General features: G+C 73.2%; 46 protein-coding genes and 1 tRNA gene (1 of these 47 cut by a window edge). 27 read left to right on the top strand and 20 right to left on the bottom strand.

Translation table 11 applies throughout. The features are described from left to right. Positions 1–47: 47 nt before the first annotated feature. Positions 48–1628, bottom strand: coding sequence for a histidine ammonia-lyase (gene hutH / locus EKO23_RS13030; RefSeq protein ID WP_134717940.1), 1581 nt, complete (start codon positions 1626–1628; stop codon positions 48–50). Between the two features lie 198 nt (positions 1629–1826). Between hutH and EKO23_RS13025 the strand changes: the two genes are divergently transcribed. The 5 genes from EKO23_RS13025 (at position 1827) to EKO23_RS13005 (ending at position 9714) form a co-directional block, all read left to right on the top strand. Then, entirely contained in the window at positions 1827–5399 is a 3573-nt protein-coding gene (locus tag EKO23_RS13025) for a bifunctional glycosyltransferase/CDP-glycerol:glycerophosphate glycerophosphotransferase (RefSeq protein WP_134717938.1), read from the top strand. Positions 5400–5442: 43 nt separating this feature from the next. Continuing rightward, positions 5443–6510 carry a sulfotransferase family protein gene (locus EKO23_RS13020; RefSeq protein ID WP_134717936.1) on the top strand — a complete coding sequence of 356 codons (1068 nt, stop codon included), beginning with the start codon at positions 5443–5445 and terminating at the stop codon, positions 6508–6510. Between the two features lie 106 nt (positions 6511–6616). Then, on the top strand, positions 6617–7663 hold the full coding sequence (locus EKO23_RS13015) for a sulfotransferase family protein (protein ID WP_134717934.1): 1047 nt from the start codon (positions 6617–6619) through the stop codon (positions 7661–7663). A 121-nt stretch (positions 7664–7784) separates the two neighbouring features. Further along, positions 7785–8387 carry a helix-turn-helix transcriptional regulator gene (locus EKO23_RS13010; protein ID WP_134717932.1) on the top strand — a complete coding sequence of 201 codons (603 nt, stop codon included), beginning with the start codon at positions 7785–7787 and terminating at the stop codon, positions 8385–8387. 76 nt (positions 8388–8463) lie between these two features. Continuing rightward, a complete protein-coding gene (locus EKO23_RS13005; protein ID WP_134717930.1) occupies positions 8464–9714 on the top strand; it encodes a vanadium-dependent haloperoxidase in 1251 nt (416 codons plus the stop codon). Positions 9715–9729: 15 nt separating this feature from the next. Here the strand turns inward: EKO23_RS13005 and EKO23_RS13000 are convergent, their stop codons facing one another. Genes EKO23_RS13000 through EKO23_RS12990 form a run of 3 tightly spaced genes read right to left on the bottom strand, consistent with a single transcriptional unit; the run spans position 9730 to position 11427 of the window. Next, entirely contained in the window at positions 9730–10689 is a 960-nt protein-coding gene (locus EKO23_RS13000; RefSeq protein ID WP_134717928.1) for a S1C family serine protease, read from the bottom strand. A 55-nt stretch (positions 10690–10744) separates the two neighbouring features. Next, positions 10745–11047: a hypothetical protein gene (locus EKO23_RS12995; protein ID WP_134717926.1), complete on the bottom strand. Its 303-nt coding sequence runs from the start codon at positions 11045–11047 to the stop codon at positions 10745–10747. Then, positions 11044–11427 carry a hypothetical protein gene (locus EKO23_RS12990; RefSeq protein ID WP_134717924.1) on the bottom strand — a complete coding sequence of 128 codons (384 nt, stop codon included), beginning with the start codon at positions 11425–11427 and terminating at the stop codon, positions 11044–11046. Before EKO23_RS12990 ends, EKO23_RS12995 begins: the two co-directional genes overlap by 4 nt. A gap of 159 nt (positions 11428–11586) precedes the next feature. Between EKO23_RS12990 and EKO23_RS12985 the strand changes: the two genes are divergently transcribed. From EKO23_RS12985 to EKO23_RS12955, 8 genes are all read left to right on the top strand, one after another. Beyond that, on the top strand, positions 11587–12234 hold the full coding sequence (locus EKO23_RS12985; RefSeq protein WP_175582693.1) for a response regulator: 648 nt from the start codon (positions 11587–11589) through the stop codon (positions 12232–12234). After that, a complete protein-coding gene (locus tag EKO23_RS12980) occupies positions 12231–14009 on the top strand; it encodes a sensor histidine kinase (RefSeq protein ID WP_134717922.1) in 1779 nt (592 codons plus the stop codon). Before EKO23_RS12985 ends, EKO23_RS12980 begins: the two co-directional genes overlap by 4 nt. Positions 14010–14093: 84 nt before the next feature. Continuing rightward, positions 14094–14774 (top strand): hypothetical protein, encoded by a 681-nt coding sequence (locus tag EKO23_RS12975; protein ID WP_134717920.1) that lies wholly within the window; start codon positions 14094–14096, stop codon positions 14772–14774. 239 nt (positions 14775–15013) lie between these two features. Then, the gene (locus tag EKO23_RS12970) at positions 15014–15760 is read left to right on the top strand and encodes an IclR family transcriptional regulator (protein ID WP_134717918.1); all 747 of its coding nucleotides are present in this window, start codon (positions 15014–15016) and stop codon (positions 15758–15760) included. Between the two features lie 192 nt (positions 15761–15952). Continuing rightward, positions 15953–18451: an amidohydrolase family protein gene (locus EKO23_RS12965; protein WP_134717916.1), complete on the top strand. Its 2499-nt coding sequence runs from the start codon at positions 15953–15955 to the stop codon at positions 18449–18451. A 151-nt stretch (positions 18452–18602) separates the two neighbouring features. Continuing rightward, positions 18603–18734, top strand: a complete 132-nt coding sequence (locus EKO23_RS26480; protein ID WP_281280921.1) for a hypothetical protein — start codon at positions 18603–18605, stop codon at positions 18732–18734. 95 nt (positions 18735–18829) lie between these two features. Continuing rightward, positions 18830–21121 carry a sensor histidine kinase gene (locus EKO23_RS12960; RefSeq protein ID WP_134717914.1) on the top strand — a complete coding sequence of 764 codons (2292 nt, stop codon included), beginning with the start codon at positions 18830–18832 and terminating at the stop codon, positions 21119–21121. Between the two features lie 4 nt (positions 21122–21125). Then, on the top strand, positions 21126–21770 hold the full coding sequence (locus EKO23_RS12955) for a response regulator (RefSeq protein ID WP_134717912.1): 645 nt from the start codon (positions 21126–21128) through the stop codon (positions 21768–21770). Between the two features lie 14 nt (positions 21771–21784). Here the strand turns inward: EKO23_RS12955 and EKO23_RS12950 are convergent, their stop codons facing one another. Genes EKO23_RS12950 through EKO23_RS12940 form a run of 3 tightly spaced genes read right to left on the bottom strand, consistent with a single transcriptional unit; the run spans position 21785 to position 24810 of the window. Further along, a complete protein-coding gene (locus EKO23_RS12950) occupies positions 21785–22690 on the bottom strand; it encodes an LCP family protein (protein WP_134717910.1) in 906 nt (301 codons plus the stop codon). Between the two features lie 8 nt (positions 22691–22698). Next, positions 22699–23319 (bottom strand): hypothetical protein, encoded by a 621-nt coding sequence (locus tag EKO23_RS12945; RefSeq protein ID WP_134717908.1) that lies wholly within the window; start codon positions 23317–23319, stop codon positions 22699–22701. Positions 23320–23358: 39 nt separating this feature from the next. Continuing rightward, positions 23359–24810, bottom strand: a complete 1452-nt coding sequence (locus tag EKO23_RS12940) for a N,N-dimethylformamidase beta subunit family domain-containing protein (RefSeq protein WP_134717906.1) — start codon at positions 24808–24810, stop codon at positions 23359–23361. 463 nt (positions 24811–25273) lie between these two features. Here EKO23_RS12940 and EKO23_RS12935 point away from each other — a divergent pair, with 463 nt between their 5' ends. The 4 genes from EKO23_RS12935 (at position 25274) to EKO23_RS25275 (ending at position 30602) form a co-directional block, all read left to right on the top strand. Next, entirely contained in the window at positions 25274–28723 is a 3450-nt protein-coding gene (locus EKO23_RS12935) for a heterodisulfide reductase-related iron-sulfur binding cluster (protein ID WP_134717904.1), read from the top strand. A gap of 223 nt (positions 28724–28946) precedes the next feature. After that, positions 28947–29486 (top strand): pilus assembly protein HicB, encoded by a 540-nt coding sequence (locus EKO23_RS12930; protein WP_134717902.1) that lies wholly within the window; start codon positions 28947–28949, stop codon positions 29484–29486. A 105-nt stretch (positions 29487–29591) separates the two neighbouring features. Further along, a complete protein-coding gene (locus EKO23_RS12925) occupies positions 29592–30413 on the top strand; it encodes a DUF4097 family beta strand repeat-containing protein (RefSeq protein ID WP_134717900.1) in 822 nt (273 codons plus the stop codon). A gap of 36 nt (positions 30414–30449) precedes the next feature. After that, the gene (locus tag EKO23_RS25275; RefSeq protein ID WP_167880458.1) at positions 30450–30602 is read left to right on the top strand and encodes a hypothetical protein; all 153 of its coding nucleotides are present in this window, start codon (positions 30450–30452) and stop codon (positions 30600–30602) included. Positions 30603–30632: 30 nt separating this feature from the next. Here the strand turns inward: EKO23_RS25275 and EKO23_RS12920 are convergent, their stop codons facing one another. The 9 genes from EKO23_RS12920 to EKO23_RS12880 form a co-directional block, all read right to left on the bottom strand. After that, positions 30633–31583 carry a siderophore-interacting protein gene (locus EKO23_RS12920; RefSeq protein WP_246051064.1) on the bottom strand — a complete coding sequence of 317 codons (951 nt, stop codon included), beginning with the start codon at positions 31581–31583 and terminating at the stop codon, positions 30633–30635. A gap of 1 nt (position 31584) precedes the next feature. Further along, positions 31585–32430, bottom strand: coding sequence for an ABC transporter ATP-binding protein (locus EKO23_RS12915; protein WP_134717898.1), 846 nt, complete (start codon positions 32428–32430; stop codon positions 31585–31587). Further along, positions 32427–33479, bottom strand: a complete 1053-nt coding sequence (locus EKO23_RS12910) for a FecCD family ABC transporter permease (RefSeq protein WP_134717896.1) — start codon at positions 33477–33479, stop codon at positions 32427–32429. Before EKO23_RS12910 ends, EKO23_RS12915 begins: the two co-directional genes overlap by 4 nt. Next, entirely contained in the window at positions 33479–34507 is a 1029-nt protein-coding gene (locus EKO23_RS12905; protein ID WP_246051063.1) for a FecCD family ABC transporter permease, read from the bottom strand. The genes EKO23_RS12910 and EKO23_RS12905 overlap by 1 nt, the downstream gene beginning before the upstream one ends. Beyond that, positions 34504–35550 (bottom strand): iron-siderophore ABC transporter substrate-binding protein, encoded by a 1047-nt coding sequence (locus EKO23_RS12900; protein WP_134717894.1) that lies wholly within the window; start codon positions 35548–35550, stop codon positions 34504–34506. The genes EKO23_RS12905 and EKO23_RS12900 overlap by 4 nt, the downstream gene beginning before the upstream one ends. Before the next feature lie 188 nt (positions 35551–35738). Then, complete coding sequence (locus tag EKO23_RS12895; protein WP_167880457.1) at positions 35739–36029, bottom strand: hypothetical protein; 291 nt, start codon at positions 36027–36029, stop codon at positions 35739–35741. Positions 36030–36039: 10 nt separating this feature from the next. Beyond that, complete coding sequence (locus tag EKO23_RS12890; protein ID WP_217702610.1) at positions 36040–37764, bottom strand: sodium:solute symporter family protein; 1725 nt, start codon at positions 37762–37764, stop codon at positions 36040–36042. 111 nt (positions 37765–37875) lie between these two features. Continuing rightward, positions 37876–38451, bottom strand: a complete 576-nt coding sequence (dcd, locus tag EKO23_RS12885; protein WP_134717890.1) for a dCTP deaminase — start codon at positions 38449–38451, stop codon at positions 37876–37878. Positions 38452–38578: 127 nt separating this feature from the next. Continuing rightward, the gene (locus tag EKO23_RS12880; protein WP_167880456.1) at positions 38579–39586 is read right to left on the bottom strand and encodes a ScyD/ScyE family protein; all 1008 of its coding nucleotides are present in this window, start codon (positions 39584–39586) and stop codon (positions 38579–38581) included. A gap of 264 nt (positions 39587–39850) precedes the next feature. Here EKO23_RS12880 and EKO23_RS12875 point away from each other — a divergent pair, with 264 nt between their 5' ends. From EKO23_RS12875 to EKO23_RS12850, 5 genes are all read left to right on the top strand, one after another. Continuing rightward, positions 39851–40612, top strand: coding sequence for an SGNH/GDSL hydrolase family protein (locus tag EKO23_RS12875; protein ID WP_134717885.1), 762 nt, complete (start codon positions 39851–39853; stop codon positions 40610–40612). Between the two features lie 30 nt (positions 40613–40642). Continuing rightward, positions 40643–40718: transfer RNA gene (locus tag EKO23_RS12870), tRNA-Gly, on the top strand. A 633-nt stretch (positions 40719–41351) separates the two neighbouring features. After that, the gene (locus tag EKO23_RS12860; RefSeq protein WP_134717883.1) at positions 41352–41696 is read left to right on the top strand and encodes an iron chaperone; all 345 of its coding nucleotides are present in this window, start codon (positions 41352–41354) and stop codon (positions 41694–41696) included. 105 nt (positions 41697–41801) lie between these two features. Next, positions 41802–43040, top strand: coding sequence for a C39 family peptidase (locus EKO23_RS12855; protein WP_134717881.1), 1239 nt, complete (start codon positions 41802–41804; stop codon positions 43038–43040). Beyond that, positions 43040–44161 carry a hypothetical protein gene (locus EKO23_RS12850; RefSeq protein ID WP_134717879.1) on the top strand — a complete coding sequence of 374 codons (1122 nt, stop codon included), beginning with the start codon at positions 43040–43042 and terminating at the stop codon, positions 44159–44161. The genes EKO23_RS12855 and EKO23_RS12850 overlap by 1 nt, the downstream gene beginning before the upstream one ends. Before the next feature lie 3 nt (positions 44162–44164). Here EKO23_RS12850 and EKO23_RS12845 read toward each other — a convergent pair whose 3' ends face one another. After that, complete coding sequence (locus tag EKO23_RS12845) at positions 44165–44494, bottom strand: AzlD domain-containing protein (RefSeq protein WP_134717877.1); 330 nt, start codon at positions 44492–44494, stop codon at positions 44165–44167. Beyond that, positions 44491–45234 (bottom strand): AzlC family ABC transporter permease, encoded by a 744-nt coding sequence (locus tag EKO23_RS12840; protein ID WP_134717874.1) that lies wholly within the window; start codon positions 45232–45234, stop codon positions 44491–44493. Before EKO23_RS12840 ends, EKO23_RS12845 begins: the two co-directional genes overlap by 4 nt. A gap of 141 nt (positions 45235–45375) precedes the next feature. Between EKO23_RS12840 and EKO23_RS12835 the strand changes: the two genes are divergently transcribed. The 4 genes from EKO23_RS12835 to EKO23_RS12820 all read left to right on the top strand — a co-directional run bounded on the left by EKO23_RS12835 (position 45376) and on the right by EKO23_RS12820 (position 49538). Continuing rightward, positions 45376–46569: an NAD(P)/FAD-dependent oxidoreductase gene (locus tag EKO23_RS12835; RefSeq protein ID WP_134717873.1), complete on the top strand. Its 1194-nt coding sequence runs from the start codon at positions 45376–45378 to the stop codon at positions 46567–46569. Positions 46570–46606: 37 nt separating this feature from the next. Then, positions 46607–47173: an OsmC family protein gene (locus tag EKO23_RS12830; protein ID WP_134717871.1), complete on the top strand. Its 567-nt coding sequence runs from the start codon at positions 46607–46609 to the stop codon at positions 47171–47173. Positions 47174–47289: 116 nt separating this feature from the next. Further along, on the top strand, positions 47290–48894 hold the full coding sequence (locus EKO23_RS12825; protein ID WP_134717869.1) for an alpha/beta hydrolase: 1605 nt from the start codon (positions 47290–47292) through the stop codon (positions 48892–48894). Continuing rightward, on the top strand, positions 48891–49538 hold the full coding sequence (locus EKO23_RS12820) for a DUF2461 domain-containing protein (RefSeq protein WP_134717867.1): 648 nt from the start codon (positions 48891–48893) through the stop codon (positions 49536–49538). Before EKO23_RS12825 ends, EKO23_RS12820 begins: the two co-directional genes overlap by 4 nt. A 13-nt stretch (positions 49539–49551) precedes the next feature. On the opposite strand, the gene EKO23_RS12815 is transcribed toward EKO23_RS12820, so the two are convergent. Both EKO23_RS12815 and EKO23_RS12810 read right to left on the bottom strand, forming a co-directional pair. Beyond that, positions 49552–50010 carry an RrF2 family transcriptional regulator gene (locus EKO23_RS12815; protein ID WP_134717865.1) on the bottom strand — a complete coding sequence of 153 codons (459 nt, stop codon included), beginning with the start codon at positions 50008–50010 and terminating at the stop codon, positions 49552–49554. 121 nt (positions 50011–50131) lie between these two features. Further along, positions 50132–51028: a sulfite exporter TauE/SafE family protein gene (locus tag EKO23_RS12810; protein WP_134717863.1), complete on the bottom strand. Its 897-nt coding sequence runs from the start codon at positions 51026–51028 to the stop codon at positions 50132–50134. Positions 51029–51384: 356 nt separating this feature from the next. Here EKO23_RS12810 and EKO23_RS12805 point away from each other — a divergent pair, with 356 nt between their 5' ends. Further along, a protein-coding gene (locus EKO23_RS12805; protein WP_134717861.1) for an acyl-CoA dehydrogenase crosses the window boundary here: on the top strand, positions 51385–51786 show its 5' end (the start). 1473 nt of this gene lie beyond the right edge of the window; 402 of the gene's 1875 nt are visible here — the first part of the coding sequence; the start codon lies at positions 51385–51387; its stop codon lies beyond the right edge, outside the window.

Here is a 51786-nt window from a genome sequence, read left to right as displayed (position 1 = left end):
GGAGCGAGCGCCAGCGAGCGTCTCGAAACCCTTCTCGGTCTGGTTGGTCATGCGAGATCTCCGATCACGGACTGGACGGCGTGGAGGACGGCACCGGAGCGGACCAGCTCGACGGCGGTCTCGATCTCCGGGGACAGGTGACGGTCGGGGCCGGGGCCCTGGATTCCCGCGTCGCGGAGCAGCCGGACGACGGCACCGGTGGCCGGCGACGGCTCCAGCGGTGCGCGCAGGTCGAGCGCGCGGGCAGCGGTCAGCACCTCGATCGCGACGACGCGGGTCAGCCCGTCGACCGAGCGGCGCAACTTGCGGGCCGCGGACCAGCCCATCGACACGTGGTCCTCCTGCATGGCGCTGGAGGGGATCGAGTCGACCGAGGCCGGGTTCGCGAGCCGCTTGAGCTCGGAGACGATCGCGGCCTGGGTGTACTGCGCGATCATGTGTCCGCTGTCGACGCCCGGGTCGTCCGCGAGGAACGGCGGCAGCCCGTGGTTGCGGGCCTTGTCGAGGAACCGGTCCGTGCGGCGCTCGCTGATCGAGGCCACGTCGGCGGCCACGATCGCGAGGAAGTCGAGCACGTAGGCGACCGGGGCGCCGTGGAAGTTGCCGTTCGACTCCACGCGGTGCTCATCGGCGAGGACCACAGGGTTGTCGACGGCGCTGTCCAGCTCGCGACCGGCCACCAGCGCGGCGTGCTCGACGGTGTCGCGAGCGGCACCGTGCACCTGCGGGGAGCAGCGCAGCGAGTAGGCGTCCTGGACCCGGTTGCAGTCCGGGCCGCGGTGCGAGGCGACGACGCCGGAGTCCTTCATCATCGCGGTGAGGTTGGCGGCGGAGAGTGCCTGGCCGGGATGCGGGCGGATCGCCTGCAGCTCGGGGGCGAAGACCCGGTCGGTGCCGAGCTGCGCCTCGACGGACATGGCCGCGGCGACGTCGGCGGTGCGCAGCAGCGACCGCAGGTCCTCGATGGCCAGCACCAGCATGCCGAGCATCCCGTCGGTGCCGTTGATCAGCGCCAGGCCCTCCTTGGCGACCAGCTCGACGGGAATGAGGCCGGCGTTCGCCAGCGCCTCGGCGGCAGGCATCAGCGTGCCGTCGGCGTCGCGGACCTCGCCCTCCCCCATCAGCGCCAGCGCGCAGTGCGACAGCGGCGCCAGGTCGCCGGAGCAGCCGAGCGAGCCGTACTCCCGCACGACCGGCGTGATGCCGTGGGTGAGCAGGTCGGCCAGGAGCTGGGCGGTCCCGGGGCGGACGCCGGTGTGGCCGGTCGCCAGGGTCGAGAGCCGCAGCAGCATCAGGCCGCGGACCACCTCGCGCTCGACCTCCGGGCCGGAGCCGGCGGCGTGCGACCGGACCAGGGAGCGTTGGAGCTGGGCGCGCATCTCGGTCGGGATGTGCCGGGTGGCGAGGGCGCCGAAGCCGGTGGAGATGCCGTACGCCGGGGTGGGTGCGGCGGCGAGCTCGTCGACGACGGTGCGGGCCCGCTCGATGGCGGCGCGGGCACCCTCGTCGAGGGCCACCCCGGCACCGTCGCGGGCGACGGCGACGAGGTCGGTGAAGGTGACGGGTCCGGTGCCGACGGACACGGTGGCCGTGGTTCCGGCGGTGCTGGTGGGGAGGGTCGTGCTCATGCCCCCATCAAACGCGCCGGCGCCCGGGCGCGACCAGCCCCGGCGGCGTACTCACGTCTCGGATCCGAGACTCCTGGGACGGGAACCGCGCCGCGGGCAGGACCGGGCCCGACCGCGTCGTCGGACCCGTGGAAATGGCGGGCGCGTGATCCGGACGGGGTCGTCGGCCACCCCCGCCCGAATGGCATCATCGTGGCCATGCCGAAGCTAACCGAGTTCCGTCGACGAACCGTGGTCCTCGGACGGCGAGGCGCCCGGAGGGTGGCACGCAGCCGGGCCGGTCAGCGCCTGCTCCGGCGGCTGCGTCGCCCCGCCGTCAGCATCATCGTGCCGTTCTACAACGTGGAGCAGTACCTCGCCGCCTGCCTCGACAGCGTCCTCGGCCAGAGCCTCGGCGACTTCGAGGTGCTGCTCGTCGACGACAGCTCGCCGGACGGGTCCCGCGCCATCGCCGAGCGGTACGCCGCGGGCGACGGCCGCATCCGCATCATCACCCGCGAGAACGGCGGGCTCGGAGCGGCACGCAACACCGGGGTTGCCCATGCCCGGGGGCGCTACCTCACGTTCCTGGACTCCGACGACCTGCTCCCCGCGGACGCCCTGCAGGTCCTGGTGGCCAGCGCCGACTCCACCGGGTCCGACATCGTCGCGGGGTCCATGGAGCGCTTCAGCAGCGAGCGCACCTGGATGCCCGAATGGGTCGACGACGTGCACAGCGTGGCGCGTCCCGGCATCAGGATCGACGACTTCCTCCCGCTGCTGCGCAACCTCTACACGTGCAACAAGCTCTTCCGTCACGACTTCTGGACCAGCCAGGCCCTGTCCTTCCGCGAGGGCGTCGCCTACGAGGACCAGCCGCTCGTCACCCAGCTCTTCGCGCGGGCCCGGTCGATCGACGTCCTGACCGACATCGTGTACAGCTACCGCGCGCGCGACGACAAGAGCTCGATCAGCCAGCAGACCGCTTCCCTGAAGGACCTGCGCGACCGCATCGCGGCCTGGCACCTGAGTCGTGACGCGTTCCGCCGCGAGCTGTCGCCGGCCGCCTACCAGGGGTGGCTGGCGACGCTGTTCGAGGCCCACTTCCAGTGGTACCTCGTGAGCCCGGGCACCGTCGACGACACCTACTGGAACGAGCTCGTGGCCGCGGTGCAGGAGCTGACCGCCGACGCCGACGAGCGGGCCTGGCAGTGGGCGACGCCCCCGAACCGGGTGCTCGTGCGCCTGGCGCAGCAGGACCGGCGCGCCGAGGCCCAGGAGTTCGTACGCCGACGCGGACGGGCCGTCGAGGACTGGCCGGCGACGGTCCGGGACGACGGCATCGCGCTGGAGCTGCCGTTCTCCGACGACCCCGACCTGGACCCGGAGCTGTTCGTGGTCCGCCCGGAGCAGGTGCGGATCTCGCACGCCGTGGAGAACGTCCACTGGATCTCCCGACCCGGCGGCGTCCCCTCCCTGTGGATGTCGGGGTGGGCCTACCTCCGCAAGGTCGACCTCAGCACCCACGACGCGACCGTGACCGTGATCCTCCGCGACGAGGCGACCGGCCGGGACCACGAGTTCACCGCGACCGGGCGTCCCGACGCGTCCTTCCCGCCGCCGCGTGACGACAAGTGGTGCGACTACCGGCCCGGCGTCTTCGGGGTCGAGCTCCCGCTGTCCGACCTGCTGTCGGACGCGAAGGACGGGAGCCGCTGGTCGGTGTGGCTGCGGGTCGAGGCGGCCGGCCTCCGTGCGACCCGTCCGGTCAGCCACCTCGTGCGCAGCGGCTCCGCGGGCGTCATCCCCGCAAGCCCGCTGCCGGGCGGCGGGCGACTCATCGCCGGCTGGAAGTTCCGTCAGCCCCTCCACCTCGTCGTCGACCGGTCCGGCGTCCCGGTCCACGACGTCACGCTCGAGGGACGCACGCTCACCGCCCGCCTGGGCAGCGGGGGGCACGGGGTCGCCGGCATCGTGGTGTCCACGCGAGGTCAGGTGCTCGAGGTCGCCACCCACGGCAGCAGCGGCCGCACCACGTTCCGCGCCGACCTCCCGGTGGTCGAGACGCCCGAGCCCGGGCAGCCGGTCGAGTGGGCCTTCGTGGCCCGGCTGGAGGACGGCCGCACCGCCTCCCTGGTCGTGGAGACCGGGTCGGACAACCTGGCCGAGGCCACCTCTGCCACCACGCTGGTCGCCCACACCGGCCGCAACAGCGACCTCCAGGTGACCGAGTGGTCGCTGGGCGCCGTCGCCGACCACGTCGAGCTGGCGACCTCGGGCGAGCTCACCGTCTCGGGTCGGGTCTTCGGCCCGGGCGTCCAGACCGTCGGCATCGCGACCCTGAACAAACGGGCCCGCGCCGCCGGCGACCCGGTGGCCCTGACCGACCAGCACTTCACCGCCTCGGTCGGGCTGCGCCAGGAGGTCTACCGCTTCGGCCAGCGCCCCCTGCCCACCGGCGACCACGACCTCCGCCTCCGGGTCGACCGCGGCGGGTCGGTCGTCGAGATCCCCGTGCTGGTGTCCCACCGGCTGAGCGACGACCTGCCGGTCCGGGTGAGCACCGAGGACCACGACGGCCGCGTGGTGCGCGGCCCGGAGCGGGTGGTGCGGGTGCATCTCGACCGCCCCATCGGCGATGCCCGGGGCCGCTACCAGCAGAACCGCCTGCGGATGGGCGAGGGGGCGCGAACGTCCCTGACCCGAGGCGTGCTCATGCGTTCGTACTTCGGGGAGCAGGCCACCGACAACGGCGTCTCCATCCAGAAGGAGCTGCGGCGCCGCGGCAGCGACCTCCCCGTCTACTGGGCGGTCCAGGACCGATCGGTGCCGGTGCCCGACGGCGGCATCCCCGTCGTGGTCAACACCACCGAGTGGTACCAGCTGCTGGGCTCCGTGCAGTACTACGTCGACAACATGTACCAGCCGGAGTACCACCGGAAGCCCGAGGGGCAGGTCATCGCCCAGACCTTCCACGGCTACCCGTTCAAGCGGATGGGCCACCCGCACTGGCAGAACCTCCAGGTGTCCCGGAGCCGCATCGCCGAGTACGACGCCCGCGCCGCGGAGTGGGACTACCTCGTGTCGCCGGCCCGCTACGCGACCCCGCTCCTGGTCCGCGACTTCGCCTACCGCGGCGAGGTGCTCGAGATCGGCTACCCGCGCAACGACGTGCTGCAGTCGCCGGAGGCCGACGACCTGCGTGCCCGGACCCGCGCCTCGCTGGGCGTCGCCGAGGGCCAGACGGCAGTGCTCTACGCACCCACCTTCCGCGACTACCTGGCCGAGGGGGACAGCAAGGCCGTGCTGGCCGACTTCTTCGACTTCGCGGAGGCCACCCGCGCACTGGGCGACGACTACGTCATCCTGGTTCGCGGGCACGCCTACCACGCGCGCTCCAGCCGTCGGGTGGGCAGCCTGCCCGGGTGCGTCGACGTGACCGACTACCCCGAGGTGTCCGACCTCTACCTGGCCGCCGACGCCGGGATCGTCGACTACTCCTCGCTCCGGTTCGACTTCGGGGTCACCGGCAAGCCGATGGTCTTCCACGTGCCGGACCTCCAGCGCTACAACGACACCCGAGGGTGGTTGTTCGACTTCGAGCCGACCGCTCCCGGCCCGCTGGTGGACTCGACCGCCGAGGTCGTCGACCACCTCCGCGACCTCGACGGACTGCGCACCGAGTACGCCGCGGCGTACGACACGTTCCGCAAGGACTACCTCGACCTCGAGGACGGGCACGCGGGTGAGCGCTTCGTGGATGCGGTGTTCGTCCCGCGAGGTGACGCGTGACACGATGCTCGCGAGCGGGCCGGGAAGCGACAGGAGACCGATGGTGAACGTGCTCGTCCTGATCACGGGGGTTGGGCGCAGCGGCACGAGCACGATGTCGGGCACGCTCCACCACCTCGGCCTGTTCGTGCCAGGGCCCTACCTCGGCGCCAACGAGTCGAACCCCAAGGGCTTCTTCGAGTCGAAGTGGTCGCTCGAGTTCCACAAGCGGATCGCGGGCGCCGCGGGGATCGCCGACTTCGACGGGCGTCCCGAGGCGCTGGAGCTGTTCCGTGAGGCGATCACCCCTGCCGACCGCGGCACGCTCACCGCGTTCCTGGCTGAGCAGGCCGCCATCGACTCCCAGGTGGTCGTCAAGGACCCCCGATCGGTGTGGGCCCAGAAGCTGTGGCGGGACGCGGCGGCGGACGCCGGCATGGAGATCCGCTACGTCTCGATGCTGCGCCACCCGGCCGAGGTGGTCGGCAGCCGGACCACCTACTACGCGAGCAAGGCGGACGAGGACAAGCGTCAGGCTTACGCCACCACGACCATCGCTCGCTGGGTGAACAACTCCCTGGTGAGCGAGCGCGAGACCCGGGCTGAGCGGCGGTCGTTCGTCGGCTACGCCGAGCTCCTCGAGGACTGGCGGCCGGTGGTGACCCGCCTCGCCGACGAGCTCGGGTTGGTCTACGGCTCCGAGGTGCGCGCCGGCGTGCCCTCGCCCGTCGACGACTTCATCGACCCCGGCCTGCGGCGCCACCAGGTGACGTGGGACGACCTGGAGACTCCCCGCGACCTGCAGGACGCTGCGCAGGAGGTGTGGGACCACCTCGCGGTGATCGCCGCCTCGGGCGGGTCGGACCCGGACTCCTCTGCCGCGCTCGACCGCCTCGCGGAGCGGTACGACCGGATCCTCCGTGACGCGCAGGCCATCGCCCACGACTCCATCGAGGGGATCCGTGTGGCCGCTCGCAGGGCCGGGGCGCGCGAGGAGCGTGAGCGCGCCCGCAGGCGCCCCGCTGCCCCGAAGACCCCCAGCGGCGACGACCGGCGGATCCGCGACGTGGGCGGACGGGAGCTGCTCCGGATCGCCGGCCGGAGGTTCACGCACCGCTTCGGGAACCGCTGAACCCCCGCCCCCGGGGGCCGGAGCCCGGTCCGGTACCCGCTGATAGCCTCCGATGTGGCCGCGAGCCCCCACCGGCCCTTGGAGAACCGACCCGGAGGACGCATCGATGGTGACAGAGCCTGAGCCGGAGCAGACCGCTGACCCCGGTGACCGCTCCCTCGTCCTCGTCCTCGGTCCCGGCCGCAGCGGGACCAGCACGATGGCCGGTGCCCTCGCGCACAGCGGCTACACGGTCCCCCAGGCGATCAAGGGCAACGAGACCAACCCCCTCGGCTTCTTCGAGCCGCGGTGGCTGGTGAACTTCCAGAGCCGCCAGCTCAAGAAGGCCCGCGTCGGCAACCTCGACGCCGACCCCGAGGCCGTCGCGGCGCTGGAGAGCGCCATCGACGACGACGCCTTCCGCCGCCAGCTCGCCCGGTGGTTGATGCCCGAGCTCGAGGCGCACGGCCGGCTGGTGCTCAAGGACCCCCGCACCATCTGGTTCAAGGGGCTGTGGGACGACGTCGCGCAGGCCCAGGGACTGGACCCGCGCTTCGTGATCATGCTGCGTCACCCCGCCGAGGTGTCCTCCAGCCGCAGCACCTACTACTCCGCGCGCGAGGCCGCCGGCGTTGCCGGCTGGATCAACGTCGCCCTCATGACCGAGCGCCTCACCCGCGGCTCGCGGCGCGCCTTCGTGCACTACCCGAATCTCACCACCGACTGGCGCTCCGAGCTGGTCAGGCTGCGCAGCGCGCTCGGCATCACCCTCGACCCGGCGCCCGAGGAGAAGCCTCACCCCGTCGACGACTTCATCGACCCCAACCTGCGCCGGATGCGCCCCGAGTGGGACAAGATCTCCGCGCCGCAGCACCTGCGCGACCTGGCCGACCGCACCCATGCTGCGCTGAGCGTCCTCGCCGACGAGGAGTCCCCGGACGCGTCCGCGTTCTCCTCGCTCGACGACCTCCGTGCCGAGTACACCCTCCTGCACGCGGACGCGATGGACATGGTGGGCTCGAGCGTGCGCCGCCTGACCGCGGAGGCCCGGCGCACCGCGCGCCGCAAGGCACGGGCGGAGTTCATCGCCCAGCAGGAGCAGGCCGCGGCGGCGCGGACGCCCGGCCCCCGTGACCGCGCGGCCGCCCTGCTCGGCCGGCTGCGGCGTCGCTGACGCGGGTCCTTCTCTCGGAGACCCGTGCGCGCTGACCCCGGCCGGGAAACTGCGCGATCGTGCCATACCGGTCTGGTCAACGGCGTCGCTAGCGTGGAAGACAGGTCTGAAGGAGCCCGCCATGCCAGACGTCCTGCTCTCGGACACCGATCAGGCGGCACTGCGGGCGCTCGTCGCCGCGGAGCCCGTGCCGGGGACCCCCCTGCCGGCCAGCTCGATGCTCGACCAGCTGGCCCGGCTGATCCCCTGCGACGCGATCGGGATGGTCGTCCGTGACGCCTCCGGGTCGGTCGTCGACACCGTGGTCAGCCCGCGCGGGTACGACGACCGGACGGCGCCGCAGCCCGACGCCCTGTGCCTCGTCTTCCGCACCGGTCCAGGGCGCGAGGTGCAGCTGTGGCTGGACCGGCGCTCCGGCCGGTTCTGCCCGCGGGACGCAGCGATGCTGCGGATCCTCGCACCGGCGCTCGAGCGACTGCTGCGGGACCGGCCGGACCCGCGACTGCCGGACTGCCTGACCCTGCAGGAGCGCCGGGTCCTCGACCTGGTCGCCGCCGGCTGGTCGAACCCGGAGATCGCGGAACGGATGTGCGTGGCGACCTCCACGGTCCGCAAGCACCTCGAGCACGCCTACCGCAAGCTCGGCGTCGGCAACCGGCACGCCGCGATCGCCCTGATGCATGCGGCCGTCGCGCACCCGCCGAAAGATTCGCCGGTCCGCTGATGGCCCAGCGGCATCGCCGGACGCTAGCAAGGAAGGAACAGAGCTAGCCCGAGCCGCTCCCTGGAGGTGACCGCGCATGTCGCTCGCCCGTCGTACAGGTTGTGTCCTGTCCGCACTTCTCGTCGTACTCTCGCCGCTCGCCCTCACCGGGCCCGCCGGGACCGCTCATGCCACCGGCTCGCGACACGGGGGCGACGGGTCCGCCCAGCAGGTCGCGATCGACTGGCAGCGCATCGCCATGCGGACGGTCTACACCGAGACCACGCCGACGCCGCCGCCACCGGTCGGCGTCGTGTACATCTCGTTCACGTCGATGGCCGTGCACGACGCGGTCAAGGCCGTCCTGAAGCGGCGGAGCGCGTCCGCGAGTGCTGCGATCGCCCAGGCCGGCCACGACGTCCTCGTCGAGTACTTCCCGACGTCGAAGACCAACCTCGACCGCGACCTCGCTGCCACCCTCGCAGGCGTCCACAACGGACGGGCCGAGGAGAAGGGTGTCCGCATCGGCAAGGCGGCGGCCGCGGCGATGATCGCCTCCCGGGCCGACGACGGGCGGAACGACGCGAGCGTGGTCTACGACAAGCCGCAGAAGCCGGGCTTCTGGCAGCCGGCGCCGGGCGGCGTGATGGCCTTCGCCTGGCTGGCGGAGATGGACCAGGTCGTCCCGACCCGACCCGTCCGTGTGCGCGGCCCGGACCGGCTGACCAGCGCGGACTACGCGGCCGACTACAACGAGGTGCGCCGACTCGGCTCCACGACGTCGACCGAGCGCACGGCAGACCAGACCGCCATCGCCCAGTTCATGGCGGCCAACCAGATCCCGGTGTACCGCGACGCCCTGTGCCGGGTGCTCGAGAAGGATCCGATCGGCCTCTACCGCACCACGCTGCTGTTCGCACGGATCGACGCGTCGGTCGTCAACGCGTTCATCCAGACCTGGAACCTGAAGCTGAACGTCGGGTTCTGGCGACCCTTCCAGGCGATCGCGGGCGCCGACACCGACCACAACCGGGCGACCAAGCCCGGGGCGAACTGGACACCGCTGGTCCCGAACCCGTCGTACAGCGACTACACGAGCGGTCACGCCGCCGCGACGTCGCCGATGGCCGAGGTCATCCGGCGGACGCTCGGTGAGGACACGGCTCTGGAGCTGCGCCTGGCAACGCCGACCGGCGTCGTCGTGCGGAGCTACGACACCCTGTCCGCCCTCGAGCACGACGCCTTCATGGCCCGGATCTGGGGCGGGCTCCACTTCCGCAAGGCGATGGAGGACGGCTACTACCTCGGGCACCAGACCGCGCGGCGGGTGATGCGGGTCCTCTACTGAGGTGACGGCGACCGGTCAGTCGGACAGCTCGGTGGGCTCGGCCACCGCATCGACCAGGGCTCCGTTGCGCAGGACCGTGATCTCGACCCGCTGACCGATCGCCTCGCCGAACAGGCGCCGCTGGAGCGATTGCGCATCGCCCAGCGGCGCCCCGTCGACGGCGAGGATGAGGTCGCCCCGGCGCAGCCCGCTGACCTCGGCCGGGCTGTTCTCGACGACCTCGACCACCCGGAGCGCGGTGCGCTGGCCGGTCCGCTCGGCGACCGGCGGCGGCAGCGGCGCCGGGCTGCTGACCAGCCCGAGGTAGGCGCGCCGGACCCGGCCGTCGCGGAGCAGCGCGCCGATGATCCGGTGGGTGGTGGCGTTGATCGGCACCGCCAGCCCGAGCCCTACGCCGGCGACGGCGGTGTTGATGCCGACCACCCGGCCGCGGGCGTCGGCGAGGGCGCCGCCGGAGTTGCCGGGGTTGAGCGCGGCGTCGGTCTGGATGACGTCCTCGATGAGCCGCGTGGCGGTGCGGCTCCGGGCCGGCATCGACCGGCCCAGCGCGCTGACCACGCCGGCGGTGACGCTGCCTGCCAGCCCGAGCGGGTTGCCGACCGCGACCACCAGGGAGCCGACCAGCAGCCGGTCGGCGTCGCCGTACTCCGGCGGTCCGGGGACCGGGCGGTCGGCGCGAACCACCGCCAGGTCCGAGAGCGGGTCGCGACCGACCACCGTGAACGAGGCGACCGTGCCGTCGGCGAACTCGGCCTCCCCGCCGGCGGCGTCGCCGACCACGTGGGCGTTGGTGACCAGGTGTCCCTCGTCGGTGAGGGAGACCGCGGAGCCGGCGGACTCGCCGCGGCGGCCGCGCATGCGCAGCGACGCCACCCGCGGCGTCAGCGCCGCGGCGACGCCGGTGACCACGGTCGAGTAGGCGTCCATCGCGCCCCGTTCGGCGCCGGGTCCGCCACCGGGCTCGAGGGGTTCCATGGTGACTGAACCCCTCGAGCAGGGCCGCGATTCCCGGCGGGCGGCAGGCGCGGGCTCACCCGGCGGTCGCGTGGACGGTGCGGGGGCCGCGCCGGGCGGCGACCCGGCGCCCGGCCTCGACCAGTGCGAAGCCGACGCCGAAGATCGACAGCGTCACCACGCCGTACGCCCACGGAAAGTCACTCGAGTCGAAGGCCGCCCCGCCGCCGGTGGGCTGCATCGAGTCCAGCAGCAGGTACAGCGTCTGGAAGGTGAACGCCCACAGGTAGGCGACGGCGTACGTCGTGTTCGCGGCCAGGCGGGACCGCATCCGGTAGCCCAGCGGGAAGGCGAGCAGGACGGTGACGACCGCGATCACGACGGGACCTCGTCGAGAGTGGCGGCGGTCTGGCGGGACGGCGAGAACATCAGCACCACCGAGGCGATGCTGACCAGCGTCACCACGCCGACGAGGAGCTTCAGCCAGGCCGGCACGTCGACGAAGAACGCCGGCAGCGCGGTGAGGGTGCTGATGATGATGGCGCCGGCGGCGACCCGGAGCGCGGCACGGTTGCCGCGCCAGGCGAGGACCACCGCGACCACGCCGACGACACCGAGGACGGTGCCGAGCACCAGGACGCCGTACGGCGGCCCGGTCTCGCCGTCGGGAGTCGGGGTGGCGGCGCTGGGGATGTTGGCCAGGCTGAGCAGCCCGGCGATGGCCAGTCCGACGCGCTGGCGGGTGGAGGTGCGTTCCATGACGACTCCTCGGTCTCGGGAAGGTGGACGCCTCCACCGTGCGGCGACGACCGTTCCCGTCGGCACCAGCATCCTCCCCGCTCGGTTTCCTGTCCGGTCCCGAGTGAGCGGGAGGAACTTCCCGGGCCCCACGGGTGCGGGTGCCGCCATCATGAGGGCATGACCCTGCGCGTGGTCCTCGCCGACGACCATCCGGTGGTCCGACGCGGGCTGCGGGCGCTGCTGTCGACGATCGAGGGCATCGAGGTGGTCGGCGAGGCGGCCGACGGCGAGGCCGCGGTCAAGGAGGCCCAGCTGCTGGTGCCGGACATCGTGCTGATGGACGTGCGGATGCCCGGGCTGGACGGCGTGGAGGCGACCCGGCGGATCCGCGCCGCGGTCCCCGGGGTCGCGGTGCTGGTGCTCACGATGTTCGACGACGACGCGACCGTGTTCACGGCGATGCAGGCCGGGGCCCGTGGCTACCTGCTCAAGGGCGCCGAGCAGGACGAGATCGTCGGCGCACTGCGGGCGGTCGCCGCCGGCCAGGTGATCTTCGGGCCGGGCATCGCGTCGCGGGTGCTCGACCACTTCGCCGCACCACCGACGCCGGCCGCCGAGCCGTTCCCGGAGCTCACCGCCCGCGAGCGCGAGATCCTCGCCCTGCTGGCCGAGGGGCGGCGTACCTCCGCGATCGCCGACCGGCTGGCGCTCTCGCCCAAGACCGTCAGCAACAACCTGACCAGCATCTTCGCCAAGCTCGAGGTCGCCGACCGCGCCGGCGCGATCATCCGGGCCCGCGAGGGCGGGCTGGGCGGTCCGCGGTGACCGCCGGGGACGTCCCGACCTTCTCGTCGACGACCCTGGTCGTGCTCACCCTGGTCGCGGTGACCACGCTGGTCAGCGCGGGGGCGATGCTGGTGGCGCGCCGGGCCGTCGTCGCCGCCGTCCTGCTGGTCGCCGCGTCCCTGTGCCTGGTCGCCGGGTGCCTGCTCGCGGGCACCGGGCGGGATCGGCCGGGGTGGTACCTCCTGGAAGCGGCCAGCTCCCTGCTGGTGCCGCTTGCCCTGACGGCGTACCCCCGGCTCCGGGTGCGGCATCCCATCGACGTGGCCGCGCTGGCGGTGCTCGCGGCCAGCGGCCTCGTGTGCACGGCCTTCGCGGACCGGGACGCGCTCGTCGGGTCGCTCGGGATCGTCATCGGGGTGGTGCTGTTCGGGCACACGTGGTTCCGGATCGAGACCAGCCGCGACCCGGAACGCCGCGCCCTGGCGTGGATGGCGCTGTCGGTCGGGTCGGTGGCGCTGGTCGCCGCCCTGCTCGGCTTCGCCAGCGAGGGCTCGGTCGTCAGCGCCGTCGCCCTCGGCCTGTTCGGTCTCGTCGGACCGGTGCTGTACGTCGGGGTGGCGCTGCCCGACATCGTCGACGTGCGCGGGCTGGTGGTCGCCGCGGTCGTGCTCACGGGCGTCGGCGTGACCTACCTGGCGCTGTTCGTGACCGTCGCCTCGCTGGTCGAGGTGGTGGGCGGGACCGCCCCGACGGTCGGAGCGCTCGGGCTCGTGGCGGCGGTGCTGGCCGCGACGTTCCACCCGCTGCAGGTGCTGCTGCGCGGGGTCGTGGACGAGCTGCTCTTCGGACGACGGCCCGACCCGCTCGACGCGGCCAGTCGGGTCGCCACCCGGATCGGCGAGGACCCGGAGGACGCGCTGCGGGCGATCCGGGAGGCACTGGTGCTGCCGTACGCCGCGATCCGCGCAGACGGCGTCGACGTACGGTCGTCCGGCACGGTCACGCCGCACACCCGGTCAGTCCCGCTGGAGGGCCCTCCCGACCGCCCGGCCACCGAGCTCGTGGTGGGGCTGCGGGCAGGCGACCTCGGGCTGTCGCGCGACGACGAGCACGCGCTGGCGCTGGTGGCGCCGCTGCTGGCCCAGACCCTGCGCGCCCAGGCGCTGGCCGCGCAGGTGCGGGAGTCGCGTGGGGCGACGGTGGCCGCCCTCGAGGAGGAGCGGCGCCGGCTGCGCCGGGACCTGCACGACGGGCTCGGACCCCGGCTGTCCGGGATCGCCTTCACCTCCGACGCGGCCCGCAACCTGGTGCGCGCCGACCCGGCGGCGGCCGAGGAGCTGCTCGCCGAGCTGCGCGCGGACACGGTCGCAGCGATCGAGGAGATCCGGCAGCTGGTCTACGCGATGCGCCCGCCGGCCCTCGACGAGCTGGGGTTGGTGCCAGCCCTGCGGCAGCAGGCGTCCGGGCTGCGCTCCCGCGACGGGAGCCCGCTCACGGTCACGCTCTCCGCCCCCGAGCCGCTCCCGGAGCTGTCCGCGGCGGTCGAGGTGGCGGCGTACCGCATCGTCATCGAGGCGCTCACCAACGTCGCCCGGCACTCACCGAGCCGCTCGGCCGCGGTCCGGCTCGACGCCCCCTCCGGGGGGCTGTCGGTGGTGGTCACCGATGCCGGTACGCCGGGTGGTGCCGGCCCATGGACCGCCGGCGTCGGGCTCAGCTCGATGCGCGAGCGGGCCGCGCAGGTCGGCGGCTCGCTCACCGCCGGGCCCACGACCGAGGGGGGGCGGGTCGAGGCGCTGCTGCCGCTCGGATGAGTGCTCGACGCATGAGACCCGGGCGATTCGGACACATCTGGACCAGGGTGCCCGGACGGACCGGGCCCGGAGGAGGGGAGTCCTGTGGACGCCTGGGTCTGGATCGTCATCGTCGTGGTCGTGGTCGTGGTCGTCGCCGCGCTGCTGCTGGCCGGCGCGCGCAAGCGGAAGCTCGAGCACAACCGCACCGCCGCCCACGAGATCCGGCAGGACGCGCAGGCGCACAGCGCCTCCCTGCAGGACGCCGACCGGGAGGCGCAGGTCGCCCAGCAGCGCGCCGCGCAGGCGCAGGCCGAGGCCGAGCGCGCACAGCGGGAGGCAGCCGAAGCCGCCCGCGCCCGCGACATGGAGCAGGCCGCTCACGAGGACCGGGTCCGCGAGGCCGACCGCCTCGACCCCGACGTCGACCACCGCGACCCGGCGTACGTCCCGGTGACCGACCCGCAGGCCGATCCCCAGACCGGCTCGCCTGCCGCTGCCCAGGGACACCCGGACGCGGCGCAGTCGGCCGCCCCGCAGGAACTCCCGGACGCGGCGTCGCACGGCACCACGCAGGAGCGGCCGGGCGGCGCGCACGCCGCGACCCTGACCGGCGACGAGAGCTCCACGACGCCCGTCACCGGAGCCGGTCAGCCGCGGACCGCCGAGCAGCCGCGGTTCGACACGCAGACGGGTGAGCCGCTGCGGCCGGAGGCCGGGCAGGGCACCTCGCACCCGGCCCCCAACACCGAGCCGCACCAGTCGCCCCCGCCGCCCCAGCGCTGACCTCTCCGGCCGAGCGGCCAGGTCTTGCGGGCCCTGGTTTCGAGACGCTCGCTGGCGCTCGCTCCTCAACCAGCGGGGCTGGCGCTCGCTCGTCGACCAGCGGGGCTGGCGCTCGCTCGTCGACCACCGGGGGTTGAGGAGGCCGAGGAACGAGGGCCGTCCAGAACCACCGCGAAACCGTGCGCACCGGCGGGCCGAAGCGTGCGCCGTGGCACGCGGGAAGGCGGCAGACTGGGGCCGTGAGCCAGGTCCCTGCCGCCACCCGCGCGCTGCGGGTCCTGCGCTACCTCGCGAGCCAGCCCGACCCGGTGCCGCTGGACGCGATCGTGCGGGCCTGCGACCTGCCGCGGAGCACGGCGTACCACCTGGTCAACGCGATGATCGGCGAGGGCTTCGTGGTGCATCTCGCGGAGGAGCGGCGCTACGGGCTGGGGGTGGCGGCGTTCGAGGTCGGCAGCGGGTACGCCCGGCAGGAGCCGCTGCAGCGGATCGCACGCCGACCACTGGCCGCGCTGGTCGACGCCACCGGTCACAGCGCCCACCTCGCGGTGCTGCACGGGCGGGACGTGCTCTACGTGCTCGAGGAGCGCGCACCGGGCCGGCCGCCGCTGGTGACCGACGTCGGCGTACGCCTGCCCGCCCACCTGACGGCGAGCGGCCGCGCGGTGCTGGCGTCGCTCCCGCCGGCGCAGGTGCGCGCCCTCTACCCCGACCGTACGGCGTTCGTGGACCGCACCGGCCGAGGCCCGGCCAGCCTCTCCGCGCTCCGGATCCTGCTCACCGAGACCCGGCAGCGCGGCTACGCGACCGAGGACGGGGAGGTCACGCCGGGCTTCGCCAGCGTCGCCGCGCCGGTGCTCGACCACAACGGCTACCCGGTCGCCGGGATCGCGATCACCCACCCCTCCGAGCTCGACCTCCCCGACCTGCCGACCGCCGTGCTGGCCACCGCCGCCCGGTTGACCGGCCGCCTGCACGGCCGCTGACCCGGCACATCTTGTGCCGATTCGCCACCCCCAACCCACGCCGACCCGGCACATCTTGTGCCGACTCGCCACCCCCAACCCACGCCGACCCGGCACATCTTGTGCCGACTCACCACCCCCAACCCACGGTGACCCGGCACAGGATGTGCCGGGTCGGCATCACCTGGGGTGGGGGTGCGTCGTTGGGCGTGCATGGGTAACCCGGCGCGCACCCGCCTCGTCCTCGCCGGCACCCTCGCGGCCGGCCTCGTCGCCGGCGCGGTCGCGGTGCCGTCCGTCGCCCACGAACGTGAGGGCGCCCACGAACGCTCGGGCGCGGCCCGCGCCGCCTTCGACCGGCGAAACACCGCCGCCGCGCACGTCGCCCGCGGCCTCGCGCCCGACGGGCACGACCACCGGCACGACGACCCACGCACCAAGAACGCGATCAGCCGGGCCGCGCTGACGACGGGCACCGCCGACCCGACCACCCGGGAGCAGGCCGAGGCCAACCGGACGTACGTCGAGCGGCAGCGCGCGATGGCCGACCCGACGCTCACCACGGTCCCCGTCCGCGAGCCGCGCACCACGGTCCCGCAGACCCGCTACGCCATGGCCGGCGGCTGCTACCGCCTGCGCGGCGAGCCGATCCGCTTTCAGGCGACCCGGCTCGGCCACTACCTCCTCTACACGAAGACCCGCGCGTTCCTGGCCGGCGAGGACAACATGCTCACCCGCGCCGCGAAGCCGTCCGCAGACGCCGAGTGGACGGTCCGCCGGGTCGACGGCCGGTTCACGTTCACGCTCGCCGACGGGCGCGCCCTCACCAGCGGCGAGACGCTGGGAACCCGCCCCACGCCGCACCCGCTCCGCCGCACCACCGGCTGCCCGGCGTACCCCGAGGTGCAGGTGAACGTCTCCGGCAGGCCGCACGCCGGCAGCACCGACATCCAGGAGGTCCGCGGGTACGTCGACGCGCACACGCACGGCATGGCCTACGAGTTCCTCGGCGGCGACGTGCACTGCGGCAGGCCCTGGGACCCGTACGGCCCGCCGTACGCGCTGGTCGACTGCGACGACCACACGGCCACCGGCGGCAACGGCGCGGCCCTCGAGGCGATCCTGTCGGGCCGCCCGACCCACGACCCGGTCGGCTGGCCGACGTTCCAGGACTGGCCGGCGCCGGAGTCGCTGACCCACGAGGGCACCTACTGGAAGTGGATGGAGCGGTCCTGGCGCGGCGGCCAGCGGGTGTTCGTGAACCTGCTGGTCGAGAACGGCCAGCTCTGCAAGGTCTACCCGCTGAAGCGCAACTCCTGCGACGAGATGGACTCGATCCGCCTGCAGGCCAGGCGGATGCGGCAGCTCGAGAACTACATCGACGCGCAGTACGGCGGTCCCGGCCAGGGGTGGTACCGCATCGTCACCAGCCCATGGCAGGCCAGGAGGGTCATCAACGAGGGCAAGCTCGCGGTGGTGATGGGCACCGAGACCAGCGTCCCCTTCGGCTGCACCTTCAAGAACCTGCCCGGCGGCGACGTCCCCGCCTGCGACGTGGCCTCGATCGACCGTCAGCTCGACGAGATGCACCGCCTCGGCGTGCGCCAGATGGAGCTGGTCAACAAGTTCGACAACGCGCTCTCCGGGGTGGCCGGCGACGAGGGCGAGACCGGCGTCGCGGTGAACTCCGCCAACTTCCTGGAGACCGGCTCGTTCTGGGACATGCGGCACTGCGCGCCCGCGGACGGCGAGACCGCCGACAAGGCCCAGCTCGCTCAGCCGGAGATCAGCGCCGAGCAGCAGGACGCGCTGTTCGGCGCGGTCGGCAAGGTCGCCGACCTCGGCAACCTGCCGGCGCTGCCGCTCTACCCGCGGCCGATGCACTGCAACGAGCGCGGCCTGACGGACCTCGGCTCGCACGTCGTCGGCGCGCTGGCCGACCGCGGCATGTTGATCGACCCGGACCACATGAGCGTCAGGGGACGCCAGCGCCTGCTCGACATCCTCGAGCAGCGGCACTACTCGGGCGTGCTGTCCAGCCACTCGTGGGCCACGCCCGACGCCTACCCGAGGATCTACCGGCTGGGCGGGTACGTCGCGCCGTACGCCGGCGACAGCACCGGATTCCTCGCCAAGTGGCAGCGGCACCTGGGGTGGGCGGACAAGCGCTACTACATCGGCTTCGGGTACGGCGCGGACATGAACGGCCTGGGCGCGCAGGGCGACCCGCGCGGCGCCGACGTGCCGAACCCCGTGACCTACCCGTTCCGCGGGCTCCACGGCGTCACCGTGCGCAAGCAGCACAGCGGGAAGCGGGTGTACGACGTCAACGTCGAGGGCGTGCCGCACTACGGGATGTACCCCGACTGGATCGAGGACCTGCGGCGGATCGGCGGGGCGAAGGACGGTGCGGCGATCGTCGACGACATGGACCGTGGCGCCGAGGCGTACCTCCAGACCTGGGAGCGGGCGCAGGGCATCGCCGCGGATCCCTGCCGCAACCCGGGCCTGCGCAAGGGCGTGGCGCGGTTCACCGCCCTGGTGCGACCCGGGCTGACCACGCGGCAGGTGCTGCGGGCCGTGGGCCAGCCGTTCACGCGGCTCGGCTCGACGTACGGCACGTGCGCGCGGACCGCGACCAACCCCCGGGTGTCGATGCGGATCACGTTCGGCCCCGGCGGCCGGGTGACGGACGTACGCCGGGCAGGCTGACCCGGCGCCGGACGATGTCCGGAATCTGCAGGTTCGTGCAATGCACGAACCTGCACAGGAGGGCCTCTTGTCGGCGTGTGCCGGCCCGGGATTGAATCCGCAGGCCCGAGGACGACGATTCGGCGCCGTCCCCGATCCCTGGGAGTCACTCATGCAGCGCACCCTCGCCATGCTCGCCACCGCCGGACTGCTCACCGCCGCGACCGTCGCCGGCACCGCCGGCACCGCCTCGGCGCACCGGCTCGAGAACGAACCCGTCGCCCCGCACTCCGCCCGGCAGTGAGAGCGGAACAGGCCGTCCCCACCGCGGGGGCGGCCTGTTCCTGGCCCCGTTGGACCTTTCCCGACCCACACGGATCGCTGGAAGATGGACCCGTCATGCAGGCCTGGCACCGATGGGCCGCCGTGACCGCCGCGTGGGCCGCTCCCCTCGCCTGGGTCACGATCGCCCTGTTCTCGGGGCCGTCCGACGGGACGGTGGTCTCGTCGCCGACGGCGTGGGCCGGCGCGGCCCGCTGGGACCAGACCGTGACCGTCCTCCGCACGTACGGCGACACCCGGCTCCGCGAGGGTGACCGGCTCCTGGAGGTCGACGGTCGTTCCCTGGCGGACTGGGCCGACGCGGACCCGCTGCCCGACCGGGCGACCGGGGAGCGACTGACGTACGTCGTCCTCCGGTCCGCCCGCGGGCTGGACCGCAACCTCGAGGTCGACGTGGTGCTGGCTCGCTACCCGCTGGGTCCGGCGCTGGGGGGGAACCTCCCGGTGCTGCTCGCGTCGGGAGGGCTCCTGCTGGCCGCGTCCTTCGCGCACTGGCGCCGGCCACGCGACCCTGCCGTCGTCGCCGTCCTGGTCGCGGCGTCGGCCACTGCCGGAGCCACGACCGCCTACCCGTTCGGCACGGGCGCGGTCGACCTCGCCGGTGGCCGGGGCCTGTGGCCCGCCGCCGGCGGCGAGATGGCCCTGGCAGCGGCCGCGGCGGCGGGACTGGTCGCAGCGTGGACGTTCCCCTACCCGCACGGCCCGGCGCGGCACCGTCGGGGCGCCTGGCCGGTGGCGGTCGCCGTCCCCCTCCTGGGCATCGCGGCGTGGGAGGTCGCCGTGGCCCTCTCGCACGAGTCCGGCCTCGGGCGCCTGCAGGCCACCGCGACCCTCGCGCTCCCGGCCCTGGCCGCCACCGCGCCCCTGGTGGTCCTGGGCCTGGTCGTCGGCTACGCCCGCGCCCCGTCGCGCGAGGACCGGATCGCGCTCCGGCTGGTGCTGTGGGTGGCGGTGACCGCGACGGTCGTCCGGCTCATGCTGTACGACGTCCCCGCGCTGGTCGGCGGTGAGCCGCTGCTGTCGGGGGACCTGCTGGCGCTGGTGCTGCTGCCCCTGGTGCTCGCCGGCCTGGTCGTCGCGCTGCTACGGACCCAGCTCAACGAGATCGACTCCGCGCTGCGCCGCTCGCTCGTTCAGCTGGTCGTGGCGACCCTGCTGGCCGCGGCCTTCCTGGCGGCCACCGGCGTCGTCGGGCGCGCCTCCGAGACGTCGTTCGGGTCGATGGTCGTCGGCGGGGTGGTGGCGCTCCTGCTGGTGCCGGTGGCGAACGCCGTACGACGGGCACTGACGAGCCTCGTGTACGGCGACCGGGACTTCCCCTACCGCGTGGTCTCCGACCTCCGTCGGCTCGACCCGGCGGCACCGCCCGACGCGGCGCTCCACGAGCTCCTCGAGGTGCTCTCCCGGAGCCTGCGCCTGTCCTACGCCTCGATCGAGCTGGCGCCGGGCCCGGACGGGGGCGGCGTGAGCACGGCCATCGGCGAGCCGCGCGGGCAGGTGACCTCGGTCGACCTGTCCGCAGGCGGCACCGTGCTCGGGGTGCTCCGGCTCGAGGTGGAGCCGTCACGGGACCCCTTCGGCCCGCGTGATCGGCGCCTGCTCGAGGACGTCGGCAGCCAGGTGGGAGCCCTGGTCCAGGCGGTCCTGCTCAACCGCGACCTCCAGCGCTCGCGCGAGCGCCTGGTGGCAGCGCGCGAGGAGGAACGGCGTCGGGTCCGTCGGGACCTGCACGACGGCCTGGGCCCGTCGCTCGCGAGCCTGGCGATGAACCTCGACCTCGCCCGCGACCTGATCAGCACCGACCCCGAGGCGGCGTCCGGGCTCGTCGGACGGCTCGCCGACCAGGCGGAGCGCGACATCGGGGAGGTGCGTCGTCTCGTGGACGGGCTGCGCCCACCGGCGCTCGACCAGCTGGGGCTGGTCCCCGCCCTGCGGCAACGGGCCGACGAGCACAACCTCGCGGCGGAGGACGGGCGTCGCGACAGGATGCAGTGGTCGGTGACCTCCTCCGGCGATCTCTCCGGCCTGCCCGCGGCCGTCGAGGTCGCGGCGTACCGCATCGTCGTCGAGGCGGTGAACAACGCCCAACGGCACAGTCGGGCCGGCGCCTGCGCCGTGACGGTGAGCCGGGACGACGGGACCCTGCTGCTGGAGGTCGAGGACACCGGGGTCGGCCTCCCCGACGCCCCCGGGACGGGCGTCGGCCTGGCGTCCATGCGCGAGCGCGCGGAGGAGCTCGGTGGCAGCTTCGCCGTGACGTCCGGCGCCGCCGGCGGGACACTGGTCCGGGTCCGGCTCCCGGTGTCCCCGGCCCAGTCCCCGTCACCGTCGAACGAGAACGTGAGGTAGGCCCGTGGAACCGTTGCGCATCCTCGTCGTCGACGACCACGACGACTTCCGCCGTGGTCTGCAGGCACTGCTGGGCGCCACTCCCACCACGGAGGTGGTCGGCGTGGCCACCAACGGCGCGTCCGCGGTGTCGATGGCCCTCGACCTGCAACCGGACGTGGTTCTCATGGACCTGCACATGCCCGGCCTGAACGGCATCGAGGCGACGGAGCGGATCGTGGCGTCCTCGCCGCACATCGGCGTCCTGGTGGTGACGATGATGGAGGACGAGGAGTCGGTCTTCGCCGCGGTGCGGGCCGGCGCTCGCGGCTACCTCCTCAAGGGAGCGCGGCGCCCGGAGATCGTGCGGTCCATCGAGGCCGTCGGCGCCGGTGAGGTGATCTTCGGACCGGGCATCGCCGAGCGGATGGTGACCTACTTCAAGAAGGCCGGCAGCAAGCCGGCACCCGACCTGTTCCCCGAGCTCACCGACCGGGAGCGGATGGTGCTCGGTCGGATCGCGGCCGGGCTGGACAACGCCGAGATCGCCGACGAGCTCGGCGTCTCGACCAAGACGGTGCGCAACCACACCAGCAACATCTTCGCCAAGCTCCAGGTGGCGCACCGGGCCCAGGCGATCGTGCTGGCCCGGGAGGCCGGGCTGGAGTGAGCCCGACTGCCGGGTCAGCCGCAGTCCCGGCCGAGCCGGGCGTCCTCGAGGTCACCACCCGCCGCCCCGGCGACGGCCGGGTCGACCCGGATGACGTCGGCCCCGCTCGGCAGCCGGTCCGGCACGCCGGGGACCGTGCAGGTGGTCACCCGGCTCAGCGGGAACGTCGTCACCGCCTGGGCCAGCCGGTAGAGCTCGACCGGCGCCAGGTCGGTGTCCAGCGAACGCAGCGCAGCCAGGCTCCCACCCTCCATGAAGCCCTCCTGGTCCTCGCCCTGCCGCAGCGACCGGAGGATCGCCTTCATCAACGACTGCTGGTTCTCGATGCGGTCGAAGTCGCTGCGTGCGAGCTGCCTGCGCTCGCGGGCGAAGGCGAGCGCCTGCTCCCCGTCCATCCGGTTGAGGCCGCGGCGAACCGGGCGCCCGCCCGTGGGATGCACCGGCGCGTCCGCGTAGACCGTGAGCGGGCCGACCCTGTCAACCATGGACACGAAGCCGTCGAAGCCGGAGGTGAGGACGTAGTCGGCCCGGATCCCGACGAGCTGCTCGACCGATTCCGCCACCAGCTCCGGCCCGCCGAGGGACAGGGACTCGTTGATCCGTCCGAAGCGCTTGCCCGGGATGTCCATCCAGGTGTCACGGGGGATCGCCAGAGCCGCGGCGTTGCCGGTGTCGAAGTCCAGTGCCACCAGCTCGATGGCGTCCGCGTTGCCCTGCCGGACGTCCTGCCCGTCCCGGGCGTCGGAGCCGAGCACGAGGAAGAACACGATCCCGTCCTCGAAGTCGACCGCCTTCGCGTCGGCCGTCCCCACCACGCTGAACGCCGCAGGGTGCACCGCCGCGTCCGGCGCTGCGCCGAGCGCGAGCACCACCAGCAGCGCCAGCGCCACCCGACGAGCCAGGTGACGGTGCGCGTGCATGCGGGGGGTCATGAGCGCGCCGCCCGGTCGAGATCGTCGCGGGACACGTCGTACCCGAACACCGACCAGCCGCGCGGCCCCGGCACCAGCAGGAAACGCCCGCTGAGGGTGAACGGCGTCGGTGCCGGACCGCCCTGCTCGGCCGCGAAGTCAAGCTCGACGTGCGCGGTGGCGCCGATCACCTTCCCGCCCTGGGCCAGGCACGAGATCCGGGCGCGCAGCCGGGTGGCGTCGACGCCCTCGGCGTCCTGGTAGTCGGCGGCCGTGAGGACGTCGATGTCCCCGGCCGCCTTCTCCGCGGCGCCGCTGGTGAAGACGTCGAACGACCGGACGAAGTCCTCGCGGGGGTAGTCGCCGAGGAAGCCGGCGACGACGTACGACGACAGGGTGTCGCCGATCCCGGACTCGAGCGAGGCGCGCGCGTCCGCGTCCGCGGGGCCGGCGCAGGAGGCGATCCGCACCTCCAGCGCGACCGGCTGCTGCGTGCCCTGGTCCGGGGCCTCCGGGTCGTCGCCCGTGCACCCGGCCGCGAGCCCGGCCAGGACGGCCACGACCCCGAGCACCGGCCACGGCCGGCCGCGAGCCCGATCGCGGCCGGTCCGCCCCACCCGTGCTCCGTCGGCGGCCATGCGCACCATCATGGCCGACCCGACCTCACCCGCACCCGGTCAACTTGCCGACACCCCGTTGGCCAGGGGCAGGTCGAAGCTGCCGACGTTGTCGCGGGCCGGGTGGCGGCGGCCCACCGGCCCCGCCGCGAACCCGCGCAGCAGGTTGTCGGTGACGATGCGGACGAACCGACCGGTGGCCTCGCCCAGCGGCCGCTCGCACGTGTCGACCAGGGCGCACCCCCAGCGGAGCGTGCCCGCGTTGAACACCCCCGCGCCCGACCGCGTCGTGTAGTAGACGGACTGGGTCGAGGTGACCACGCCCCGGCACGAGAAGGTCGAGTGGCTGAGGACCTGGAGGGGTCGGGGCGTGCTGCGGTGCGGGTAGACGCGGTCCGACTCCGGGCCCACCAACCCGTTGACCAGGCTCCCGTGCCGCACCCCGGTGCCCCGGAAGCCCCACCAGCCCGGTGAGACCACCCGGTAGTCGGTGTCCACCGGGTAGCACTCGTAGAGCATCCCGGTGACGGCGTTCTCCGGCTCCGGCGCCGGGTCGTCCCGGAAGCGTGCGGTCGCCTCCGCCGGACGCGTCGACCGCACCGGGTCGGCCCAGGCGTCGCCCCGGTAGCCCACCAGCAGCCGCTGGGCCCGCTCGAGGCGGACCCGCCAGTACATCGTGTTCGCGCCGAGGAAGCCGAGGTTGGTGCCGGACCGCCGGGCCCGGACCACGGCCCGGCGCATCCCGGGCGTCCAGTACTCGTCGTGCCCGACGGACAGGTAGCCCCGGGCGTCGTCGAGCACGCCGGCCCGCACGTCCAGGTCGACGTTCGTGAAGTACGCCAGGGGGACCCCGAGCCGCTCCGCCCGCACCACAACCGGCAGCAGCGCCGAGCGGAAGTCGTTTGCCCCGGGGGCCAGGTGGTAGGGCCGGTCGAAGGTGACCGCCCAGCTGCGCCGGTCGCCGTCCGGACCGTCGTAGAGGCTGTAGCCACCCCACGTGTTGTAGGCCTGCCAGGTCGTCACCGGGGCGACCAGGGCCACCCGCCCCGCCGCCTCCGGCGACGACACGACGTACGGCACCTGGGTCTCGGCGCCCGACGGGGTGCGCAGCTTCAGCACGTAGACGCCGGGCTGCCACCGCGACGAGGTGGTGGCGATGGTGAGGGAGCGCCGCCACGGCGCCACCACCGTCCGCAGTGCGTACGGCGCGAACCGGGCCCCCGGCTGCACCCGCCCGCGCACGGCCCGGGAGCGGTACACCCGGTGCCCGCTGCCCCCGTCGTACCAGCCGATGCGGTAGGCCGACACCCGGTAGGAGGCCGATCGGGTCGAGACCTTCAACCCGATCGGCTCCCCCGGGACCCCGCTCGGCCGGGTCGTGTACGCGTCGATGACGCCGGGGTGCGCGGGCCGGGCCAGGCGCCAGCCCTCCGACCCGCGCAGCGGGGTCGTGCGCCGCGCGTCCTCGCGACCGCCCCGCTCCCTGCCCCCGGGTTCGTCACCCGTGCGCACGGTGGGCGTCCCCGGTGTTTCAGGTCCGGGGTCGCCCCCCATCCCCTCCGCTCCCCCGACACACCCGGCTCCGAGCAGTGCCACGACTGCTGCCACCGGTGCCGCCGTCCGTGTCCGTCGCCTCATCGCTTGCCTCCGTCCGAGGAGGCGACGGACCCGCCCGTCGCCCGTCCTTCGACGGTCGGGCGGAGGGCGTGCCCGGCACATGAGGCGGCGAACCCGGCCAGGCCGGGAGGTTCGGGCCGGGTCCGGGCGGCCCGGGACGCGGCCGGGGACCCGCCCGGGACGGCCGGCGTCGAGCCGGGTCGCCAGTCCCGGCCGTAACCGGGGACGGCGGCGGAAGTTACCTGTTAGTAGGATCTATCTCTCATGCTCGCGCACTGACGCGGCGTCGTACGTCGCAATAGGCTCGGGCAGCGCCCTCCCGGGTGCACACGACAGCCTGACGAGGAGCAGTTCCTTCATGCAGACCTTCGCCATCGTCGTCTCCCTGGCCATCGCGGCTGTGGGGATCGCCCTGTTCGTGAGGGCGATCCGGAGCATCATCGGCGTCATCAAGGTCGGCCAGCCGGCGTCCCGCACGGACGCTCCGGGGGCCCGCACGGTGACCCTGCTCAAGGAGTCGCTGGGCCACACCCGGATGCTCCAGTGGACGTGGGTCGGCGCCGCGCACTGGTTCGTCTTCGTCGGGTTCGGGCTGCTCTTCTTCACGCTGGTGACTGCATTCGGGCAGCTCTTCGACCCGCACTTCGCGCTGCCGCTGATCGGCCACTTCTTCCTGTGGGAGTGGGTCTCCGAGCTGTTCACGGTGGTGATGCTGGTCGCGATCATCGGCTTCATCGCCTACCGCGCCTCGCGCCCGTCGGAGCGCGTCCGCGGCAGCCGCGGCCGGTTCTTCGGCTCCACGATGTGGCAGGGCTACTTCGTCGAGCTCGTGATCCTCGGCGTCGGGCTCTGCATCATGCTGCTGCGCGGCCTGGAGTACGCCCTGCTGACCAAGGGCGGCGAGCACTCCGACCAGGCCACCGCGTTCCACTTCCCGTTCAGCGCCTGGCTGGGCGAGGCGTTCTCCGGGATGTCCACGGGCAGCATCGAGAACGCGATCTTCCTGGTGGCGACGATCAAGATCGTCATCTCGTTCACGTGGATGATCGTGATCTCGCTGAACACGACGATGGGCGTCGCGTGGCACCGGTTCACGGCGTTCTTCAACATCTGGTTCAAGCGCGAGTCGTCCGGCGGTACGGCGCTCGGTGCGATGAAGCCGCTCACCTCCGGCGGCAGGCCGATCACCCTCGACGACATCGACGACCTCGACGAGGACGCCACGCTCGGCGCCGGCAAGGTCGAGGACTTCTCCTGGAAGGGCATCCTCGACTTCACCTCGTGCACCGAGTGCGGCCGATGCCAGTCGCAGTGCCCGGCCTGGAACACCGAGAAGCCGCTCTCGCCCAAGCTCCTGATCACCGCACTGCGCGACCACGCCTATGCGAAGGCGCCGTACCTCCAGGCCGCGTCGGAGGAAGAGCGCACCGCGCTTCCGGGCTCGGTGCTGACCGAGGCCGAGCGTCCGATGGTCGGTGAGACCGGCGACGACTGGTTCTACATGCCCGAGAACGGCGTCGCGGTCATCGACCCCGACGTGCTCTGGTCCTGCACCTCGTGCGGTGCCTGCGTCCAGCAGTGCCCGGTCGACATCGAGCACGTCGACCACATCATGGACATGCGCCGCTACCAGCTGCTGGTCGAGTCGAACTTCCCGGCCGAGCTGAGCCAGCTGTTCAAGGGCCTGGAGAACAAGGGCAACCCCTGGAACATGTCGCCGAGCGCGCGTATGGACTGGGCCAAGGGCCTGCCGTTCGACGTCAAGGTGGTCGGCGAGGACGTCGAGTCGCTCGACGACGTCGACTGGCTGTTCTGGGTGGGGTGCGCCGGCGCGTACGAGGACCGCGCCAAGAAGACCACACGTGCCGTCGCCGAGCTGCTCGACCTGGCCGGCATCTCGTTCGGCGTGCTCGGCAACGGCGAGACCTGCACCGGCGACCCGGCCCGACGCGCCGGCAACGAGTTCGTCTTCCAGGGCCTCGCCCAGCAGAACGCCGAGACCTTCACCGAGTACCGGGTGAAGAAGGTGGTCTCCACCTGTGCCCACTGCTTCAACACGCTGAAGAACGAGTACCAGGACTTCGGCGTCGAGCTCGAGGTGGTCCACCACACCCAGCTGCTCAACCGGCTGGTGCGGGAGGGGAAGCTCACCCCCGTCACGGACGGGGCCGGCGCCGCCAAGCGGTCGATCACCTACCACGACCCCTGCTACCTCGGTCGCCACAACCAGGTGTACAGCCCACCGCGCGAGCTGCTCCAGGTGCTGCCCGGCGCCGAGGTCGTCGAGATGGAGCGCAACTCCGAGCGGTCCTTCTGCTGCGGCGCCGGCGGCGCCCGCATGTGGATGGAGGAGAACATCGGGGAGCGGATCAACCTCAACCGCACCAAGGAGGCGGTGTCGACCGGCGCCGACCAGATCGCGGTCGGCTGCCCGTTCTGCCGGGTGATGCTCTCCGACGGCCTCACCGCCGAGCAGGCCGCCGGCAACGCCCGCGAGGAGGTCGAGGTCCTCGACGTCGCGCAGATGCTGCTGGCGTCGGTGAAGGGTGAGGTTGCCACCCGCGCGAAGAAGGCGGCCGCTCCTGCCACCGCGCCCGCCGCGCCCGCCGCGGCAGCGACGGCAGCGACGGCAGCGACGACGGAGGCCACGAAGGCGGAGCCGGCCGCCGGCGACGCCACCCAGACCTCCGAGACGGTCACCGACACCGAGGACGTCGGCCCGGCGGCCAAGGCCAGCGGCGGTACGTCGCTGTTCGACGTCGGCGCGGACCAGCAGGATGCGGCGCCAGCCGCGACAGGTGGTTCGCTGTTCGACGTCGGCACCGAGGAGGCGAAGGCCGAGCCCGCCGAGGCCGCACCGGCCACGGAGGAGAAGGCCGTCCCGTCCCGGGAGTCCGACGGCTTCGCCGGTGGGTCCCTGTTCGACGTCGGTGCGCCGCCCGAGCCCGAGGCGGCACCCGCCGGGGCCGGGGCTTCGACGGAGTCCCAGGCCGCCGCGGAACCGGCTGCCGCCACGGAGACCGGGACCGACCTCGGCGCCGGTGGCTCGCTGTTCGACATCCCGGCCCAGCCCGCCGAACCGGCCGCCGAGCCGGTCGAGACGGACACTGCTACCGACGCCGGGCCGGAGGCTCCCTCGTCCGAGCCGACAGGCGCGGAGCCCGAGCCGGAGGCTGCCTCAGAGGCACCGGCGGCGGAGCCCGCGACCGAGCTCCCCGACCTCGAGTCCGGCGGCTCGCTCTTCGACATCGCCGCCCCGCCCGCCCCCGCGCCCGCATCGAAGGCTGTGGAACCCGAGCCCGCTGCAGCGGGACCCGGGGACGAGGCGGCGACCGAGCCCGAGGCCGCCGCCAAGCCCGAGGCCGCCGCCGAGCCCGAGCCCGAGCCCGACGCTCAGCCGGAGCCGGAGCAGGCACCTGCCGAGCCGGAGCCCCAGGCCGCGACGGGGTCCACTCCCGAGGCGGCCACCGAGATCCCCGACCTCGGGTCCGGCGGCTCCCTGTTCGACATCGCCGCCCCGACCGTCCCCGCGCCCGCCCCGAAGACCCCGGAGCCCGAGACTGTCGCCGAGCCCGAGCCGGAACCCGAGCCGGAGCCCGAGCCGGAGCCCCAGCCGGAGCCCCAAGCCGTCGCTCAGGGCGAGGCAGACACCGCGGCGGCGACGGCCGAGGCGGCGACGGCCGAGGCAGAGCAGGACGAGGCGGAGCAGGACGAGGAGCCGGAGAAGCCGAAGCCGGTCTCCTCGGGGGCCACGAACGAGCCCAAGCAGGCCGACATCAACGCGGCCGACTCGCTCTTCGACCTCTGACCGCTCTGCAGTGGGGTGGGTACGGCGCGCCGTACCCACCCCACCGGCACGTCCGGACCCCGGCTGGACAGGCAGAGCTCGTACTTGTCGGGCAGAGCACTGCCCGTCCAGTGCAGGATTCCCCGGTCAACCGGGGAATCCTGCAGGCCTCGTCACCACGATGACATCACCTGACACCATCAAGTGCTTGACGTGACATCACTGTGATGTCATCGTGGTGCGCATGGACATCACCCCCTACGTCGACAGCCTGCGGCGCGACCTCAACGCGGCGGCCGAGGCCGGCGGGCCCGAGGTCAAGGCGGCCGCCGAGCGGCTCAGTCTCGCCCTCGACCCGGCCGCCCGGCTGGCGCTGATGGAGGCCATCTCGCAGGCCGCCGCCGAGATCACCGCCGAGATGGCGACCGGCTCGGTCGACCTCCGGCTCAACGGGCGCGAGCTCGACTTCGTGCTGGCAGCCCCGATGACGCCGCCGGCCCCGCCGAGCCCGCCCCCGCCGCCTCCGGTCGACGAGGCCGAGGAGGAGGGCACGGTCGCCCGGATCACGCTCCGGATCCCCGAGTCGGTGAAGACCCGGGCCGAGGAGCTCGCGGCCCGCTCCGGTCACTCGCTCAACACCTGGCTGGTCAACGTGGTCCGCGCGGCCACCAACGCCGACCAGGCGGTCAACATCGACCTCGACCTCTCGAGCCTGCCGTTCCTCGGCGACCCGTTCCGCAAGGGAGGCCCCCGCGGCAACCGCCGCATGACCGGCTGGGTCTGACCCCCGGCCCCCACCCCGCAGGCAGAGACAGCAAGCACGATCCACCACCGCAGCACGGGCAGCCAGCAGGCTGGTCCGGCGGACGAACACACCCTGGAGACAGAGATGGAACGCACCTTCGACACCCCGAACCCCGTCCACCTGTACGTCGAGCTCGGCAGCGGAAGCGTCGACGTCACCGCCACGGAGGTCACCACCACCGAGGTGGTCGCGCTCGGCGAGCACGCGGACGAGGTCCGCATCGACCGGGACGGTGACCGCATCTCGGTGATCGGTCCCAAGGGTCGCGGGGGCTTCTTCGGCGGCGACCCCAAGATCGACCTCCGGATCACCGTCCCGACCGCCAGCGAGCTGGTCTCCAAGACCGGCTCCGCCGACCAGCGCACCGCCGGCACGCTCGCCCTGGTCAAGGCCAAGTCAGGCTCGGGCGACATCGCGGTCGACCGGGTCTCCGGCGCCACGGTCGTCGACACCGGCTCCGGTGACATCACCGTCAACGACGCCGGCGCCGACCTGCGCGCCAAGAGCGGGTCGGGCGACGTGGGCGTGGCCAGCGTGGCCGGCTCCGCCGGGATCTCCACCGGCTCCGGCGACGTCACGATCGGCGCCACCGGCGGCGCGGCGGTGCTGAAGTCCGGATCCGGCGACCTGCGGGTCGGCCAGGCCCACGCCAACCTCAGCATGAGCACCGCCAGCGGCGACCTGGTCATCGACACCCAGCACCGCGGCAGCGTCGACGCCAAGAACGCCTCCGGCGACGTCCGGATCGGCATCCCGGGCGGCGTCCCGGTGTGGACCGACGTCTACACCGTCACCGGCCGGATCGGCTCCGACCTCGAGGGTGCCGGCCAGCCGCAGGAGGGCCAGGACTACATCGAGGTCCGGGCCAAGTCCGTCAGCGGCGACATCCTGCTCAAGCAGATCTGATCCCTGACCACCCCGACACCCGAGAGGAGCACCGCCATGCTGGAACCCCACTTCGCGATCGAGGCCGAGGCGCAGTACCGCATCGACAGCCGCCGGGCCCGCCAGCCGCGCACCCGGGTCCCCGGACCGCGTCGCCGGCAGGCACTGGCCCGGACGGTACGCCGCCTGGCCGACGCCATCGACGACTGACCGACGACCGACCGCAGCACCCCGGGGTCGTCAGGACCGCATCGCGACCCCCCGGCGCCAGTAGCCCATGAAGGCGACCTGGCGCCGGTCCACGTCCAGCTCCCCGACGAGACACCGGCGCAGCGTGGTCACCAGCCGCGACTCCCCCGCGATCCACGCGTAGAGCCCGGCGAGGTCGTGGCCGACGGTCACCGCGCCGTCGAGCTCCTCGCCGGAGGAGGAGTACGTCGGGGTCTCCCACAGATCCGGGTCGACGACCGACTCCACGACCAGCCCGGCCACGCGACCCAGCCCGAAGTGGCGGCGTACCGCCTCGACCAGCGGCGTCCCGTGCTCGTCCCCGTCGCACCGCGGCAGCCACACCACGTCCATCCCGGGAGGAGCCGGGCAGGCCAGCACGTCGGCGGCGTGCGGCACCTCGAGGAACGCGGTCCCGCGAGCGGTGCGTGGCAGGTCGGCCAGGATCCGGCTGGCCGCCGGCACCGCGGTCTCGTCCGCGGCCAGCAGCAGCGACCGGGCGGTCCCCGGGTCGAACTCGATCCCGCCGAACGCGATCCCACGCCGCGGTCCGACCAGCACCAGCCGGTCGCCCGGTGCCGCGTCGACGGCCCAGGACGAGCCCGGACCGGTGGCGCCCTCGGCGAGGTGCAGCACCAGGTCGACGACGACCCGGGTGTCGGCGCCCGCGCCGACCACGTCGCGCACGGAGTAGGTGCGCATGTGGGCGCGCTCGGGCACGGGGAGGTCGAGCCAGGTGGCGTACCACGACTCGTCGGCACCGGCGAACGACGGCACCCGGCCCGAGGCGCCCGGGAACACCAGCTTGATCCGCTGGTCGAGCAGCGGGCCGTCGACGCCGAAGTCGGCGAGCTCGGGCGCGGCCAGCTCGACCCGCACGTACGACGGCGAGAGCCGCTCGGCGCGGACCACGGTCACCTCGCAGATCACCATCGGGAGCCGGTGGGTCACGGTCGCGGTCATGTCAGGAGTCCTTCTGGTGATGGCGGCCGACGGGGACCACCAGGGGCGTGCGGGAGACGGGGTCGGTGACCACCCGGCAGTCCAGGCCGAAGACGTCGCGCACGACCTCCTCGGTGACCACGGCCCCGGGGGCACCCTCGGCGGCGATCCGTCCCCCCGACATGGCGACCAGGTGGTCGGCGTACCGCGCGGCCAGGTTGAGGTCGTGCAGCACCATCACGACGGTCGTGCCGCGGCGGGCGTTGAGGTCGGCGAGCAGGTCGAGCATCTCGACCTGGTGCGCGAGGTCGAGGTACGTCGTGGGCTCGTCGAGGAGCAGCAGGTCGGTCTCCTGCGCGAGGGCCATCGCGATCCAGACCCGCTGCCGCTGCCCGCCGGAGAGCTCGTCGACGGCCCGGCCGGCCAGCCCGGTCGTGCCGGTCAGGTCGAGGGCCTCGGCCACCGCCCGCTCGTCGTCGGCGCTCCAGCGACGGAACCTGCCCTGGTGCGGGTGCCGGCCGCGCCCGACCAGGTCGGCGACCGTGACGCCCTCCGGGGTGACCGGCGTCTGCGGCAGCAGGCCGAGGGTGCGCGCCACCTGCCTGGTCGGTTGCCGGTGGATGGCGGTGCCGTCGAGCAGCACCGCGCCCGAGCCGGGCCGGAGCAGCCGCGCCATCCCGCGCAGCAGCGTCGACTTCCCGCAGGCGTTGGCGCCGACGATCACGGTCACCGCACGGTCCGGGACCCGGAGGGTCAGGTCGTCGACGACCGCGCGGTCGCCGTACCCGAGGCTCACCTCCTCGGCCACGAGCCGGGACTGGCGCGGGATGCCGGGGTCGATGTCGGGCACGGGGGCCACGGCGGTCATGCCGCCCTCCTTCCGGTGCGGCCGCTCGCGAGCAGCCAGAGCAGGAACGGTGCACCCAGGGCGCCGGTGACGACGCCGACCGGGAAGTTGATGTCGACCAGCAGGTAGTCGGCGACGTAGTCCGCGGCGACCACCAGCGCGGCGCCGGTCAGCCCGGCGCCGAGCAGGGTGGTCCGGCCGCCGTTGAGCGACCGGGCGATCGGCCCGGCCAGGAACGAGACGAACGCGACCGGGCCGGCCGCCGCGACACCGGCCCCGGTGAGCAGCACCGCGAGGAGCAGCAGCAGGTCGCTGCGGCCGTGGGGTACGCCGAGCCCCGCGGCCGCGTCGGCCCCGAGCTCGGTGGCGCGCAGCGAGCGGGCGACGTACGCCGTCGCCGGGAGCAGCACGAGCAGCAGCAGCGCCAACACGCGGATGGTCGGCCAGTCGACCCGGCTGACGCTGCCGGTGAGCCAGCGCAGCACCAGCTGCGCGTCGTACTCGTCGGCGCGGGTGAAGACGTACTGGATGACCGCCTGCATGCCCGCGGCCAGGCCGACCCCGACCAGGACCAGCCGGTAGCCGGTGTCCGGGCCGGCCACCGCGCGCGCGGCGAGGGCGACGCCGACGGCGCCGATCACCGCGGCCGCCGAGACCGCGAAGCCGTCGAGGTCGAGCAGCACGATCGCGACCACGGCGCCCGCGCTGGCGCCGGCGCTGACGCCGATGATGTCCGGGCTGGCCAGCGGGTTGCGCAGACCGGCCTGGAAGATCGCCCCGGCGACACCGAACGCCAGGCCGACCAGGGCGGCCAGGATCGCCCGCGGGAGCTTGCTCTCCATGACGATGTACGTCGCGCCGGGGACGTCGGCGCCCCCGAGGATGCGCAGGAAGTCGGGGATGGTGACGGTGAAGTCGCCGAGCAGGACCCGGGCGGCGAACGCCAGCACCAGCAGGGCGGAGAGGCCTCCGGCCACGAGCCGGCGGCGCCGGGCGATGCCGCTTCGCGCTCGCCGGAGGGTCGCGACCGCGTCGCCGCCGGCACGGGCGGGGGCGAGGACGGTGGCCATCAGAGACCGCCCAGCCGACCCCGGCGCAGCAGCGCCAGGAAGACGGGCACGCCGACCACGGCGGTCACGATCCCGACCTGCACCTCAGCCGGTGGCAGCACCACCCGGCCGACGGTGTCGGCCAGCACCACGAACACCGCGCCGACCGCCGCGCTGAACGGCAGCACCCGGGCGTGGTCGGAGCCGAGCACGATGCGGACGGCGTGCGGCACCAGCAGCCCGACGAACGCGATCGGGCCGGCCAGCGCGGTGGCCCCACCGGCGAGCAGCACGATGGCCAGGCCGACGACCAGCCCGTCGCGCGTCGTCCGGCGTCCGAGGCCGCGAGCCAGGTCGTGGCCGAGCGCCAGGGCGTTGAGCAGGCGGGCGCCGGTGAGCGCCAGCACCGCACCGAGCACCAGGAACGGCAGCGCGGTGACGAGCACGTCGAGCCCACGGCCCCCGACCGTGCCGACCTGCCAGTAGCGGAACGTCTCCATGGTCTTCCGGTCGGCCAGCAGCATCCCGGAGGTCCAGCTGGAGACCGCGGCCGTCACCGCGGCGCCGGCGATCGCGAGCTTCATCGGGGTCGCGCTGTCGCGGCCGAGCGAGGCGATCCCGTGCACCAGGACCGCGGCGACCGCGGCGCCCGCGAACGCGAACCACAGGTAGTCCGCCTGCTGCGAGACGCCGAGCACCGAGATCGCCAGCACCATCGCGAAGGACGCGCCGGCGTTGACGCCGAGCAGGCCCGGGTCGGCCAGCGGGTTGCGGGTCAGGCCCTGCATGCACGCACCCGCGAGGCCGAGGGCGGCGCCGACGGCCAGGCCGAGCAGGGTGCGCTCGAAGCGGGCGACGTACACCGCGTGCTGCGGGTCCGCCGTGTCGAGGATCGCCCCGGGCGAGCTCGTGCGGGAGCCGACCAGCACGGACAGGACGACCACGCCCGCCACCACCGCGACCATCACGATCGCGGCGGTGGCGGTGCACCGGCGGCTCCCGACGCCCGGCGCAGGTCCCGGGACCGGACGGGGCGGGAGGAGCGTCACGAGCCCTCGACGGTCCCGTCCACGGCCTGGGCGACCTCGGGCACGAACTCCTCGATGATGACGGGGATCGACAGCGGGGTCGGGTTCGTCACGGCGAGGCTGACGTGCTTGTCGTCCTCGGCGTACGCGTGGCCGGAGGCGATCGCGGGGATCATCCCGATCAGCTTGTCGTCCGTGAACGTCGTCACGTCGCCGGGGTTCTCGGCCCAGGTGAGGAACACGTCGGAGTCGAGGTCGGCGGAGCGCTCGGCCGAGACGCTGCCGTAGAACTCGCCCGGCTTGATGGCGCCGGCGACCGACGGGGCATCCACCAGGCCGAGGTCGTGCATGAAGGCGACCCGTGGGTCCCGCGGAGCGTAGATGCCGACCTGCGAGAGGTCGGTGGTGGTGAGGTAGCCGAAGATCATCGAGGCACCGTCGAGCTGCGGGTGCTCCGCGCGGGCGTCGGCGATCTCCCGCTCGGTGTCGGCCTTGACCTGCGCGGCCTGGCTGCTGCGGCCCAGCGCTGTGCCGACCATCTCGAGCGAGGTCTGCCACGGGGTGACCCACGGTGCCTCGGGGTAGGCCACCACCGGCGCGATCTTGCTGAGCTTCGTGTACTCCTGCTCGGTGATGCCGGAGTTGGTGGCGAGGATCAGGTCGGGGTCGAGCTTGGCGATCTCCTCGACCGGGGCGCCGTCGGAGTCGTCGTACCGGACGGGGGCGTCGGCGCCGGATTCCTCCAGCGTCGCGTCGAACCAGTCGGAGGAGCCGGCGTCGTTGCCGCCCCAGGTCAGCTTGGTGGCACCGACCGGGACCACGCCCAGGGCCAGTGCGTTGTCCTGGTCGGACCAGCCGAGGGTGGCCACGCGCTGCGGCTCCTTCTCGATCGTGGTCGAGCCGAAGGCGTGGTCGATGGTGACCGGGAACGCCGAGGCGTCCGCGGGGGTCACGGAGTCGGGTGTCTCGGCGGCCTCGGTGGAGCCGGTGGCGCACCCGGTCAGGGCGAGCCCCACGAGCACGGCGCCGGCGGCGGCCAGCACGGGGAACGAACGGGAGCGCATCACGGCGTCCTCTCGAGGTCAGGGAACCCTTACTTAGGGCAGCCTAACCTCACTTCCGCACCTCACGACAAGGGGGTACTGCCCCAGTTCGTTGAGTTGCGCCTCGCTACGCCATGAGCAGCGCCTCCCTGTCACCGCACCCCCGAGCGAGGCGCAACTCATGTGACAGGGAGGCGCGACTCAACGGGTCAGCCCGGGACCTGGAGCGGGCGGAGCCGGGCCCAGGCGAGGAAGATCGCGGCGGTGACCAGCAGGGCGAGCCCGGCCCAGAGGTTGGCGTTCACGTCGCCGGTCTTGTCGAGCTCCTGGTCGCCGACGAGGCCCATCAGCGTGAGGATCGCGCCGTAGATGCCGAGCAGGGCACCGATCACGTTGCGGATGTCGAGGGCGCCGGCCTTGTGGGCGCGGCCGCCGGAGTCGACGCCGACCGAGTCGTCGGCGGGCTGGTGGTTCGACTGGTGCTGGGACTTGTCGGTCATGGCTGCCTCCTCAGAAGGCGATGTTCAGGGCGATGGTCATCACGAGGGCGATCACGGCGAGCGGGATCGTGCGGCGGTACCACGGGAACCGCGACTCGTTCGGGTCGACCAGGTCCTCGCGCGGCGTCTCGCTGTAGACCAGCCCCTTGAGCGAGCCCGCGGGCTTCGGCTCGGTCACCAGGGAGACCACGATGCTCAACGTCACGTCGACGACGAAGGCGACGGAGGCGGCGAGGAAGGCGGCGCCCTGCCCGGACACCGGGATCGCGCCGGTGCTGAGCGAGCCGAAGGCGTCCTCGCTGAGGTAGGCGACCAGGACCGCCGACAGGGTGCCGGCCACCAGGCCCACCCAGCCCGCGGTGGCAGTCATCCGCTTCCAGAACATGCCGAGGATGAACGTCGCGAACAGCGGCGCGTTGAAGAAGCCGAAGAGCACCTGCAGGTAGCTCATGATGTTGGAGTAGTTCGACGCCAGGCCGGCGGTGAAGATAGCGATGATCGTGGCGCCGACCGTGGCCACCCGGCCCACCATCAGGTAGTAGCCGTCGGCCCGTCCCTTGACGATGTAGTCGCCCCACAGGTCGTAGGAGAAGACGGTGTTGAACGCCGAGATGTTGGCCGCCATGCCCGCCATGAACGCCGCCAGCAGGCCGGTGATCGCCAGCCCCAGCAGGCCGTTGGGCAGCACGTCGCGCATGAGGTAGAGCAACGTGTCGTTGTAGGTGATCTCGCCGCCGGTGCCACCGGACGGCGTACCACCGGCCTTGAGGTCGGCCAGCTCGCTGACCAGGACCGCGCCGATCATGCCGGGCACGATGGTGATGAAGGGGACGAACATCTTGGGGAAGGCGCCGATGATCGGCGTCTTGCGGGCCGAGGAGATCGAGTCGGACGCCATCGCCCGCTGCACCTCGACGAAGTTCGTCGTCCAGTAGCCGAACGAGAGCACGAAGCCGAGGCCGAACACGATGCCGATCACGGACAGGATCGGGGAGTCGAAGCCGGAGAGCGACTGGCCGGGCCAGGAGTTCAGCTGCTGGTCGGCCGGCGGGGCACCGCCCTTGCCGGCGGCCGCGGTGATCTTCTCGGTGAGGCCTTCCCAGCCGCCGACACGGTGCAGGCCGAGCAGCGTGAGCGGGCCGAGCGCGGCGACGATCACGAAGAACTGGAGCACCTCGTTGTAGATCGCGGCGCTCAGTCCACCGAGGGTGATGTAGGAGAGCACCACGGCCGCGGCGACGAGCAGCGCCACCCACAGCGGCCAGCCGAGCAGCGCCCGGATGATCGTGCCGAGGAGGAACAGGTTGACGCCGGCGATCAGCAGCTGCGCCAGCGCGAACGAGAGCGCGTTGACCAGGTGCGCGCCCGGCCCGAACCGGCGGAGCATGAACTCCGGGACCGAGCGCACCTTGGAGCCGTAGTAGAACGGCATCATCACGACGCCGAGGAACAGCATCGCGGGGATCGCGCCCACCCAGAAGTAGTGCACGGTCGGCAGCCCGAACTCCGCCCCGGACGCCGACATGCCCATGATCTCGACGGCGCCGAGGTTCGCCGAGATGAAGGCGAGACCGGTCACCCACGCCGGCAACGACCGGCCGGAGAGGAAGAAGTCGACCGAGTCCGACACCTGCCGACGGGCGAGCCAGCCGATGCCGAGCACGAAGACGAAGTACGTCGCGAGGATCAGGTAGTCGACGGGGTGTGCGTCGATGATCGTGCCGGAGAGCGGCAGGATTCCGGGGGACATGCAAGCTCCGTTCCGAGGTCGGTGCGTCCTGATGCACCGTAGGTGCAACCCGTACCCAGGTCGACCCTCGGGTGAACCGGTGGACCTCTCCGGAGCTCAGATCTGCGAGCGGTGGAAGTTCTGGAACGAGCGCGACGGGGTCGGGCCGCGCTGGCCCTGGTAGCGGGAGCCGTACCGAGCCGAGCCGTAGGGGTGCTCGGAGGAGGACGAGAGCCGGAAGAAGCAGAACTGGCCGATCTTCATGCCCGGGTAGAGCTTGATCGGCAGGGTGGCCACGTTCGCCAGCTCGAGCGTGACGTGGCCCGAGAAGCCCGGGTCCACGAACCCGGCGGTGGCGTGCGTGAGCAGGCCGAGGCGGCCCAGCGACGACTTGCCCTCGACCCGTGCCGCGACGTCGTCCGGCAGCGACACCACCTCGTACGTCGACCCGAGGACGAACTCGCCCGGGTGCAGGATGAACGGGTCGTCGCCCTCCGGCTCCACCATCCGGGTCAGGTCGGACTGGTCGGCGGCCGGGTCGATGTGCGGGTACTTGTGGTTCTCGAAGACCCGGAAGAAGCGGTCCAGCCGCACGTCGATCGACGACGGCTGCATCATCGCCTCGTCGTAGGGCTCCAAGGTGATCCGGCCGGCGTCGATCTCGGCCAGGATGTCGCGGTCGCTCAGCAGCACGCGCTCAACCTACCGGCAAACCGGCATGGCCGACCGGCGCATCCGGGCCCTCGTCGGCGCGCGTGGGGCGCCGGCCGCGCGGCCGACGCCCCACCGGTACGGACGGCCGACGCCGCCCGGATCACTCCTAGTGCAGCTTGATCGTGGCGATCGAGCCGTTGGCGAACACGTTGTACGACACGTACAGCTTGCCCTTGCGGTACTCGATGCTCGCCGGGTTGGTGAGCTTCGCGACGGTCCGGTTGCGGCCGTTGAACCCGAGCTTCGAGACCTTGTTGCCGAACAGCTCGGCAACGTAGATCTCACCGTTGTCACCAACGGCAACGTTGGTCGCGCCGAGGAAGCCGGCGCCGAGCCGCTTGAAGGTGCCCTTCCAGGGGTTGACCGCGTAGACCGAGCCGCGGGCGCCGAGGCTCGGGTCCTCGGGGCCTCCCGGCAGCAGGCTGACCACGAGCTTGCCGTGGCCCGTCTCGACGTCGGTCGGCACCGGCTCGAACGCGTAGGTCTTGCCGACCGTGCACGCGGGCAGCTTGTTCGCCTTGGCGACGGCCGCGGTCACCCGGACCGGCTGCGGCGGCATGACGGCGGCGGTGCTGATCTTGCCCCACTTGCTCACGTGCAGGATCGCGTTCATGCCGGCGTCGGCGACGTACCAGCCACCGTCCCAGGCGTTCGCGATCGCGTACGGGTGCGAGTCGACGATGCCGGTGTAGGGCTCGCCGCCGACCTCGGCGGGCACCTTGGCAGCGCACCGCTTGCTGAGGTTCAGGAAGCCGTAGGTCTGGTCGCCGTCGGGGTTGACGTGCTGCTCGTACTCCCAGATGTCGGCGATGGTCTTGACCGACCCGTCCCACTTCCGGAGCTTGAGCAGCGCCTCACGGTCGGCGGGGTCGAAGAACGTCGTCGCGTAGGCGATGCCCTTGCGGCCGGCGGCGACACCCGAGAGGTCGCGGGCGTCGCCCGGAGGCTCGGAGGCGAGGTCGGTGGTCGAACCGTCCTTGTCGACCTGGGTCAGCAGGCCGATCGCCTGCGTCACGTAGAGGGAGCCGTTGCTGACGTCGATCTGCAGCGGCATGGCCAGGCCGGTGACGATCGGCGGTGAGACGACGGCGCGACCCTGAGCGGGTGCCGACATGGGTGCGACGAGCGTGAGGGCCACCGCCCCCACGGCCGAGAGGAACAGCCGTGAGCGGAACATACGTCCCCCCAGGAGGTCGGGAATGGAGTCCTGCGAGCGTTCCACCGCCCGCTCGGACCCGACCACCCCAGCCACGCCCCGGTCTTCCCGACCGGCCCGACCGGGTTGCCCCGTCCGGGCCATCCACCGACTGGTTCAGACCGGCCGACCGGACGCCGGCAGGGTCCGGACGTGCCGGGGTGGGCTCCTAGGCTTGCGCCCATGGAATTCCACCGGTACGTCGCGCTGGGCGACTCCTTCACCGAGGGGGTGGGCGACCCCGACCCGGAGCGCCCCAACGGCCTGCGCGGCTGGGCGGACCGGGTTGCCGAGGTGCTCGCCACCCGCACCGACGACTTCGGCTACGCCAACCTCGCGATCCGGGGCCGCAAGGTCGACGCGATCCTCGCGGAGCAGCTGGAGCCGGCCCTGGCCCTGGCGCCGGACCTGGTCACGGTCTACGCCGGCGCAAACGACATCATGCGGCCGAAGGTCGACCTCGACGCGCTGGTCGGCCGGTACGACGAGGCCCTCGGCCGGCTCGCCGCCACCGGCGCCCGGCTGCTGGTGTGGACGGCGTTCGACCCGGGCGGCTCGGCGATCTACCGGCCGATGCGCGGCCGCTTCGCGCTCTACAACGAGCTGGTGCGCGAGGCCGCCGACCGGCACGGTGCCACGATCGTCGACTACTGGCGGATGCGCGAGTACCGCGACTGGCGCTACTGGGACATCGACCGGATGCACATGGGACCGGCCGGGCACGCGCTGATGGCCACCCGCGTGCTCGACGTGCTCGGGATCCCGCACGACCTCCCGGCCCCCGAGCTCGCCGAGCTGGTGGCCGCGTCCCCGGCCGAGCGACGCCGGGCGAACCTCGCATGGACCCGGGCACACGCCGTGCCGTGGGTCCACCGACGGCTCACGGGACGGTCCAGCGGCGACACCGTGCGCCCTCGTCGCCCGGACCTCGGACCCGTCGAGTAGCATCTGTCGCGCGCACCTTCGGGAGCGCAGGCGGATGTAGCTCAGTTGGTAGAGCGCGACCTTCCCAAGGTCGATGTCGCGAGTTCGAATCTCGTCATCCGCTCCACGAAGCACCGCAGGTGACGCCCCACTCCCGCCCGCACCGGCGGAGTGGGGTCTTCCTTCTTGCTCGCCGAACACGGCGTGACCTTCGGCCGTGCGGTTCGGCTGGTCACGATCGCGGACCCGAGCTCGCGCATCTCGGGGCGGTCGGAACGACGGAGCTGCCGGGCGGCCGTGATCGCCTCCTCGTGGTGGGCCACCATCTCGACCAGGTAGCCGTACTCGCTGCGCACCCACGCGGACCGCACCATCGTCGCGGGGCCGCCCATCATCCGGCCGTACCGCAGCCGACCCGGCAGGCTTCCCGGCCGGTCGTCGCGGCCGGCCCGCCACAGCGCCGACGCCGTCATGTCGTGCATCCCGACCCGCTCGACCGGGTCGTCGCGGTACAGCGCCGCGACCAGCGCGGCCGTCGCCACCAGCGCAACGACGGCTCCTGACGCGACGAGTGCGACGACACGACCCCGCACGACGACCTCCTCATCCGGCCCCGGCTCCAGCATCCGACGAGGACACCCGGCGCCCCAGGGCCGACGGGCCCGACCGGCACGGTCCGAGGACTCAGTTCGGCGACCGCCCGGCCTCCGCTCGACGCACGACCGCGTCGCGCCGGCCCGATCACGTCTATCGTGCCGTCATGGGGACGGTGGACGACTTCCTGGCCGGGCTGCCCGACGCCGAGCGCTCGGCGTACGAGCAGGTGGTGGCGGCGGCGCTCGCCGAGGCGCCGGACGCCGGGCAGGGCACGGGGTACGGCATGCCCGCGCTGACGTTCGCCGGGCGGCCGCTGCTCGGGTTCCGGGTGGCGAAGGCGCACCTCAGCCTCGTCCCGTTCAGCGCCGAGGCGGTGGCCGGCGCGGCCGACCTGCTGGCGGGATTCGACCTGACCAAGGGCACCGTCCACTTCACGGCTGCGACCCCTCCGCCGGACGATGCCGTCCGGGCCATCGTCCGGCGGCGCCGCGCCGAGATCGACCGGTAGCCGGGGGTTGCGGACACGCTGTGACTGCTGGGACGCTTGACGGTCTCTGTGGTCAGAGGTGACAGTGGTGAGAACTCGGTCCTCTCTTCCCCCTGGGGTCGCCCCATGTCCCACCGTCCGTTTCCGTCCGTCTCCCGCCTCTCGCGCCGTACGACGATCGCGATCGGCGCGCTCGCGCTGATGCTCGCGGCCGCGCCGTTCCTGCCCCGCTCGGGCCCGCAGCCGGCGATCGAGAACGCCACCGACGCGGGGCCCGCGGGCCTGGCCGGTGCCACCGCCGGGACCGGCGCCGTCACCCCCGCCATGCGGGCGGAGATCGACCGGGTCCTGGGCGCGGCGCGAGCCTCCGGCCGGGCCACCCAGGGGCGGACCCTGTCCCCGGCCGCCCTCGTGCGCGACCAGGTCCGGTGCGCGACGTTCGAGGGGCAGCGCTACTGCCTGCACAGCGGCTGGACCCGCTCCACCCAGGCCCAGGTGGTCACCGAGCTCAGCCGGACCGCGGCCGACGCCGCGCGACGTACCCCGCGGGAGAGCACCGGCGACCTCGACCCCCTCGCCCTGCTCCGGCAGCGTCAACGGATGCCGCTCGAGGCCCGGCTGCGTGCGGACCGTGCCGAGCTCACCGACGCCGCCCGCTCCGTCGCCAAGGTGTGGCTGCTGCGGAACCAGGTCCAGGGCACCCCGCTGCCGACCGGCTTCCTGGCCGCCCACCCCGAGGTCCGGCTCCGGACCGCGAGCGGCGACCCCGCCGCGACCACGCAGCCCAAGAAGGCCTCCGACTACCCCGAGCGCGGCTACGTGCTCACCAGCAAGCGCACCACCGAGCAGACCCGGACCTACTGGTGCGGCCCGACCACCATGCAGATGATCGGCTGGGGCTGGCGCTACAAGCGCAGCCAGAAGACGTGGGCGAACCGGCTCGGCACCACTCGGGACGGCTCGTCGATCACCAACCTGGTGGGCGCGACCAACCGCTACACGGGCTGGGACCAGGAGAGGTACGCCGGCCGCTACATCGTGCTGGACATCAAGGACTGGTCCTACGGCCGGTGGTACCTGCTGCAGATGCGGCACTACGGCGACTACCGGGCGCCGGTCATCCTGCACCCGGTGCTGCTGAAGAAGTGGTACCCCTACCTCGACGACGACGCGAGCGGCCACTTCCAGGTCGGCCGTGGCTGGAACAAGAACGGCGACAAGGCCAACCTGCTGCGTTACTTCGAACCGTGGAACCAGCAGCGCTTCGACCCGTCGGAGCCCTACATCGCCCGCTCCCAGGAGCGCTCGGCGTACCGCTCGTACCGGGCCAACAAGGAGCACTTCCAGCACAACATCGGGGTCTGATGCGCCGCTGGTACGCCGCGGCGGCGGTCCTCCTGCTGCTCGCCGCGGGATGCAGCGGCGACGGGTCCGGTGACGGGTCACGAGAGCCGGACGGCCCGACCACCGGCAGCGGTCCCACCAGCGCGGCCACGGACTCCCCGACCGGCCCGGTCGCCGGGAGCCCGACCGGCACCGCGACCGCGGAGCCGACCGCAGCACTGCTGGACTGGAGGCCGCTGGGAAAGCCGGACTCCGGGACCTGGACCAGGGGCGAGGACTGGACGATGCGGGTCGCCGACGGCGGCACCTCGGTCCGGTTCGACGGCCCGGCCGCCGGCGGGTCGTACCGACCCGGCCCGGGTCGGCACGTCGTGGACGCCTTCCTCGACGGCGACCGGGCGGTGCTGGTCAGCCAGGACCGGCTCGAGGAGAAGCCCCTCGACCTCGTCGTGCTCGACCTCCCGAGCGGCGATCGGGTCGGCCGGGTGACGGACCCGCGGCCCGGCACCGGCGGGTCCGTAGCGTACGGCGAGGGGACCCTCGTCTACTCCTCCTTCCGGCCAGGCGGCGCGTTCTGCCTGGCGGCGTACGACGTGGAGGCGGGTCGCGGAGAGAAGGGGTACTGCGCGCCGAGACGGCACGGGTTCTCCAACGCCAGCATCTCCCCCGCCGGGACCGGGCTGATGACGTTCGACGCCCGTCGGCCGGTCTCCTGCCGCACCCTCACCTCGGTCACCGGGGCCACGGCCACCCCGCTGCCAGGCGTCCCGGACTGCAAGGGCTGGGACGTGCTGCTCACCGACGGCGGCGCGGTCTGGTCGACGGTCCCGAAGGAGCAGCGGGTGGAGGCCGGACAGTTCTACGCCACGACGGGCGACACCGTCACCGCGCTCGGCCCCGGCACCACCGGCACGCTGCTGTGGTGCGGCGACTCGGCGTACTTCGTCCGCGACGCGCAGAAGGACCTCGACAAGGCACGCCTGATGCGGTGGACACCCGACGGCGAGCTCCAGGTGGTCTACGAGAGCAGCGGCGAGGGCGAGGCGTTCCTGGCCGCCCCCGCCTGCGCCGACGGCATCCTCACCGTGCGGTCGTTCGCGGAGGGCGGCGACGAGCAGGTCTGGGCGACCGCGCCGGGCTGACGGTCACCGCACGACCAGGTCGGCGACCAGCGCGACACCCAGGGCGAGGGCGATCGCCAGCGGCATGCTGCCGGTCCGGCGCACGACGAGCGCCACGGCGACGGTCGCCACGACCAGCGCCGCGGCGGTCAGGGGACGGTCCCCCCGCACCGTCGCGTCGAGGTCGACGACGACGAGCGCGGCCAGGGCCGCCGGAGCGAGGTGCTCGAGCCCGTCGCGCAGGCGCTGGGGCAGCACCCGGGCGGGGACGACCACGACCAGCATGATCCGGAGCACCCAGCAGGCTGCCGCCAGCACCGCCAGGGCGGTGAGCTCCGGCCAGGTCCCGGTCACCGGTCGCTCCGCCCGGGCGTCGCGGGGCGGTCGGCGACGATCCCGGCCAGCACCCCGGCAGCGCAGCCGGAGAGGATCGACACCTCGGGCACGAGGTGCGCCACGGCGATGGCCACGGCGCCGGACGTCCCGGCGACCAGCAGCACGGTGCGGCTCACCAGGCGCGGGACCAGCATGGCGACGAACAGCGCGACGCCGACCAGCCCGAGGTGCGGCAACGGCGGGAGCAGCGGTCCGAGGGCGAGGCCGACGGCGACCGCGACCAGCCAGGCCAGCAGCAGGTAGGTGCCGAGCCAACCCCAGTAGCGACGGAACTCGGCCGGCCCCGACGCCTCCCGCCGGGTCGCGGCGAGATAGGTCTGGTCGAGCAGGAACTGCGGTCCGAGGAGCCGGAACCAGCGCGGCTGGTGCCGGAACATCGGCTCGAGCGCGGCGCCGTACAGCATCACGCGGGCGTTCACGACGACGCCGGCCGCGACGGCGGCGAGGAACCCCGACCCGAGGTGCAGGACCGTCGTCGTGGTGAGCTGCGCGCTGCCGCCGTACACCGCGGCCGCACCGAACAGCGCCGCGGCCCGGCTCCCGCCGAGCGCCACGACGGTGACGCCCAGCACCAGCCCGAACGGCATCACACCCGGCGCCACGGCCAGCACGTCGGCGCGGGCTCGGCGGCGGAGCTCGCGGCGGTCGAGGGCAGGGAGGTCCGGACGCAGGGCGTCCGGGACGACGGTCGTGGTCATGCCGCCACGGTCACCCGGCCGTGGTCCGCGTCCTTGGCGGTCGGGAGGCGATCTCGTGGAGACCTCCCGGCCACGTCGTCTCCACGAACCCGTCACACGGCCACCAAGGTTCCTGCCGTCCCGGGCGCGACGGTGGTCGGCATGACCCACCAGGACCCGAGCCGCGACGTGGTCGTCGTGGGCGCCCGGTGCGCCGGCACGGCCGTCGCCCGACTCCTCGCCGCCCGTGGCCACGACGTGCTCCTGCTCGACCGCGCCGACCTGCCCGGCGACACGGTCTCGACCCACGGCATCGCCCGCGGGGGCGTCGTCCAGCTGGCCCGCTGGGGCCTCCTGGACCGGGTGCTCGCGACAGGCGCACCGGCGATCCGCGACGTGACGTTCGTGACCGCCGACGGCGAGCTGCACCGTCGGGTCAAGGATCGCGCCGGCGTCGACCTGCTGGTGGCGCCGCGGCGGTCGGTGCTCGACGCGATCCTGCTCGACGCCGCCCTGGCCGCCGGCGCCGACCTGCGCACCGGCACCACCGTCACCGGGCTGCTGCGCGACCGGTCCGGGCGGGTCACGGGTGTCCGGACGCGAGACGGCCACGGCCGCAGCACCGACGTGGCCGCCCGGCACGTGGTGGCCGCGGACGGGCTGCGGTCGCGCACCGTCCAGCGGCTGGGCGCCGCCACCCTGCAGGGCTTCGAGGCCGACGCCTCGCTCTTCTACTTCTACGTCGCCGACGTCGACTGGCGTGGCATCGAGTTCCACGTCTCCCCGGACGCGTTCGCCGGGGCCTTCCCCACGAACGACGGCCAGGCCTGTGTCTGGCTCTGTCGGCCCACTCCGGCGTTCACGGCCGTCCGCAGCGCGGGGGACCGCAGGAGCAGCGCCCTGCTCGCCGCCCTCGACGACGCTGCCCCCGTCCTCGCCTCCCGGGTACGACGCGGCCGGATCGTCTCGCCCGTCCGGGGCTGCGTCTCCCCTCCCAGCTACGTCCGTCAGGCGTGGGGGCCGGGCTGGTCGCTGGTCGGGGACGCGGGCTACCACCGCGACCCGATCACCGGGCACGGCATCACCGACGCGTTCCGGGACGCGGAGCTGCTCGCCGAGGCACTGCACGACGTCCTCGAGGGCGCAGACGAGCCCACCTCCCTCGGGCAGTACGCCGCCGCCCGCGACGCCGCCCTCGCCGAGACCTTCGACCTCACCCGGGCGCTGGCCCGGTTCCCCCACCCCGCCCGGTTCGTCGAGCTCCAGATGCAGCTGGCCCGGGCCCTCGACCGCGAGGCGACGGCGCTCGCCTCGCGCCCGGTCCCGGCCGGGCTGGTCGCGGCACCGGCCGCGTGAGCGCCACCGACACCATCCAGAAGAGAGAGGCACCCGCATGACCACGACACCCACCCGCCGTACCAACGGCGTGGACACCGAGACCCTGTTCGCCACCATCGACGCGGTCCGTCAGCAGCCCGAGCTCGCGCGCTTCCAGTTCCGTGCCACCACCCGGTGGCTGGACGGCACCTGGAACCGCACCACCATCGGCGGCTTCCACGGAGCCGGCGGCGAGCAGGCCCGCGAGCAGGAGTTCGACGTCGAGGCCGACCACCCGGTCGTGCTGGTCGGCGCCGACCGGGCCCCGACCCCGGCCGAGCACCTCCTCCAGGCCCTGGGCAGCTGCCTGACCAGCGGTCTGGCCAACATCGCCGCTGCCCGCGGCATCGAGCTGCACGAGGCGACGGCTCGCGTCGAGGGTGACATCGACCTGCGCGGCATCCTCGGCATCGACGACTCCGTGCGCAACGGCTTCCAGGCGATCCGGGTCACCTTCCACGTCGCCGGCGACGCCAACCCCGAGGACCTGGCACGGCTGGTCGACCAGGCCCGGCGCCGCTCGGCCGTGTACGACGTGGTGTCGAACGCCGTCCCGGTGCAGGTCGACGTCGCGACGGCGTGAACGACCAGACCCACCTCCGGCTCGTGCCGGAGTCGCTCCCCCGACCCGTTCGTCCCGGGGGCGACCCGGCACGCGGAGCCCTCGGCACCGGTCCCGGGGCGTGCGAGCATGACGACATGGTCCTGATCCTCGACGGGCGCCTCGAGCTGGACGAGACGCTGTTCGAGCTGCGGCGCGACGGGACCGGCGTACCGCTGGAGCCGCAGGCCTTCGACGTCCTCGTGCACCTGGTCCGGAACCGCGAGCGGGTGGTGCCCAAGGAGGAGCTCATGGACACCGTCTGGGGCGGGCGTTTCGTGAGCGAGACCGCGGTGACCAGCCGCATCAAGCAGGTACGCCGCGCCCTCGGCGACGACGGGCGGTCCCAGCGGATGATCCGCACCGTCCACGGTCGGGGCTACCGGTTCGTGGCCGGGGTCGTCGAGCCGGCCGGGGAGCCCGCCGCACCCCCTCCGGCCACCGCTCCCGGCCGCGCGGCGGCACCGACGCCCGTCCGGCCGGTCCGCTACACCGTCAGCGACGGACTGCACATCGCCCACCAGGTGACCGGCAGCGGCGACCTGGACATCGTGCTCATCCCCGGCTTCATCTCCCACCTCGCCTTCGACTGGGAGGACCCACGCCACGCCTACTTCCTCGACCGGCTCGGCACCATGGGCCGCCTGATCCGCTTCGACAAGCGCGGCACGGGGATGTCGGACCGGCCGTCCGGGGTCCCGGACCTGGAGACGCGCATGCACGACGTCCTCGCGGTCATGGACGCGGTCGGTTCCGAACGGGCGATCCTCTGCGGCTACTCCGAGGGAGGCCCGATGGCCGTGATGATGGCGGCCACGCACCCCGAGCGGGTGTCCTCGCTGGTGCTCTACGGGACCTACGCCAAGCGGACCCGGGCCGAGGACTACCCCTGGGCCCAGACCCAGGACGAGCGCGCGGCGTACACCGAGCGGCTCGTGCACACCTGGGACTGGACCGCCGACCTGCGGATGCGCTGTCCCTCCGCCGACGAGCCGATGCAGCAGTGGTGGGCACGCCGGATGACCGCCGCCGCCACGCCGGGCACGATCCGGGCGCTCATGGACATGAACTCCCTGGTCGACGTGCGCGACCTGCTGCGGTCGGTCCGGGTGCCGACGCTCGTCGTGCACCGGGACCAGGACCCGATGTTCCCGATCGAGGAGGGCCGCTACCTCGCCGACCGGATCCCCGGTGCGCGGTTCGTGGCCCTGACCGGCGCCGACCACTTCGTGTCCGGTGACCCCGCCCAGATCCTGGACGCCGTGGAACCCTTCATCCGGTCCACCCCGGCGCCGACGCACCACCTCGCCCTGGCGGCGGTGGCACACCCCGCGGGCCGCGAGGCGACCGCCCTCGCCGACGCCCTCGTGGCGGCCGGCGGGCGGCTGCGGCACAGCGCCGCCGGCGACGTCGTCGTGCTCTTCGACGGGCCGGCCACGGCGGTCCGCGCCGGCCGTTCGGCGCTCGCGCGGGTCTCCGACGCGGCGCTCGGGCTGGCGGTGGCCGAGGTCGCCGACGGCGGCCCGGTGGCGGGTCCGGGCGTGGAGCTCGCGGTGCGGCTCGGCGCCCACACGGTCCCCGGGGAGCTCCTGGTCACCCGGATGGCGACCGTCCTGCTCTCGGGATCCGGGATCGACCTCGAGCCCGCGCCGCCGCTGGGCGAGGCCGACCTCTTCCGGGTCTCGGATACCGTTCCCGCGTGACCCAGCCAGCACAGTTCGAGGGGTTCCCCGTCGCGGCGCTCGACTTCTACGACGACCTCGAGGTCGACAACACCAAGTCGTTCTGGGAGGCGCACAAGGCCGTCTACAACGAGGCCGTCAAGGCACCGATGGCCGCGTTGACAGAGGCGCTGGCCGAGGAGTTCGGCACCGCCAAGGTGTTCCGCCCCTACCGCGACGTCCGGTTCGCGAAGGACAAGACGCCGTACAAGACGCACCAGGGCGCCTACGTGCCCGTGGCCTCGGCCACCGGGTGGTACGTCGAGCTGTCGGCGCGGGGCGTGCGCACCGGGGCCGGCTTCTACGAGGCCAGCCCCGCGGGGCTGGCCGCGGTCCGGGCCGCCATCGACGACGAGCGGACCGGCACCGAGCTCGAGCGGATCGTGACCGGGCTCGAGGACGGCGGCTGGACGGTCGGTGGCGAGACGCTCAAGACCACGCCCCGCGGCTACGACCAGCAGCACCCGCGGATCGGGCTGCTCCGGCACAAGTCGCTCACGCTCACGCGCAGCCACGGGTTCGAGCCGGTGATCCACACTCCCGCGATGCTGGACATGGTCCGCGACGACTGGCGCACGCTGCGCCCGTTCGTGGAGTGGGTGGCCGAGCGGACCGCCGGCCGCTGAGGCAGCCGGGCGGTCAGTGCGGCTGCCAGGCGTCCTCGTCGGCGGTGCGGGAGGTGACCGCGTCCGGCAGCTCGCGGGCGGCCAGGTCGGCGATGGTGACCTGCTCGAACACGTCGCGCAGCGAGCGACGGGCGGCGATCCACACGTGCTGGAGGACGTCGGCGCGCTCGTTGTAGGTGACCGCCTCGGGACGCAGGCCGTAGACGGAGACCAGCGGGCCGTCCACCGCGCGGATCACGTCGGCGACGCTGATCGCCTCGGGCTTGCCGGCCAGGCGCCAGCCGCCCGACTGGCCGCGCTGGGAGACCACGACGCCGGCCCGGCGGAGGTCGGCGAGGATCGCCTGGAGGAAACCGTGCGGGATGTCCTGGAGGCGGCCGAGCTCCTCGGCGCTCACCGGTGAGCTGTCGGCCCGCCCGGCCATCTCGATGAGGGCGCGGAGGGCGTAGTCGGACTTCGCGGACACTCGCATGGCGCCAGTGTCTCAGAAAAGTCGACCAACTCACTCGATACGGACACGACGCACCGGTGCCGCGTCGTGCGCGACACCGGCGCGTCCCCGTGGTGACGGGTCCGTGGGTGAGAGGTCCGCCTCAGACCGAGGCAAGCTCCTTCTCGAGCTCCGCGACCTCGCGGGAGCGGCGCTCCTGGGCGACCGCCCAGACGATGCCGGTGATCCACAGGACGGCGAGGACCGCGGCGACCAGGCCGACCGTGGCGCCGGTGGCGCCGAGGGCCTCGAGGATGGTCTTGGAGTTGGTGAGGATGATCAGGCCGCCGGCCGCGACGCCGAGGACCCGGGCAGCGAGGTGCTTGACCAGCCACGCCGCGACCGGGGCGGCGACCACACCGCCGACCAGCAGCGCCGCGGCGTACCCCCACTCGATGCCCTGCGAGCCGAGCGCGAACAGGAAGCCGAGCGAGCCGCCGACCGCGACCACGAACTCGGAGGTGTCGATGGAGCCGACCACCTTGCGGGGCTCGAGCCGGCCGGACGAGAGCAGCGTGGTGGTGCCGACCGGGCCCCAGCCACCGCCGCCGATGGAGTCGAGGGCGCCGCCGACGACGCCCATCGGGGCGAGGAAGTACGGCGAGGGGTGGGCCTTGAACTGCGGCCGTCGCCCGCCGAGGCGCAGGAAGCGGTAGATCACGTAGATGCCGAGGCCGAGCAGGATGCCGGCCACCCAGGGCTTGGCCTCGTCGCCGGGCAGGCTGGCGAGGAACGTCGCGCCGGCGAAGGCGCCGACGAAGCCGGGCACGGCCAGGATGGTGACGGTCCGCCAGTCGACGTTGCCGAGCTTGTGGTGCGAGAAGCCGGAGACCAGCGAGGTGCCGATCTCGGAGAAGTGCACGGCGGCGGAAGCGGCGGCCGGGGCCACGCCCGCGGCCAGCAACAGGGTCGAGGAGGTCACGCCGTACGCCATGCCGAGCGAGCCGTCGATCAGCTGCGCGACCAGGCCCACGAACGCGAGCACGATGAGCTTGCGCATGGTTCTGCCAGTCCCTTCGTCGGAGTGCGGCCGCTCCCACAGCGACCAAGCGCACTCTGGCGATCAAATCAATTAACTCGACTCATTAGAGCATGTTTGTCTGATTAGGTCACTTCGACGCGCCCTGACCGTTGGGCGGCCCTCGACGGCGACGTGGACGGCGAGGTGCTCGGTCCCGCCGACGGCGAGGTCAGAGCGGGCGAACGCGACTCTTCGAGAGGTCCCTACCGAAGGTCCAGACCGGTGGCGGTGGCCACGTTGCTTGCGTGCGTGCCCTCAGCGAGGCATGATCGTTCTTGTTACCGATGAGTAGAACCTTCCGGTAACAAACGACCCCGAGTGGAGAAGGTGGAGCAGTGAGCCACTACAAGAGCAACCTCCGTGACATCGAGTTCAACCTCTTCGAGGTGCTCCGGCGCGACGAGGTCCTCGGCAGCGGACCGTTCGAGGAGGTCGATGGCGAGACCGCACGCTCGATCCTCGCCGAGGTCGACCGGCTGGCCCGCGAGGACCTCGCGGCGTCGTACGAGGACAGCGACCGCAACCCGCCCGTCTTCGACCCGGAGACCCACACCGCCCCCGTCTCGGAGTCGTTCAAGAAGAGCTACCACGCCTGGATGGACGCGGAGTACTGGCGTCTGCAGGTCTCCGAGGACCTCGGCGGCACCCCCGCCCCCTCCAGCCTGATCTGGTCGATCGGCGAGCTGGTGCTCGGCTCCAACGCCCCGGTCTGGATGTACGGCGCCGGCCCGGCGTTC

It is taken from the genome of Nocardioides guangzhouensis, from assembly GCF_004519545.1.
Taxonomy (GTDB): Bacteria; Actinomycetota; Actinomycetes; order Propionibacteriales; family Nocardioidaceae; genus Nocardioides; species Nocardioides guangzhouensis.
The sequence above is the reverse complement of the archived record's forward strand: the minus strand, read 5'-3'. Positions and strand labels throughout refer to the sequence as shown.

Excerpts from the sequence above, each read along its gene's own strand:
- hutH (WP_134717940.1), bottom strand. The coding sequence starts at position 1,628 with ATGAGCACGACCCTCCCCACCAGCACCGCCGGAACCACGGCCACCGTG.
- EKO23_RS13025 (WP_134717938.1), top strand. The coding sequence starts at position 1,827 with ATGCCGAAGCTAACCGAGTTCCGTCGACGAACCGTGGTCCTCGGACGG.
- EKO23_RS13015 (WP_134717934.1), top strand. The coding sequence starts at position 6,617 with ATGGTGACAGAGCCTGAGCCGGAGCAGACCGCTGACCCCGGTGACCGC.
- EKO23_RS13010 (WP_134717932.1), top strand. The coding sequence starts at position 7,785 with ATGCCAGACGTCCTGCTCTCGGACACCGATCAGGCGGCACTGCGGGCG.
- EKO23_RS13005 (WP_134717930.1), top strand. The coding sequence starts at position 8,464 with ATGTCGCTCGCCCGTCGTACAGGTTGTGTCCTGTCCGCACTTCTCGTC.
- EKO23_RS13000 (WP_134717928.1), bottom strand. The coding sequence starts at position 10,689 with ATGGAACCCCTCGAGCCCGGTGGCGGACCCGGCGCCGAACGGGGCGCG.
- EKO23_RS12990 (WP_134717924.1), bottom strand. The coding sequence starts at position 11,427 with ATGGAACGCACCTCCACCCGCCAGCGCGTCGGACTGGCCATCGCCGGG.
- EKO23_RS12985 (WP_175582693.1), top strand. The coding sequence starts at position 11,587 with ATGACCCTGCGCGTGGTCCTCGCCGACGACCATCCGGTGGTCCGACGC.
- EKO23_RS12965 (WP_134717916.1), top strand. The coding sequence starts at position 15,953 with ATGGGTAACCCGGCGCGCACCCGCCTCGTCCTCGCCGGCACCCTCGCG.
- EKO23_RS26480 (WP_281280921.1), top strand. The coding sequence starts at position 18,603 with ATGCAGCGCACCCTCGCCATGCTCGCCACCGCCGGACTGCTCACCGCC.
- EKO23_RS12960 (WP_134717914.1), top strand. The coding sequence starts at position 18,830 with ATGCAGGCCTGGCACCGATGGGCCGCCGTGACCGCCGCGTGGGCCGCT.
- EKO23_RS12950 (WP_134717910.1), bottom strand. The coding sequence starts at position 22,690 with ATGCACGCGCACCGTCACCTGGCTCGTCGGGTGGCGCTGGCGCTGCTG.
- EKO23_RS12945 (WP_134717908.1), bottom strand. The coding sequence starts at position 23,319 with ATGGCCGCCGACGGAGCACGGGTGGGGCGGACCGGCCGCGATCGGGCT.
- EKO23_RS12935 (WP_134717904.1), top strand. The coding sequence starts at position 25,274 with ATGCAGACCTTCGCCATCGTCGTCTCCCTGGCCATCGCGGCTGTGGGG.
- EKO23_RS12930 (WP_134717902.1), top strand. The coding sequence starts at position 28,947 with ATGGACATCACCCCCTACGTCGACAGCCTGCGGCGCGACCTCAACGCG.
- EKO23_RS12925 (WP_134717900.1), top strand. The coding sequence starts at position 29,592 with ATGGAACGCACCTTCGACACCCCGAACCCCGTCCACCTGTACGTCGAG.
- EKO23_RS25275 (WP_167880458.1), top strand. The coding sequence starts at position 30,450 with ATGCTGGAACCCCACTTCGCGATCGAGGCCGAGGCGCAGTACCGCATC.
- EKO23_RS12920 (WP_246051064.1), bottom strand. The coding sequence starts at position 31,583 with ATGACCGCGACCGTGACCCACCGGCTCCCGATGGTGATCTGCGAGGTG.
- EKO23_RS12915 (WP_134717898.1), bottom strand. The coding sequence starts at position 32,430 with ATGACCGCCGTGGCCCCCGTGCCCGACATCGACCCCGGCATCCCGCGC.
- EKO23_RS12910 (WP_134717896.1), bottom strand. The coding sequence starts at position 33,479 with ATGGCCACCGTCCTCGCCCCCGCCCGTGCCGGCGGCGACGCGGTCGCG.
- EKO23_RS12900 (WP_134717894.1), bottom strand. The coding sequence starts at position 35,550 with ATGCGCTCCCGTTCGTTCCCCGTGCTGGCCGCCGCCGGCGCCGTGCTC.
- EKO23_RS12895 (WP_167880457.1), bottom strand. The coding sequence starts at position 36,029 with ATGACCGACAAGTCCCAGCACCAGTCGAACCACCAGCCCGCCGACGAC.
- EKO23_RS12880 (WP_167880456.1), bottom strand. The coding sequence starts at position 39,586 with ATGTCGGCACCCGCTCAGGGTCGCGCCGTCGTCTCACCGCCGATCGTC.
- EKO23_RS12875 (WP_134717885.1), top strand. The coding sequence starts at position 39,851 with ATGGAATTCCACCGGTACGTCGCGCTGGGCGACTCCTTCACCGAGGGG.
- EKO23_RS12860 (WP_134717883.1), top strand. The coding sequence starts at position 41,352 with ATGGGGACGGTGGACGACTTCCTGGCCGGGCTGCCCGACGCCGAGCGC.
- EKO23_RS12855 (WP_134717881.1), top strand. The coding sequence starts at position 41,802 with ATGTCCCACCGTCCGTTTCCGTCCGTCTCCCGCCTCTCGCGCCGTACG.
- EKO23_RS12850 (WP_134717879.1), top strand. The coding sequence starts at position 43,040 with ATGCGCCGCTGGTACGCCGCGGCGGCGGTCCTCCTGCTGCTCGCCGCG.
- EKO23_RS12840 (WP_134717874.1), bottom strand. The coding sequence starts at position 45,234 with ATGACCACGACCGTCGTCCCGGACGCCCTGCGTCCGGACCTCCCTGCC.
- EKO23_RS12835 (WP_134717873.1), top strand. The coding sequence starts at position 45,376 with ATGACCCACCAGGACCCGAGCCGCGACGTGGTCGTCGTGGGCGCCCGG.
- EKO23_RS12830 (WP_134717871.1), top strand. The coding sequence starts at position 46,607 with ATGACCACGACACCCACCCGCCGTACCAACGGCGTGGACACCGAGACC.
- EKO23_RS12825 (WP_134717869.1), top strand. The coding sequence starts at position 47,290 with ATGGTCCTGATCCTCGACGGGCGCCTCGAGCTGGACGAGACGCTGTTC.
- EKO23_RS12815 (WP_134717865.1), bottom strand. The coding sequence starts at position 50,010 with ATGCGAGTGTCCGCGAAGTCCGACTACGCCCTCCGCGCCCTCATCGAG.
- EKO23_RS12810 (WP_134717863.1), bottom strand. The coding sequence starts at position 51,028 with ATGCGCAAGCTCATCGTGCTCGCGTTCGTGGGCCTGGTCGCGCAGCTG.